Source organism: Streptomyces sp. NPDC015345, from assembly GCF_043078805.1.
Classification (GTDB): domain Bacteria; phylum Actinomycetota; class Actinomycetes; order Streptomycetales; family Streptomycetaceae; genus Streptomyces.
The window spans coordinates 170,384-224,911 of the sequence record NZ_JBIBTX010000011.1 but is presented as its reverse complement, the minus strand read 5'-3'; the positions used below and the strand labels follow the sequence as shown (position 1 = coordinate 224,911).

At 70.8% G+C, this 54,528-nt stretch carries 59 protein-coding genes and 1 pseudogene (2 of these 60 only partly in view); 33 read left to right on the top strand and 27 right to left on the bottom strand.

Going from position 1 to position 54,528, the window contains the following annotated elements:
* Both ACF062_RS35535 and ACF062_RS35530 read left to right on the top strand, forming a co-directional pair.
* On the top strand, positions 1–216 hold the end of the coding sequence (locus tag ACF062_RS35535) for an LCP family protein (protein ID WP_392143770.1). Its footprint begins 1,533 nt before the window's first position; the window shows 216 of its 1,749 coding nt (coding positions 1,534–1,749); its start codon lies off the left edge, out of view; its stop codon occupies positions 214–216.
* An 86-nt stretch (positions 217–302) separates the two neighbouring features.
* Positions 303–1,937 carry an LCP family protein gene (locus tag ACF062_RS35530; protein WP_392143768.1) on the top strand — a complete coding sequence of 545 codons (1,635 nt, stop codon included), beginning with the start codon at positions 303–305 and terminating at the stop codon, positions 1,935–1,937.
* 61 nt (positions 1,938–1,998) lie between these two features.
* Here ACF062_RS35530 and ACF062_RS35525 read toward each other — a convergent pair whose 3' ends face one another.
* Positions 1,999–3,036 (bottom strand): glycosyltransferase family 2 protein, encoded by a 1,038-nt coding sequence (locus ACF062_RS35525; protein WP_392143766.1) that lies wholly within the window; start codon positions 3,034–3,036, stop codon positions 1,999–2,001.
* Between the two features lie 172 nt (positions 3,037–3,208).
* Between ACF062_RS35525 and ACF062_RS35520 the strand changes: the two genes are divergently transcribed.
* A complete protein-coding gene (locus ACF062_RS35520; RefSeq protein ID WP_392143764.1) occupies positions 3,209–4,693 on the top strand; it encodes an LCP family protein in 1,485 nt (494 codons plus the stop codon).
* A gap of 43 nt (positions 4,694–4,736) precedes the next feature.
* Here ACF062_RS35520 and ACF062_RS35515 read toward each other — a convergent pair whose 3' ends face one another.
* Positions 4,737–5,285: an acyl-CoA thioesterase gene (locus tag ACF062_RS35515; protein WP_223774990.1), complete on the bottom strand. Its 549-nt coding sequence runs from the start codon at positions 5,283–5,285 to the stop codon at positions 4,737–4,739.
* A 129-nt stretch (positions 5,286–5,414) separates the two neighbouring features.
* Here ACF062_RS35515 and ACF062_RS35510 point away from each other — a divergent pair, with 129 nt between their 5' ends.
* Both ACF062_RS35510 and ACF062_RS35505 read left to right on the top strand, forming a co-directional pair.
* Positions 5,415–6,749, top strand: coding sequence for an LCP family protein (locus tag ACF062_RS35510; RefSeq protein WP_392143762.1), 1,335 nt, complete (start codon positions 5,415–5,417; stop codon positions 6,747–6,749).
* A 119-nt stretch (positions 6,750–6,868) separates the two neighbouring features.
* Complete coding sequence (locus ACF062_RS35505) at positions 6,869–8,011, top strand: dipeptidase (RefSeq protein ID WP_392143760.1); 1,143 nt, start codon at positions 6,869–6,871, stop codon at positions 8,009–8,011.
* A 30-nt stretch (positions 8,012–8,041) separates the two neighbouring features.
* Here ACF062_RS35505 and ACF062_RS35500 read toward each other — a convergent pair whose 3' ends face one another.
* Positions 8,042–8,449 (bottom strand): VOC family protein, encoded by a 408-nt coding sequence (locus tag ACF062_RS35500; protein ID WP_392143758.1) that lies wholly within the window; start codon positions 8,447–8,449, stop codon positions 8,042–8,044.
* A 43-nt stretch (positions 8,450–8,492) separates the two neighbouring features.
* Complete coding sequence (locus ACF062_RS35495; RefSeq protein ID WP_392143756.1) at positions 8,493–8,855, bottom strand: VOC family protein; 363 nt, start codon at positions 8,853–8,855, stop codon at positions 8,493–8,495.
* 92 nt (positions 8,856–8,947) lie between these two features.
* Between ACF062_RS35495 and ACF062_RS35490 the strand changes: the two genes are divergently transcribed.
* A complete protein-coding gene (locus tag ACF062_RS35490) occupies positions 8,948–9,472 on the top strand; it encodes a CGNR zinc finger domain-containing protein (RefSeq protein ID WP_392143754.1) in 525 nt (174 codons plus the stop codon).
* 200 nt (positions 9,473–9,672) lie between these two features.
* Here ACF062_RS35490 and ACF062_RS35485 read toward each other — a convergent pair whose 3' ends face one another.
* Complete coding sequence (locus ACF062_RS35485; RefSeq protein ID WP_223774996.1) at positions 9,673–11,016, bottom strand: UDP-glucose/GDP-mannose dehydrogenase family protein; 1,344 nt, start codon at positions 11,014–11,016, stop codon at positions 9,673–9,675.
* 187 nt (positions 11,017–11,203) lie between these two features.
* Between ACF062_RS35485 and ACF062_RS35480 the strand changes: the two genes are divergently transcribed.
* On the top strand, positions 11,204–12,361 hold the full coding sequence (locus ACF062_RS35480) for an acyl-CoA dehydrogenase (protein WP_392143752.1): 1,158 nt from the start codon (positions 11,204–11,206) through the stop codon (positions 12,359–12,361).
* 92 nt (positions 12,362–12,453) lie between these two features.
* Complete coding sequence (locus ACF062_RS35475; protein WP_392143750.1) at positions 12,454–13,107, top strand: dihydrofolate reductase family protein; 654 nt, start codon at positions 12,454–12,456, stop codon at positions 13,105–13,107.
* A gap of 43 nt (positions 13,108–13,150) precedes the next feature.
* Here ACF062_RS35475 and ACF062_RS35470 read toward each other — a convergent pair whose 3' ends face one another.
* Genes ACF062_RS35470 through ACF062_RS35460 form a run of 3 tightly spaced genes read right to left on the bottom strand, consistent with a single transcriptional unit; the run spans position 13,151 to position 16,069 of the window.
* Positions 13,151–14,356, bottom strand: a complete 1,206-nt coding sequence (locus ACF062_RS35470; protein ID WP_392143748.1) for a dipeptidase — start codon at positions 14,354–14,356, stop codon at positions 13,151–13,153.
* Positions 14,357–14,360: 4 nt separating this feature from the next.
* Complete coding sequence (purE, locus tag ACF062_RS35465) at positions 14,361–14,903, bottom strand: 5-(carboxyamino)imidazole ribonucleotide mutase (protein WP_392143746.1); 543 nt, start codon at positions 14,901–14,903, stop codon at positions 14,361–14,363.
* Positions 14,900–16,069: a 5-(carboxyamino)imidazole ribonucleotide synthase gene (locus ACF062_RS35460; RefSeq protein ID WP_392143744.1), complete on the bottom strand. Its 1,170-nt coding sequence runs from the start codon at positions 16,067–16,069 to the stop codon at positions 14,900–14,902. Before ACF062_RS35460 ends, purE begins: the two co-directional genes overlap by 4 nt.
* A 198-nt stretch (positions 16,070–16,267) precedes the next feature.
* Here ACF062_RS35460 and ACF062_RS35455 point away from each other — a divergent pair, with 198 nt between their 5' ends.
* The gene (locus ACF062_RS35455) at positions 16,268–16,837 is read left to right on the top strand and encodes a GtrA family protein (RefSeq protein WP_392143742.1); all 570 of its coding nucleotides are present in this window, start codon (positions 16,268–16,270) and stop codon (positions 16,835–16,837) included.
* Between the two features lie 3 nt (positions 16,838–16,840).
* On the opposite strand, the gene ACF062_RS35450 is transcribed toward ACF062_RS35455, so the two are convergent.
* Together ACF062_RS35450 and ACF062_RS35445 are read right to left on the bottom strand one after the other, a co-directional pair.
* A complete protein-coding gene (locus ACF062_RS35450; RefSeq protein WP_223775003.1) occupies positions 16,841–18,109 on the bottom strand; it encodes an ATP-binding protein in 1,269 nt (422 codons plus the stop codon).
* 441 nt (positions 18,110–18,550) lie between these two features.
* On the bottom strand, positions 18,551–19,228 hold the full coding sequence (locus ACF062_RS35445; RefSeq protein WP_127911041.1) for a response regulator transcription factor: 678 nt from the start codon (positions 19,226–19,228) through the stop codon (positions 18,551–18,553).
* Between the two features lie 472 nt (positions 19,229–19,700).
* Between ACF062_RS35445 and ACF062_RS35440 the strand changes: the two genes are divergently transcribed.
* Together ACF062_RS35440 and ACF062_RS35435 are read left to right on the top strand one after the other, a co-directional pair.
* Positions 19,701–21,197, top strand: a complete 1,497-nt coding sequence (locus ACF062_RS35440; protein WP_392143740.1) for a peptide MFS transporter — start codon at positions 19,701–19,703, stop codon at positions 21,195–21,197.
* A 115-nt stretch (positions 21,198–21,312) separates the two neighbouring features.
* Entirely contained in the window at positions 21,313–22,149 is an 837-nt protein-coding gene (locus ACF062_RS35435) for an alpha/beta hydrolase family protein (protein WP_392143738.1), read from the top strand.
* 356 nt (positions 22,150–22,505) lie between these two features.
* Here the strand turns inward: ACF062_RS35435 and ACF062_RS35430 are convergent, their stop codons facing one another.
* The 6 genes from ACF062_RS35430 to ACF062_RS35405 all read right to left on the bottom strand — a co-directional run bounded on the left by ACF062_RS35430 (position 22,506) and on the right by ACF062_RS35405 (position 28,152).
* Entirely contained in the window at positions 22,506–23,828 is a 1,323-nt protein-coding gene (locus ACF062_RS35430; RefSeq protein WP_392143830.1) for a hypothetical protein, read from the bottom strand.
* The gene (locus ACF062_RS35425) at positions 23,828–24,994 is read right to left on the bottom strand and encodes a hypothetical protein (RefSeq protein ID WP_392143736.1); all 1,167 of its coding nucleotides are present in this window, start codon (positions 24,992–24,994) and stop codon (positions 23,828–23,830) included. Before ACF062_RS35425 ends, ACF062_RS35430 begins: the two co-directional genes overlap by 1 nt.
* Entirely contained in the window at positions 24,991–25,998 is a 1,008-nt protein-coding gene (locus tag ACF062_RS35420) for a hypothetical protein (protein WP_392143734.1), read from the bottom strand. The genes ACF062_RS35425 and ACF062_RS35420 overlap by 4 nt, the downstream gene beginning before the upstream one ends.
* 47 nt (positions 25,999–26,045) lie before the next feature.
* Entirely contained in the window at positions 26,046–26,810 is a 765-nt protein-coding gene (locus ACF062_RS35415; protein ID WP_392143733.1) for an LPXTG cell wall anchor domain-containing protein, read from the bottom strand.
* A gap of 213 nt (positions 26,811–27,023) precedes the next feature.
* Positions 27,024–27,533, bottom strand: coding sequence for an ATP-binding protein (locus tag ACF062_RS35410; protein WP_392143731.1), 510 nt, complete (start codon positions 27,531–27,533; stop codon positions 27,024–27,026).
* A 250-nt stretch (positions 27,534–27,783) separates the two neighbouring features.
* The gene (locus ACF062_RS35405; RefSeq protein ID WP_356573668.1) at positions 27,784–28,152 is read right to left on the bottom strand and encodes an STAS domain-containing protein; all 369 of its coding nucleotides are present in this window, start codon (positions 28,150–28,152) and stop codon (positions 27,784–27,786) included.
* Positions 28,153–28,402: 250 nt separating this feature from the next.
* On the opposite strand from ACF062_RS35405, the gene ACF062_RS35400 reads away from it, so the two are divergent.
* Positions 28,403–29,344, top strand: a complete 942-nt coding sequence (locus ACF062_RS35400) for an RNA polymerase sigma factor SigF (RefSeq protein WP_392143729.1) — start codon at positions 28,403–28,405, stop codon at positions 29,342–29,344.
* Between the two features lie 78 nt (positions 29,345–29,422).
* Here the strand turns inward: ACF062_RS35400 and ACF062_RS35395 are convergent, their stop codons facing one another.
* Both ACF062_RS35395 and ACF062_RS35390 read right to left on the bottom strand, forming a co-directional pair.
* Positions 29,423–30,121, bottom strand: a complete 699-nt coding sequence (locus tag ACF062_RS35395) for an aspartate/glutamate racemase family protein (protein ID WP_392143727.1) — start codon at positions 30,119–30,121, stop codon at positions 29,423–29,425.
* A gap of 104 nt (positions 30,122–30,225) precedes the next feature.
* Complete coding sequence (locus ACF062_RS35390) at positions 30,226–30,630, bottom strand: ATP-binding protein (protein ID WP_392143725.1); 405 nt, start codon at positions 30,628–30,630, stop codon at positions 30,226–30,228.
* A gap of 116 nt (positions 30,631–30,746) precedes the next feature.
* Here ACF062_RS35390 and ACF062_RS35385 point away from each other — a divergent pair, with 116 nt between their 5' ends.
* The 10 genes and pseudogenes from ACF062_RS35385 (at position 30,747) to ACF062_RS35340 (ending at position 35,046) form a co-directional block, all read left to right on the top strand.
* Positions 30,747–31,598, top strand: a complete 852-nt coding sequence (locus ACF062_RS35385; protein WP_392143723.1) for a helix-turn-helix domain-containing protein — start codon at positions 30,747–30,749, stop codon at positions 31,596–31,598.
* On the top strand, positions 31,579–31,794 hold the full coding sequence (locus tag ACF062_RS35380; protein WP_392143721.1) for a DUF397 domain-containing protein: 216 nt from the start codon (positions 31,579–31,581) through the stop codon (positions 31,792–31,794). The genes ACF062_RS35385 and ACF062_RS35380 overlap by 20 nt, the downstream gene beginning before the upstream one ends.
* Before the next feature lie 23 nt (positions 31,795–31,817).
* Entirely contained in the window at positions 31,818–32,093 is a 276-nt protein-coding gene (locus ACF062_RS35375; protein WP_392143719.1) for a Scr1 family TA system antitoxin-like transcriptional regulator, read from the top strand.
* A complete protein-coding gene (locus ACF062_RS35370) occupies positions 32,068–32,199 on the top strand; it encodes a hypothetical protein (RefSeq protein WP_392143717.1) in 132 nt (43 codons plus the stop codon). The genes ACF062_RS35375 and ACF062_RS35370 overlap by 26 nt, the downstream gene beginning before the upstream one ends.
* Positions 32,200–32,310: 111 nt before the next feature.
* Positions 32,311–32,520 (top strand): hypothetical protein, encoded by a 210-nt coding sequence (locus ACF062_RS35365; RefSeq protein WP_392143828.1) that lies wholly within the window; start codon positions 32,311–32,313, stop codon positions 32,518–32,520.
* Positions 32,504–33,028 carry a DUF6879 family protein gene (locus ACF062_RS35360; RefSeq protein ID WP_392143715.1) on the top strand — a complete coding sequence of 175 codons (525 nt, stop codon included), beginning with the start codon at positions 32,504–32,506 and terminating at the stop codon, positions 33,026–33,028. The genes ACF062_RS35365 and ACF062_RS35360 overlap by 17 nt, the downstream gene beginning before the upstream one ends.
* The gene (locus ACF062_RS35355) at positions 33,018–33,851 is read left to right on the top strand and encodes a helix-turn-helix domain-containing protein (RefSeq protein ID WP_392143713.1); all 834 of its coding nucleotides are present in this window, start codon (positions 33,018–33,020) and stop codon (positions 33,849–33,851) included. Before ACF062_RS35360 ends, ACF062_RS35355 begins: the two co-directional genes overlap by 11 nt.
* Before the next feature lie 141 nt (positions 33,852–33,992).
* Positions 33,993–34,226, top strand: a complete 234-nt coding sequence (locus ACF062_RS35350; RefSeq protein ID WP_392143711.1) for a DUF397 domain-containing protein — start codon at positions 33,993–33,995, stop codon at positions 34,224–34,226.
* 94 nt (positions 34,227–34,320) lie between these two features.
* Positions 34,321–34,779, top strand: a pseudogene (locus tag ACF062_RS35345) (hypothetical protein); the annotation flags it as partial.
* A complete protein-coding gene (locus tag ACF062_RS35340) occupies positions 34,768–35,046 on the top strand; it encodes a DUF397 domain-containing protein (protein WP_392143826.1) in 279 nt (92 codons plus the stop codon). The pseudogene ACF062_RS35345 and the gene ACF062_RS35340, both read left to right, overlap by 12 nt.
* A gap of 43 nt (positions 35,047–35,089) precedes the next feature.
* Here the strand turns inward: ACF062_RS35340 and ACF062_RS35335 are convergent, their stop codons facing one another.
* A complete protein-coding gene (locus ACF062_RS35335; protein WP_392143709.1) occupies positions 35,090–36,292 on the bottom strand; it encodes an MFS transporter in 1,203 nt (400 codons plus the stop codon).
* Between the two features lie 96 nt (positions 36,293–36,388).
* Between ACF062_RS35335 and ACF062_RS35330 the strand changes: the two genes are divergently transcribed.
* A complete protein-coding gene (locus tag ACF062_RS35330; RefSeq protein ID WP_392143707.1) occupies positions 36,389–36,994 on the top strand; it encodes a TetR/AcrR family transcriptional regulator in 606 nt (201 codons plus the stop codon).
* 31 nt (positions 36,995–37,025) lie between these two features.
* Here the strand turns inward: ACF062_RS35330 and hutI are convergent, their stop codons facing one another.
* The 4 genes from hutI to hutU all read right to left on the bottom strand — a co-directional run bounded on the left by hutI (position 37,026) and on the right by hutU (position 42,636).
* Positions 37,026–38,198 carry an imidazolonepropionase gene (hutI, locus tag ACF062_RS35325; RefSeq protein WP_392143705.1) on the bottom strand — a complete coding sequence of 391 codons (1,173 nt, stop codon included), beginning with the start codon at positions 38,196–38,198 and terminating at the stop codon, positions 37,026–37,028.
* 150 nt (positions 38,199–38,348) lie between these two features.
* Positions 38,349–39,701 carry a formimidoylglutamate deiminase gene (locus ACF062_RS35320; RefSeq protein ID WP_392143703.1) on the bottom strand — a complete coding sequence of 451 codons (1,353 nt, stop codon included), beginning with the start codon at positions 39,699–39,701 and terminating at the stop codon, positions 38,349–38,351.
* Positions 39,692–40,894: an allantoate amidohydrolase gene (locus ACF062_RS35315; RefSeq protein WP_392143701.1), complete on the bottom strand. Its 1,203-nt coding sequence runs from the start codon at positions 40,892–40,894 to the stop codon at positions 39,692–39,694. The genes ACF062_RS35320 and ACF062_RS35315 overlap by 10 nt, the downstream gene beginning before the upstream one ends.
* Before the next feature lie 77 nt (positions 40,895–40,971).
* Positions 40,972–42,636: a urocanate hydratase gene (gene hutU / locus ACF062_RS35310; protein ID WP_392143699.1), complete on the bottom strand. Its 1,665-nt coding sequence runs from the start codon at positions 42,634–42,636 to the stop codon at positions 40,972–40,974.
* A 160-nt stretch (positions 42,637–42,796) separates the two neighbouring features.
* Between hutU and ACF062_RS35305 the strand changes: the two genes are divergently transcribed.
* The 3 genes from ACF062_RS35305 to ACF062_RS35295 all read left to right on the top strand — a co-directional run bounded on the left by ACF062_RS35305 (position 42,797) and on the right by ACF062_RS35295 (position 46,485).
* Positions 42,797–44,200 carry a diaminopimelate decarboxylase gene (locus tag ACF062_RS35305; protein WP_392143697.1) on the top strand — a complete coding sequence of 468 codons (1,404 nt, stop codon included), beginning with the start codon at positions 42,797–42,799 and terminating at the stop codon, positions 44,198–44,200.
* Positions 44,201–44,407: 207 nt separating this feature from the next.
* Positions 44,408–45,016: a hypothetical protein gene (locus ACF062_RS35300; protein WP_392143696.1), complete on the top strand. Its 609-nt coding sequence runs from the start codon at positions 44,408–44,410 to the stop codon at positions 45,014–45,016.
* A gap of 101 nt (positions 45,017–45,117) precedes the next feature.
* The gene (locus ACF062_RS35295; RefSeq protein WP_392143694.1) at positions 45,118–46,485 is read left to right on the top strand and encodes an APC family permease; all 1,368 of its coding nucleotides are present in this window, start codon (positions 45,118–45,120) and stop codon (positions 46,483–46,485) included.
* A 3-nt stretch (positions 46,486–46,488) separates the two neighbouring features.
* Here ACF062_RS35295 and ACF062_RS35290 read toward each other — a convergent pair whose 3' ends face one another.
* Both ACF062_RS35290 and ACF062_RS35285 read right to left on the bottom strand, forming a co-directional pair.
* Positions 46,489–47,085 carry a hypothetical protein gene (locus ACF062_RS35290; protein ID WP_392143692.1) on the bottom strand — a complete coding sequence of 199 codons (597 nt, stop codon included), beginning with the start codon at positions 47,083–47,085 and terminating at the stop codon, positions 46,489–46,491.
* Between the two features lie 130 nt (positions 47,086–47,215).
* The gene (locus ACF062_RS35285) at positions 47,216–47,791 is read right to left on the bottom strand and encodes a TetR/AcrR family transcriptional regulator (protein ID WP_392143690.1); all 576 of its coding nucleotides are present in this window, start codon (positions 47,789–47,791) and stop codon (positions 47,216–47,218) included.
* A 178-nt stretch (positions 47,792–47,969) separates the two neighbouring features.
* On the opposite strand from ACF062_RS35285, the gene ACF062_RS35280 reads away from it, so the two are divergent.
* The gene (locus ACF062_RS35280; RefSeq protein WP_392143688.1) at positions 47,970–48,752 is read left to right on the top strand and encodes an SDR family NAD(P)-dependent oxidoreductase; all 783 of its coding nucleotides are present in this window, start codon (positions 47,970–47,972) and stop codon (positions 48,750–48,752) included.
* 50 nt (positions 48,753–48,802) lie between these two features.
* Here the strand turns inward: ACF062_RS35280 and ACF062_RS35275 are convergent, their stop codons facing one another.
* Positions 48,803–49,636, bottom strand: coding sequence for a MurR/RpiR family transcriptional regulator (locus ACF062_RS35275; protein ID WP_392143686.1), 834 nt, complete (start codon positions 49,634–49,636; stop codon positions 48,803–48,805).
* 116 nt (positions 49,637–49,752) lie between these two features.
* On the opposite strand from ACF062_RS35275, the gene ACF062_RS35270 reads away from it, so the two are divergent.
* A complete protein-coding gene (locus ACF062_RS35270; protein WP_392143684.1) occupies positions 49,753–51,180 on the top strand; it encodes a purine-cytosine permease family protein in 1,428 nt (475 codons plus the stop codon).
* Between the two features lie 11 nt (positions 51,181–51,191).
* Positions 51,192–51,611, top strand: coding sequence for a hypothetical protein (locus tag ACF062_RS35265; protein WP_392143682.1), 420 nt, complete (start codon positions 51,192–51,194; stop codon positions 51,609–51,611).
* Positions 51,612–51,655: 44 nt separating this feature from the next.
* Here the strand turns inward: ACF062_RS35265 and ACF062_RS35260 are convergent, their stop codons facing one another.
* Positions 51,656–52,273: a TetR/AcrR family transcriptional regulator gene (locus ACF062_RS35260; RefSeq protein ID WP_392143680.1), complete on the bottom strand. Its 618-nt coding sequence runs from the start codon at positions 52,271–52,273 to the stop codon at positions 51,656–51,658.
* A gap of 240 nt (positions 52,274–52,513) precedes the next feature.
* Here ACF062_RS35260 and ACF062_RS35255 point away from each other — a divergent pair, with 240 nt between their 5' ends.
* The 4 genes from ACF062_RS35255 to ACF062_RS35240 form a co-directional block, all read left to right on the top strand.
* Positions 52,514–53,224, top strand: coding sequence for an ATP-binding protein (locus ACF062_RS35255; protein WP_392143678.1), 711 nt, complete (start codon positions 52,514–52,516; stop codon positions 53,222–53,224).
* 68 nt (positions 53,225–53,292) lie between these two features.
* Positions 53,293–53,886, top strand: coding sequence for a flavodoxin family protein (locus ACF062_RS35250; RefSeq protein ID WP_392143676.1), 594 nt, complete (start codon positions 53,293–53,295; stop codon positions 53,884–53,886).
* Positions 53,887–53,959: 73 nt separating this feature from the next.
* Entirely contained in the window at positions 53,960–54,373 is a 414-nt protein-coding gene (locus tag ACF062_RS35245) for a nuclear transport factor 2 family protein (protein WP_392143674.1), read from the top strand.
* A gap of 32 nt (positions 54,374–54,405) precedes the next feature.
* A protein-coding gene (locus ACF062_RS35240) for a DMT family transporter (protein WP_392143672.1) crosses the window boundary here: on the top strand, positions 54,406–54,528 show its 5' portion. Its footprint extends 807 nt past the window's final position; the window shows 123 of its 930 coding nt (coding positions 1–123); it begins with the start codon at positions 54,406–54,408; its stop codon lies beyond the right edge, outside the window.

Sequence of the window (54,528 nt, the reverse complement as noted above, 5' to 3'; positions counted from 1 at the left end):
CAGGCGGACCAGGCCCGTCGGCTCGCCGACATCATGGGGCTGCCCGCCGCCGCCCTGAAGCCGGGCAAGAGCGAGAAGAACGCACAGGGACTCCCTGCCATGAAGCTGACGCTGGGCGGCGACTTCGCGGGCGCGGGGGTGCCCATCGCCCCGCCGAAGAAGGCGCCGGAGGGGATCCAGAAAGTCGAAGCCGACAAGACTGTGTGCGCCAAGTGACCTGAAGCGGTCGTTTCGCGTCTAACAATGCGCCAAGGCGCCGCGTTGCGGCAGCAGTTCGGGAACGGGGCGGGGAGGGGCTGGGGATGAGGCAGAACAGCGTGCGTAAGGAGGGGGCGCGGTCACGCGTCCCGCACGCAAGTGATCACGGCTGGGACGACGGCGCCCAGCAGGGCGACGCCGGACGGCCCCCCGGCCACCGGCGTCGGCGCGGCTCGGGCGGCAAAGGCCGTCCGCGGCGCCGCAAGCGCCGCGTCCTGCGCTGGTCGGCGACGGTCCTGTCGGTCCTGATACTCGGCACGGCCGGCGCCGGCTACCTCTACTACCAGCACCTCAACGGCAACATCGAGACGGACGACCTGAACCTCGGCGAGCACCGGGCCCCCGAGCCCACGCCCAACGCCGCGGGCCAGACACCGCTGAACATCCTCCTCATCGGCTCGGACGCACGGGACTCCAAGGAGAACCAGAAGCTCGGCGGCGCCAAGGACACCTTCGGCGCACCGCCGCTCGCCGACGTGCAGATGCTGCTCCACCTCTCGGCCGACCGCAGCAACATGTCGGTGATCAGCATGCCGCGGGACACGCTGCTCCAGATCCCCAAGTGCACGGACCCCGACGACGGCAAGGTCTACCCCGAGTCCGGCCCGCGCACCATGACGAACGAGTCGCTGGGCCGCGGCGGCCCCGGCTGCACCGTCGCCACCTGGGAGAAGCTCACCAACATCCACATCGACCACTACATGATGGTCGACTTCGCGGGCGTGGTCTCCATGGCGGACGCCATCGGCGGCGTACCGGTCTGCGTCGACAAGAACATCCACTCGCGCGACAGCCGGGGCAAGGGCTCGGGCCTGAAGCTGAAGAAGGGCACCACGGAGATCCAGGGCGAGCAGGCCCTGCAGTGGCTGCGCACCCGCTACGGCTTCGAGGACGGCACCGACATAGGCCGCGCCAAGGCCCAGCACATGTACATGAACGCGCTGGTCCGCAAGCTCCGTGAGAACACCGGCCTGACGAGCCCGAACCAGCTGCGCAAGCTCGCCGACAAGGCGACGAAGGCGCTGAACGTCGACGACGGCCTCGGCACCATCAAGAAGCTGTACGACCTCGGCAACGAGCTCAAGAAGGTCTCACCCTCGCGTACGACGATGACGACCATGCCGTTCGACTACGTGGGCGCACGCGTCGTCCCCAAGCCCGGCGACGCGGAGCAGCTCTTCCGGCTGGTCCGCGACGACATCCCGCTGGACGGCAAGGGCAAGAAGAAGCCCGCCAAGGAGAAGGCGTCCGACGACCCGGCCGCCGACGACGACCAGATCTCGGTCCAGGTGCAGAACGGCACGCGCACCGTCACCGAGCCCCCGGCCACCGGCCGGGCGAGCACGGTGGCGCAGATCCTGGCCGCGAAGGGCTTCAAGAAGGCGACGCCGGACATGACGACGGCGCTGACCGAGGGCAAGACGGTCGTCCGCTACCCCAGCGTCGACCTGGAGGGCGATGCCCAGCGGGTCGCCAAGGCGCTGGGTCTGCCGCTGAGTTCGGCGAAGAAGTCGACGGACGTCTCCGGGGTGACGCTGGTCGTCGGCGCCGACTGGCGCGAGGGCGATATGCCGCCCAAGCCGAAGAAGAAGGACGACAGGACGCCGGACTCCGCGGACGCGCTCAGCGGGTCCGACAAGAAGGCGTGCATGAAGGTGAACCCCGACTTCACCTGGTGACCCGCCCCCGCATGCGCGTAGGGGCCCGGCGGTGCGCCGGGCCCCTACGCGCATGCGGCTCTCAGGCCTCCTGGGTCTCCCCCAGGACGGCCGGGCGGCGCGAGGCGATGACCTTCTTCGCCAGCGAGCGGGGGCTGGTGAGGAAGCCCCAGCCCCACGACATGTGCATGGTCGCGAGCGCCACCGGTATCTGGAGGCGGGCCTTCAGCGGCAGGCCCTTGCCCGCGGGGACGGAGCCCGCGACGATCGCCGCGAGGTAGCCGCCGGGGATCACGAAGCCCCACGGCGTGAGCGCCGCGCCGACGACGATGCCCGCCGCGATCGCGCAGACCGCGGTCGGCGGCGCGAGGTAGCGGAGGTTGATGGACCCCTCGTGGTAGCGGGCGACGACGTGGCGCCAGCGGCCGTAGTCCTTGTACTGCTTGGCGAGGGCCTTCACACTCGGCCGCGGGCGGTACGACACCTTCAGCTCGGGCGAGAACCAGATCAGGCCGCCCGCCTCGCGGATGCGGAAGTTCAGCTCCCAGTCCTGGGCGCGGATGAACTCCTCGTTGTACCCGCCCTGTTGCTCCAGGGCCTCGCGGCGGAAGACGCCCAGGTAGACCGTCTCGGCCTGCTGGGCCGCGCCGCCGGTGTGGAAGGCGGCGTTGCCCACGCCGATCTTCGACGTCATGGCGGCGGCGACCGCGTGCTCCCAGTCGTTCTGGCCCTCGGCGTGCATGATGCCGCCGACGTTCATCGCGCCGGTCTCCTCCAGGAGCCGGACGGCGGTCGTGATGTAGCCCGGCGAGAGCGCGGCGTGGCCGTCCACGCGCACCACGATCGGGTGACGTGAGGCCTTGATCGCGGCGTTCAGCGCGGCCGGCGTACGCCCCGTGGGGTTGGGGACCGTATGCACCCTCGGGTCTTCGCGGACCAGCTCGGCGGCGATCTCGTCCGTGCGGTCGGTGGAGGGGCCGAGCGCGACCACTACCTCCATCTCACCCGCGTATTCCTGGCGCAGGATCGCGTGGACGGCCTCGCGCAGATGCCGCTCCTCGTTGAGGACGGGCATGATCACGGACACGGCGGGAGGCTGTGCCTCAGACTTCGCGTTCATCACGCGCCACGTTACCGCGAATGGGGGACACGGACGCGCGCCGTCCGGGTCGTTGCCCCGGGCCGCATTTCGTATGGGCTTACGTTTCTCGGGTCCCCGGATCCGTCGCCCGTCGTCCGTCGTCCGTCGCCCGCCCCGAGCCAGGTCCGTCTCCGCGGAGGTGTTCCCCCACGTGCCCACACCGCCCCGCTCCCCCGCTCCCGCGCCGCGCCGCCCGCACCCGCCGGGCCACAGACCGCCCGACCACGGGCCGGCCGGGCGGGCGAAGCGGCGGCCGCGCTGGGCCATGCGGATGGCGACCGCGTGCTCCGTGACGGTGCTCGTCGCGGCCGGCATCGGGCACTCCGTGGTCACCGGTCTCGACACCGGGATCAAGCGGGTCGACGCCTTCAGGGACATGAAGAACCGGCCCGCTTCGGGCAACGGCATGAACGTGCTGCTCGTCGGCACCGACGGCCGCGACAAGATCACTCCGGAGGAGAAGGAGAAGTACCGCCTCGGCGGCGCTCCCTGCCACTGCACGGACACGATCATGATCGTGCACATCTCGGAGGACCGGGACCGCGCCAGCGTGGTGAGCCTGCCGCGGGACTCGTACGCCGAGTTGCCCGAGCACACCGACCAGAACAGCGGCAAGCAGCACCGCATGCACCCCGGCAAGATCAACGCGGCGTACGCGGAGGGCGGACCGAACCTCACGGTGCGGACCGTCGAACACATGACGAAGGTCAAGATCGACCACTACCTGGAGGTCGACTTCACCAGCTTCATCAAGACCGTGGACGTCCTCGGCGGCGTGGAGATCTGCACGTCGCGCCCGCTCCAGGACTCGCACACGGGCCTGAACCTCGCGGTCGGCACGCACGCCATGAACGGCGGCGAGGCGCTCCAGTACGTGCGGTCGCGGTACGTCGACGGGGCCTCCGACCTCGGCCGGATGAAGCGCCAGCAGCGGTTCCTCGCGGCGCTCATCGCGAAGGCGACCAGCAGCGGTGTCCTGCTCAATCCGGTCAAGTTCCGCGACGTGACGCAGACGTTGCTCGGCTCGGTCCGGGCGGACAAGGGCTTCGGCACGAGCGACATGCTGGACCTCGGCCGGGCGATGCGGGGCTTCTCGCCGTCGTCCTCGGAGTTCACGACCGTGCCGCTGAGTGCCGAGGGGCAGACCCTGCCGGGCATCGGCGCGACGCTGAAGTGGCACCCGACGAAGTCCCGCAAGCTGTTCGACGCGCTGCGCGAGGACCGGCCGCTGGCCCCGCACCGCAACAAGTCCAGGGTCGCGCTGGTGGACGTCTCGCCCCAGCAGATCCAGGTGCAGGTCGACAACGGCACGACGGTGCCGGGGCTCGGCAAGCGCGTCGACACCGGGTTGCGGGCCACCGGCTTCCGCACGACGGGCCTGCCGGGGAACGTGCCGACCGCGCGGACGGCGCCGGCGGCGCGGACCGTCGTCGCCTACGACCCCCGCTGGGACCGCTCCGCGAAGGCCCTCGCGACGGCCCTGCCCGGCTGCGAGATGCGCACGGTCGACGGGCAGGGGGCGGTGCTGAAGGTGATCGCGGGGACGGACTTCAAGGCGGTGCGGCCGGTTCGGGCGGAGGACGAGCTGGAGGGCGAGTTCGGGGCCGTCACCGGCGATCAGGTCGTCTGCCCCTGACACCCCTGACTGTCCCCTGTCCTTGACCGGTGCCGCAGGGGCCTCAGTCGTCGAAGCCCTCCGCCGCGCGGGCCTCCCGCAGCTCCTTGATCGCGCGGCGCCGGGCGAGGCGGTGCGTGCGGCGGATCTGGGCCTCCTGGTAGCGGCGGCGGTCGCGGTCGGTCTCCGGGAGGACCGGGGGCACCGTGCGGGGCTTGCCGTCGGCGTCGACCGCGGCGAAGACGAGATAGGCGGAGCCGACCTGCTGGGCGGGCGTCGACTCGTTCCACCGCTCGGCCAGGACCCGGACGCCGACCTCCATGGAGCTGCGTCCGGTCCAGTTGACCTGGGCCTTCACGTGGACGAGGTCCCCTACTCTGACCGGCTCCAGGAAGACCATCTCGTCCATGGAGGCGGTGACGGCGGGCCCGCCCGAGTGGCGTCCGGCGACGGCCCCCGCCGCGTCGTCCACGAGTTTCATGATCACGCCGCCGTGCACCGTGCCGAGGAGGTTGGTGTCGTTGTGGGTCATGATGTGGCTGAGCGTGGTGCGGGAGGCCGAGGTCGGCTTGCCCGGTATACCCGATTCCGAACGGGGGGCCTGATCTGTCATGCCCTCCACCCTATGCCGGGCGCGCCCGCACCCCGTCCCCGGCCGCTTTGCATCAGCTCTGCAACAGCCCTGGCCCGAAATCCCGACCGCCCTGTAAGCCGCGCGCCCTCGCACTGCACACTGGGCCACATGAGCGATTGGCCAGACGATCAGGCGGGCGGCCGTGGCTACGGCCGCGGCAGCGGGAACCCTCAGCCCGACGGCGCCCGCGTGATGCGGCATGTCCAGCGCGGCGGCCCCGCCCGCCCCGCCGGACCGCCGCCGGGCGGTGTGCCGCAGCAGCCCGCGTACGACGACGGGTACGGGGACGGACAGCCGTACGGCGACGCCCGCGACGAGGTCTTCGAGCCGCGCACCCCTCGCCAGGGTGGCCACGGCCAGAGCTACGACAGCGGCTACAACACGGGGCAGGTCTACGGCCAGCCCGCCACGGGCGGCGGCGGCCAGAGCGGTGCAGGACGCCCGCCGCGCGGCCCGCGCGCCGCGCCCGACTGGCGGCGCCGCATCAAGGTCGGCTCGATCACCCTCGTATCCGTACTGCTCGTGACGACCGTGGCCACGTACTTCTGGGCGGACGGCAAGCTCAAGCGCGAGGTCGACCTCTCCAAGGTCATCGAGCGGCCCGAGGGCGGCGCGGGCACGAACTACCTGATCGTCGGCTCCGACAGCCGCGAGGGCATGTCGGCCGAGGAGAAGAAGCGGCTGCACACGGGCTCGGCCGACGGCAAGCGCACCGACTCGATGATGATCCTGCACGTCGCGGACGACGGCGGGAACACGATGATCTCGCTGCCCCGCGACTCGAACGTCACGATCCCCTCCTTCAAGGGCGCGGAGTCCGGCAAGCTCTACCCGAACCAGGGCCGCCAGACGAAGCTGAACGCCGCGTACGCGGAGGACGGTCCCGAGCTGCTCGTCCGCACCGTCGAGTACAACACCGGCCTGCGCATCGACCACTACGCCGAAATCGGCTTCGGCGGCTTCGCGAAGATCGTGGACGCGGTCGGCGGCGTCGAGATGGACATTCCCAAGGGCTTCAAGGACAAGAAGTCCGGCGCCGACTTCGAGGCGGGCAAGCAGACGCTCGACGGCGAGCAGGCCCTCGCCTTCGTCCGCACCCGCTACGCGCTGCCGGGCAGCGACCTGGACCGCACGAAGAACCAGCAGAAGTTCCTCGCGGCCCTCGCCAACCAGGCGGCGACGCCGGGGACGGTCATGAACCCGTTCAAGCTCTACCCCACGATGGGCGCGGGCCTGGACACGCTGATCGTCGACAAGGACATGGGCCTGATGGACGTGGCGTCCATGTTCTGGGCGATGAAGGGCGTCACCGGCGGCGACGGCAAGTCGATGAACATGCCGATCGCCGGCATGTCGGGCGGCAACGTCCTGTGGGACAAGGCCAAGGTCAAGCAGCTGGTCAACCAGCTGAACAACGACGACAAGGTCACGGTCTCCGGCTGAACCCGGGCTCGGGGGCCGGGCGGCGGCCCCGTCCCCCGAACGGCCCGCCCGGCGGGAAACCCCGGCTCCGGCATGCCACGGTGGTCCGAACTGCCACCGTCGACGTACGGAGCCCTGCCATGGCAGACCTACAGGACGAGATCAACGCCACCGCCGAGGCGGGGGAGCTCGACCAGTCCCCCGCCCGGCCCGACCCCCGTACCGAGCCGCTTCCCGAGCGGGAGCCCGGTCACGGCCCCGAGGCGGCGGAGGCCGCCGACCCGCTGGAGCGGGCCCACGCCCTGCTCGCCGCGCACCCTGTCGCCGACGGGTACAGCGGTCTGCCGGGAACCCTGCGCGACCTGCCCTGGTACGACTTCGAGACGGGCGACAGCGGCCTGGAGAGCGATCTGCCGCGGCTGCGCGCGGGCCGCGTCGGGGCGCAGCTGTGGTCCGTGCAGGTGCCCGAGTGGCTCGGCACCGACCAGGTCGTGCGGACCACCCTCGAACAGATCGACCTGGTCAAACACGTCGTCGGTAACCATCCCGAGTGGCTGCGGCTCGCCCGTGACGCCTCGGAAACCACCGACGCCCGCAACTGCGGCCGCATGGCCACGCTGATCGGTCCCGCCCGCGGCACCGCGCTCGGCGACTCGCTGGGGGCCCTGCGCGGGCTGCACAGCCTGGGTCTGTGCGCGGTGACCCTCTGCGGTACGTCGTGGGCGGGCGCCGACGGGTTGACCGCGTTCGGCGAGGAGGTCGTGCGGGAGATGAACCGGCTCGGGATCCTCGCGGACCTGTCCGGCGCGTCCGAGGCGACCGTGCGGCGGGTCCTGGCCATCTCCAAGGCTCCGGTGATCTTCACCCGCTCCGGTGCCGCCGCCCTGCGCGACCACCCGGACAACCTCTCGGACGAGCTGCTCGCGGAGGTGGGCGAGCACAAGGGCCTGTGCATGGTGCCGCTGGCCGCCGACCGCACGGGTTCCTCGGCGCGCGAGGTGGCGGACCACCTCGATCACGTGCGCCGGGTCGCGGGGCCGGAGTGCGTCGGCATCGCGGGGATGTACGACACCCCTGAGGTGCACCCGGAGGATCTCGTCGACCCGTCGGACTATCCGCAGCTGATCGCGGCGCTCCTGGACCGCGGCTGGCCCGAGGCCGACGTGGCGCTGCTCACCTGGGGCAACTTCCAACGCGCCCTGCGCGGCGCGGACTTCACGGCCCGGGCCACGCGGGAGCGCAGGACGGCGTCCACGGCGCGGATAGAGCGTCTGGACGGCTGACCAGCCGGGTCACGGTCACCCGGGTCGCGGTCAGGGGATCTTGCAGAGGCAGAACGGGTGCCCGGCCGGGTCGGCGTACACGCGGAAGTCGCGCTTGCCGCCGTCGTCGTCCAGGTCGAGGGGTCGCGCGCCGAGGGCGAGCACCTTCTTCTCGGCGGCGTCGAGCTCCTCGGTGGTGCGGCCGGCGTCGAGGTCCAGGTGGAGCTGCTGGGCGTTGGCGTCGGAGCGGGGCCACTCGGGCGGGCGCAGGTCGCTCACCCGCTGGAACGACACCTTGACGCGGCCCGGGGTCACGAGGTCGACCCAGTCCCCGTCCTCCTCGATGGTGCCGCCGATGACCTGGGCGTAGAACTCCGCCAGTTCACGCGGCCGCGGACAGTCGAGGACGACGTTGCGCAGGCGGGCGATGGGGGCGGCGGCGTCGTGCTGGTCGGTCATGACTCCTCCTTCTCGACAGGATTCCCGGCAGGGCGCGGGCGTCTCAGCAGGCGCAGAGGCAGAACGGGTGCCCGGCCGGGTCGGCGTAAACCCGCCAGTTGCGGTCCCGGTCGGCCGTGTCGAGGGCCGTGGCGCCGAGGGCGAGGACCTGCTCCTCGGCGGCGTCCATGTCTTCCACTGTGAGGTCCAGGTGGAACTGCTGCGACCCGTCGGGCGCGGGCCACTTCGGCGGTACGTGGCCGGGGGCCCGCTGGAAGGCCAAGGGGGTGCCGTCGTGCCCCTTGAGGTCGACCCAGGTGTCGTCGGCCGGGGTCGGGGTGCCCCCGACGACCGCGGCATAGAACTCCGCGAGGGCGAGCGGGTCGGCGCAGTCGAGGACGACGACGCCGAGCTTGGCGAGAGCCATGGTTCCTCCAGAGGTCTCCGTGAATTACCGGTTGATGGCATCAAGCGGTAACGGTTACTTCATGCTCCCGCAGAAGAGGTAACGTCGCAACCATGAATGACAGAGCGCCGGCGCCGGGAGGGCTCGCGCTGGTCCAGGAGCTGGTGAACACGCTGGACCTGGGGAGCGGCGCGGACGCCCTGGACACCGAGGCGGGGCGCGGTGCCTTCGGGCTCGCCCCGCAGGACGTGGACGCGGCGCGCGAACTGCGGGAATCCCTGCGGGCGGCGTGCCTCGCGCACGCCGGACACCCGGCGCACGGGCCGGTACGGGAGCTGAGCGAACTGCTGGCCCAGGGGCCGCTGCTGGTGGAGGTGGACGGCGCGACGGGCGCCGCGTCACTCGTCCCCGCGGACGGCTCGGCGCTCACCGCGCGGGTGGCCTCGGCGATCGCGGAGGCGCTCACCGCCGGGACGTGGCTGCGCCTCAAGGCGTGCGAGGCGGTCACCTGCCACTGGGCCTACTACGACCGCAGCCCGGCGGGCCGGAGCCGGTGGTGTGACATGGGGGTGTGCGGGGCGCGCGCGAAGATGCGGGCGTACCGGGCCCGCAAGGCGGCACCCGGCACGTCTGCCTAGGGCCTGTCTGACAATTCCCGTCGTCGCCCGGAGGGCGGCCTCGCGGCGCCAGGTGCGTGCTCTCGGCGTGCCGGGCGTAGGGCCTCGTACTGGATGTACTTGGCTCTGCGCCCGGTGCGGCGAGAGTGCGTGCATGGCGTCGCGAGGCAGGCGGGAATTGTCAGACAGGCCCTAGTCCCTGTGGCGCCCCCGCGCCTGTCTCAGGCCGCGGGCCTGCCCATGGCGCGGTAGGTCCAGCCCGCCGCCCGCCAGGCCTGCGGGTCGAGGGCGTTGCGGCCGTCGAGGATGACCGGGGTCGTCGCCACGGAGGCGAGCGCCGCCGGGTCGAGCTCGCGGAACTCGCGCCACTCCGTGAGGTGCAGCACGACGTCCGCGCCGCGCACCGCGTCCATCGCCGAGTCCGCGTAGCCGAGGGTGGGGAAGAGGCGGCGGGCGTTCACCATGCCCTTGGGGTCGTACACCGTGACCTGGCCGCCCTGGAGGTGGATCTGCCCGGCGACGTTGAGCGCCGGGGAGTCGCGGACGTCGTCGGAGTCCGGCTTGAACGTGGCGCCGAGCACCGCGACCCGCTTGCCGAGGAAGGAGCCGCCGCCCAGCGCCTCGCGGGCCATCTCGACCATCTGGCCGCGCCGGCGCATGTTGATGGAGTCGATCTCGCGCAGGAACGTCAGGGCCTGGTCGGCGCCCAGCTCGCCCGCCCGTGCCATGAACGCCCGGATGTCCTTGGGCAGGCAGCCGCCGCCGAAGCCGATTCCGGCCCGGAGGAACTTCTTGCCGATCCGGTCGTCGTGGCCGAGGGCCTCCGCGAGCTGTACGACATCGCCGCCGGCCGCCTCGCACACCTCGGCCATGGCGTTGATGAAGGAGATCTTCGTGGCGAGGAAGGAGTTCGCCGAGGTCTTGACCAGCTCCGCCGTCGGGAAGTCGGTGACGACGAAGGGCGAGCCCTCGGCGATCGGCGTCGCGTAGACCTCGCGCAGCAGCTTCTCGGCGCGCTCGCTGCGTACGCCGACCACGATGCGGTCCGGGTGCAGCGTGTCCTGCACGGCGAAGCCCTCGCGCAGGAACTCGGGGTTCCACGCCAGCTCGACCTCGTCGCCCGCGGGTGCCAGCTCGGCGAGGCGGGCGGCGAGCCGGTCCGCGCTGCCGACCGGCACGGTGGACTTGCCGACGACCAGCGACGCCTTGGTGAGGTGCTTGGCGAGGGACTCCAGCGCGGTGTCGACGTACGACATGTCGCAGGCGTACTCGCCGTGCTTCTGCGGGGTGTTCACGCAGATGAAGTGGACGTCGCCGAAGTCCGCGGCCGCCGCCGGGTCCGTCGTGAAGCGCAGCCGCCCGCTGGAGCCCTCGATGCCCGCGACGTGCTTGCGCAGCAGCTCCTCCAGGCCGGGCTCGTACATCGGGACCTCGCCCCGCTGGAGCATCTCGACCTTCTCGCTCACCACGTCGAGACCGAGGACCTCGAAGCCGAGTTCGGCCATGGCCGCGGCGTGCGTGGCGCCGAGATAGCCGGTGCCGATCACGGTGATCTTGAGGGCCATGCGGTGCTCCAGACGGTCTGCGGGGGCTTGCGGCTGCGGTGCGTTGACCGAGCATAGTCGGGCGTATCCAGGGCCCTCACCGGGCACGATTCCCGCTGTCGCCAAGCTCACGTATCCGTCGTGCGGGTCACACCACTAAAATTTGGGTTACTTAACGGTAATTAGCATCCTTGGAGCGTGAGAGACCTTGGCCGGATCGGCTGATTTCGACCTGTACCGCCCGTCCGAGGAGCACGACATGCTCCGGGACGCGATCCGTTCGCTGGCCGAGGCGAAGATCGCGCCGTTCGCCGCCGCGGTGGACGAGGAGGCCCGCTTCCCGCAGGAGGCCCTCGACGCGCTGGTCGCGAACGACCTGCACGCCGTGCACGTCCCCGAGAGCTACGGCGGCGCGGGAGCCGACGCCCTGGCGACCGTCATCGTGATCGAGGAAGTGGCCCGCGTCTGCGCCAGCTCCTCCCTCATCCCGGCCGTGAACAAGCTCGGCTCGCTGCCCGTCATCCTCTCCGGCTCCGAGGAGCTGAAGAAGAGGTACATGACGCCGCTCGCCAAGGGCGAGGGCATGTTCTCGTACTGCCTGAGCGAGCCCGACGCGGGTTCGGACGCCGCCGGCATGAAGACGAAGGCGGTCCGCGACGGCGACGGCTACGTCCTCAACGGCGTGAAGCGCTGGATCACCAACGCGGGCGTCTCCGAGTACTACACGGTCATGGCCGTCACCGACCCGACCAAGCGGTCGAAGGGCATCAGCGCCTTCGTCGTCGAGAAGGGTGACGAGGGCGTCTCCTTCGGCGCCCCGGAGAAGAAGCTCGGCATCAAGGGCTCCCCCACGCGCGAGGTCTACCTCGACAACGTCCGCATCCCCGCCGACCGCATGATCGGCGAGGAGGGCACGGGCTTCGCGACCGCCATGAAGACCCTGGACCACACCCGCATCACCATCGCGGCGCAGGCCCTCGGCATCGCGCAGGGCGCCCTCGACTACGCCAAGGGCTACGTCCAGGAGCGCAAGCAGTTCGGCAAGCCGATCGCCGACTTCCAGGGCGTCCAGTTCATGCTCGCCGACATGGCCATGAAGATCGAGGCCGCGCGCCAGCTGACGTACGCGGCGGCGGCGAAGTCGGAGCGTGGCGACAAGGACCTGACCTTCCAGGGCGCGGCCGCCAAGTGCTTCGCCTCGGACGTCGCGATGGAGGTCACCACGGACGCCGTCCAGCTCCTCGGCGGCTACGGCTACACCCGTGACTACCCCGTCGAGCGCATGATGCGTGACGCGAAGATCACGCAGATTTATGAAGGCACGAATCAGGTGCAGCGGATCGTGATGGCGCGGAACCTGCCGTAGTTCCGGCCGGCCACGGGGATTCGTCCGTCCACAGCGATGAGTTTCCGTGGCCCCGGCGGTCTTTCCTGTTGTCGATGACACAGGAGGGACACATGAAACAGCCGGAACAGCTGGTGCGGGTGCAGAACTTCACCGTCTCCAGCGACGGGTTCGGTGCCGGTGAGGGCCAGTGCCTGGAGCGGCCCTTCGGGCACGCCGAGCCCGGTGAGATGTTCGCCTGGGCGGGGGCCACGGCGAGCTGGCCCAATCGCACCGATCCGGGCGGCAGCCGCGGCCTCGACGACTACTTCACGCGGGACTTCGCGCGGAACATCGGCGCGGAGATCATGGGGCGCAACAAGTTCGGGCCCCAGCGCGGGCCCTGGACCGACCACGAGTGGCGCGGCTGGTGGGGCGACGAGCCGCCGTTCCACACCCCGGTGTTCGTCATGACGCACCACGAGCGGCCGTCGTTCACGCTCTCCGACACGACGTTCCACTTCGTCGACGGCGACCCGGCCACGGTCCTCGCGCGGGCACGGGAGGCAGCGGGCGGCAAGGACGTCCGGCTCGGCGGCGGGGCGACCACCATCCGGGAGTTCCTCGACGCGGGCCTCGTCGACACCCTGCACGTGGTGGTCTCGCCGGTGCGGCTCGGCTCCGGCGTACGCCTGTGGAAGTCGCCGGACGAGCTGCTCGACCGGTACCACCTGGACGTCGTGCCCAGCCCGAGCGGCGTGACGCACCACGTGTTCTGGCGCAAGTGACGCGGGGCCGCTCGGGCCGTGTGCTCCGGCTGCTGGTCCGGTTCTAGCCGTCCAGCTGCTCCAGTGTGGCGACGGACGGGCCCCTGCGGGCCTGTTCGTCCCTCGCCACGTCCTCCGCGGCGCCCAGCACCCGTACCGCGTTTCGCCAGGTCAGCTTGGCGAGGTCGGCCTTGGACCAGCCGCGGCCGAGCAGCTCGGCGATCAGGTTCGGGTAGCCCGCCACGTCGTCCAGGCCGTCGGGCGTGAACGCCGTGCCGTCGTAGTCGCCGCCGATGCCGATGTGGTCGACGCCCGCGACCTCGCGCATGTGGTCGAGGTGGTCGGCGACGGTGGCGGCGGTGGCGATCGGGCGCGGGCTCGACGCCTCGAAGGCCTCGTGGACCTTCATCGCCTCCGGCGTCGTGTCGAGGTGGTGGAAGCCGTGCGCGCGCATGTTCTCGTCGGCGGCCGCCGTCCAGTCGACGGCCGCCTGGAGGACGAACTTCGGCACGAACGTCACCATCGCCACGCCGCCGTTGCCGGGCAGCCGCTCCAGGACGTCGTCCGGGATGTTGCGCGGGTGGTCGCACACCGCCCGCGCCGACGAGTGGGAGAAGATCACCGGCGCCACCGAGGTGTCCAGGGCCGCCCGCATCGTCGTCGACGCCACATGGGAGAGGTCGACCAGCATGCCGACGCGGTTCATCTCGCGTACGACCTCGTGGCCGAAGGGCGACAGGCCGCCGACGCCCGGCTCGTCCGTCGCCGAGTCCGCCCACGCGATGTTGTCGTTGTGCGTGAGCGTCATGTAGCGGACGCCGAGCGTGTGCAGCGCCCGCAGCGTGGCGAGGGAGTTGTTGATGGAGTGGCCGCCCTCGGCGCCCATCAGGGAGGCGATACGGCCCTCGGAGCGGGCCTTCTCCATGTCCGCCGCCGTCAGCGCGCGGGCCAGGTCCGCCGGGTGGCGGGCCAGCAACTGCTCGACGCAGTCGATCTGTTCGAGCGTGGCGCTGACCGCCGCGTCACCGGCCAGGTCCGTGCGGACGTACACCGACCAGAACTGCGCGCCGACACCGCCGGCGCGCAGCCGGGCGATGTCGGTGTGCAGATGGCCCGTCTGGTCGGCGGCGATGTCGAGGCGGTCGAGGTCGTAGCCCGCCTTCTCGCGCAGGGCCCACGGCAGGTCGTTGTGGCCGTCGACGACCGGGAACTCGTCGAGCAGGGCGCGCGCTTCGCCGTGCGGGGCGGGTGCTTCGTCGGGGGGTGTCATGCGATCACTTTCCCGAACCGAAGCCGAATCCGGAACCCGCTCCCTCGACCTTGGTGCGCAGACGCTTGCCCTTCTCCGTCGCCTGGTCGTTCAGATCCTGCTGGAACTCCCGCATACGGGACAGGAGTTCGGCGTCGTGGGCCGCGAGGATCCGGGCCGCGAGCAGGCCGGCGTTGCGCGCGCCGCCGACGGAGACCGTCGCCACCGGGACACCGGCCGGCATCTGCACGATGGACAGGAGGCTGTCCATGCCGTCCAGGTACTTCAGCGGGACCGGCACGCCGATCACCGGCAGCGGCGTCACGGACGCCAGCATGCCGGGCAGGTGGGCGGCGCCGCCCGCGCCCGCGATGATCGCCTTCAGGCCGCGGTCGGCCGCCTGCTCGCCGTACGCGATCATCTCGCGCGGCATGCGGTGCGCGGAGACGACGTCGACCTCGTAGGGGATCTCGAACTCGTCGAGGGCCTTGGCGGCGGCCTCCATGACGGGCCAGTCCGAGTCGGAGCCCATGACGATGCCGATGACGGGGGTGACGGAAGCGCTCATTCGGTGATCGTCCCTCTGAGGTAGCCGGCTGCGTGGCGGGCGCGGTCGAGGACCTCGTCCAGGTCGTCGCCGTAGGTGTTGACGTGGCCGACCTTGCGGCCGGGCTTCACGTCCTTTCCGTACATATGGATCTTGAGCTGCGGGTCGCGGGCCATGCAGTGCAGGTACGCGGCGTACATGTCGGGGTAGTCGCCGCCCAGCACGTTGGCCATGACCGTCCACTTGGCGCGCGGGCGCGGGTCGCCGAGCGGCAGGTCGAGGACCGCGCGCACGTGGTTGGCGAACTGCGAGGTGATCGCGCCGTCCTGCGTCCAGTGGCCGGAGTTGTGCGGGCGCATCGCCAGTTCGTTGACCAGGATGCGTCCGTCGGCCGTCTCGAAGAGTTCGACGGCGAGGTGGCCCACCACGCCCAGTTCCTTCGCGACACCGAGGGCCAACTCCTGGGCCCGGCCCGCGAGTTCCTCCGAGAGGCCGGGCGCGGGGGCGATCACCGTGTCGCACACGCCGTCGACCTGCTGGGACTCGACCACGGGGTAGGCGACGGCCTGGCCGTGCGGCGAGCGGACGACGTTCGCCGCCAGTTCGCGTACGAAGTCGACCTTCTCCTCGGCGAGCACCGGGACGCCGGCCCGGAAGGGCTCCGCCGCGTCCTCGACGGAACGCACGAACCACACCCCCTTCCCGTCGTATCCACCACGCACCGTCTTCAGGATGACCGGGAAGCCGTCGCCCTCGGCCGCGAAGGCGGCCACGTCGGCCGGGTCCTCCACGATCCGGTGGCGCGGGCACGGCACGCCGATCTCCATGAGCTTCTCGCGCATCACGCCCTTGTCCTGGGCGTGCACCAACGCGTCGGGCCCCGGACGGACGGGGATGCCGTCCGCCTCCAGGGCCCTGAGGTGCTCGGTGGGTACGTGTTCGTGATCGAAGGTGATCACGTCGCAGCCCCGCGCGAAGTCACGCAGCGTGTCCAGGTCGCGATAGTCGCCGATGACGACATCGCCGACGACCTGCGCCGCGGAATCCAGCGGGGTGTCACTGAGGAGCTTGAATTTCAGGCCGAGGGGGATGCCCGCCTCGTGGGTCATGCGGGCGAGCTGACCGCCGCCGACCATGCCGACTACCGGGAACGTCACACCCCTAGGGTATCGGCCGCTTCCGGCCACCCCGGAACCGCCGGGGCCAAGGGCGCCCCGACGCCTCCCGGCACGGTGCCGCCACGGCGTCCGGACGCCCGCGCGCGCCGGAAAGGCCCGCTGGTTAGCATGGCTGGGTCGACACGACCGAAACACCAATCCGTCGGCACGTACACGAGCCGGGGCATACCGCCCCGGTACGAACCGACGGGGGCTGGGGCGACCACCATGACGGAACGGGGCGCACTTCGGGGACGACTGGACCAGATCTGGCGCGAGATCGCCAAGTTCGGGGCCGTGGGGGCGGTCGGAACACTGGTCAACTTCGGTGTCTTCAACCTCGTACGCCACACCACGGATCTGCAGGTGGTGCGCGCGAGCGTCGTCGCGACGGTCGTCGCCATCGCCTTCAACTACGTGGGCTTCCGTTACTTCACGTACCGGGACCGTGACAAGAGCGGCCGCACCAAGGAACTCACGCTGTTCCTGCTGTTCAGCTCGGTCGGCCTGGTGATCGAGAACGGCGTGCTCTACGCCGCGACGTACTGGTTCGGCTGGGACGGCAGGCTCGCGGCCAACTTCTTCAAGTTCCTCGGCATGGGCATCGCCACGCTCTTCCGCTTCTGGTCCTACCGCACGTGGGTGTTCAAGGCGCTGCCCGCGCGCGAGGCCGTCGCGCATGCGGAATCGTTCCTGGAGAAGGAGCCGCCGCGAGGGAAGCCGGGGTCGCTGCGGGATGAGCCGGAGTCACTGCGCGGGGAGCCGGACGAGCGGCCCGTGGCGCGGCGCACCGGCTGACGCTCACCTGACCGTCTCCGCCGCCGCCTCCGTCTTCGATACCGGCGTACGCGACAGGAAGAGGCCGAAGACCGGCGGCTTCGTCTGGAGCATCTCCAGGCGGCCGCCGTCCGCCTCGGCCAGATCCCGGGCCACGGCGAGGCCGATGCCGGTGGAGTTGCGGCCGCTGATGGTCCGCTCGAAGATCCGCGCCCCGAGGTCGGGCGGCACGCCTGGGCCCTCGTCCGTGACCTCGATGACGGCCTGGTTGCCGGTGACGCGGGTGCGCAGGGCGACCGTGCCGCCGCCGTGCATCAGGGAGTTCTCGATCAAGGCCGCCAGCACCTGTGCGACCGCGCCCGGCGTGCCCACCGCCTCCAGGTGCCGCTTGCCCGAGCTGACGATGGCGCGGCCCGCGCTGCGGTAGGCGGGGCGCCACTCCTCCAGCTGCTGCTTGATGACCTCGTCCAGGTCGAAGGCGACGGCGGAGCCGGTACGGGGGTCGCGGGAGTTGGTGAGCAGCCGCTCCACGACGTCGGTGAGCCGCTCCACCTGCGCCAGCGCGATGGTCGCCTCCTCCTTCACCGTGTCCAGCTCGTCGGTGACGGTGATCTCCTCCAGGCGCATGGACAGGGCGGTCAGCGGGGTCCGCAGCTGGTGGGAGGCGTCGGCGGCCAGGCGCCGCTCGGCGGTCAGCATGCGGCCGATGCGGTCGGCGGAGGCGTCCAGGACGTCGGCGACGCGGTCCAGCTCAGGTACGCCGTACCGCTTGTGGCGGGGGCGGGAGTCTCCGGAGCCGAGGCGCTCGGCGGTCTCGGCGAGGTCGGTGAGCGGGGAGGTCAGACGGTTGGCCTGGCGGACGGCGAGGAGCACCGCGGCGATGATCGCGAGCAGGGCCACGGCGGCGATGATCAGCAGGGTGCGGCCGACCTCGCGGGTGACGGCGTCCTTCGGTTCCTGCACGGTGACCTGTTCGCCCTGCTCGCCGGGGCGGGTGGCGCTGATCACGTCCCCGGTGGGCCGCTTGCCGATCTCGATGGGGGCGCGGCCGGGCATGTCGATGCGGGCGTAGCGGGCGGTGGCGACCTGGTCGCGCAGGATGGCGGCGCTGATCCGCTCCTGGCTGATCAGCCGGCTGTCGACGATGCTGGCGAGGCGCATGGCCTCGGAGTCCACGCGCTCCTGGGCGCTGCTGCTGATCGTCCTGGTCTCGACGATGACGAGGCTGACGCCGAAGACGGCGATCACGACGAGGACGACGGCGAGGGTGGAGTTGATCAGTCGGCGGCGCATTCACTCAGTGTCGCGGATCGGGGGCCGTCTGGGGGTACGGGCTGATCGCGGGGTGGCTCCGCTGCCCCAGGGAGCGTGGGGTGACTGCGGGGTGGTTCCGCTCCCCTACGGGCGCGGGCTGACCGCGGGGTGGTCCCGGCCCCCCTAGGGGCGCGGGGAACTGCGCGATCGGCCACGGACGGCCTGCGGCGGCCTGTGGGCCGGGCCCCGCACACGCGTCTGCCTCCGGCGGTTCCGTGGGCGAGTGCGGGTCGCACTTGGCTGGGCGCGCAGTTCCCCGCGCCCCTGACGGGGGCTGGGCCTGGGCCCGGTTCACGACGCAGTCGCGCACCCGTCTGCCCCGGCGGGCTCGCGGGCGAGTGCGGGTGGGACTTGGCTGGGCGCGCAGTTCCTCGCGCCCCTTACGGGGCGGGGTAGCTGATGCCCCTGACGATGTGGGCGTCAGCTCTTCTCGAAGCGGAAACCCACGCCCCGCACCGTCGCGATGTACCGCGGATTCGCCGCGTCGTCGCCGAGCTTCTTGCGGAGCCAGGAGATGTGCATGTCCAGGGTCTTGGTGGACGACCACCACGTCGTGTCCCAGACCTCCCGCATCAGCTGGTCGCGCGTGACGACCCGGCCCGCGTCGCGTACGAGGACCCTGAGGAGGTCGAACTCCTTTGCCGTGAGCTGGAGTTCCTCCTCGCCCATCCAGGCCCGGTGCGACTCGACGTCGATCCGTACGCCGTGCGTGGACGGCGCCTCCTTGTGCTCCGTGGCCCCGCGCCGCAACAGGGCCCGCACCCGGGCCAGCAGCTCCGCGAGGCGGAACGGCTTGGTCACGTAGTCGTCGGCGCCCGCGTCCAGACCGACGACGGTGTCCACCTCGTCGGCGCGCGCGGTGAGGATGAGGATCGGCACCGTGAGCCCGTCCGCGCGCAGTCGGCGAGCGACCTCCAGGCCGTCCATGCCGGGCAGCCCGAGATCGAGCACGACAAGATCGACACCGCCCTGAAGTCCGGCGTCGAGGGCGGTCGGGCCGTCCTCGCGCACTTCGACCTCGTAACCCTCCCTGCGCAGGGCGCGGGCCAGCGGCTCCGAGATGGACGCGTCGTCCTCGGCGAGCAGTACACGGGTCATGGGGTGATGGTAGTCCGCGGTGGACAAGCGCTGTGCGTTGATCGCACAGTGGTGGCGAGGGCCTGCGCCTATGGGGAGCGAAACTAAGAAACACCTTTGAATGTGTGCTGTTGGTTGCGCCGAAACCTGTGATCCATCTCTCAAGTCCTTCCATATGCCTCCCCGTGGTGTCGTATGGTGACCCAACGCCTGATGCACTATTCAAGGACCTTTGGCCCGCTGTGCGCGCCTTAGGTCTCTTTTATGTGCGGGCCGGCTTCGGCCAGCCTTGAAAGGAATGACCTGTGGTCGGGCCCTGCGCGCGAGGTTGCGCCCAGGGTGTGGATCCCGGAGTCGCCGTCCCTCGCTCCCTCCACCAGGGTGTGAATCTCCCCTGGGCGTGGGGTTGGACGAGGCGGCACCGGTGCCGACCGCCCCCCACCGGGCGCGCACACGCTCCTGCCGCGCGTCCCGAACCCACGAGGATCGACCCATGGCGTCCAGCCTGACGAAGGACTCCGCCAGTACCCCTGGCACCGAGAAGACCTTCTTCGGCCACCCCCGCGGACTGGCCACACTCTTCATGACCGAGATGTGGGAGCGTTACAGCTTCTACGGCATGAAGGCACTTCTCCCGCTGTACTTGATCGCCCCCGGCGGCATGAACATGAGTGCCACCACGGCGACGGCGATCTACTCCGTCTACATGTCGATGGTCTACCTGCTCGCCCTGCCCGGCGGCTGGATGGCCGACCGCTTCTGGGGTCCGCGCAAGACGGTCATCATCGGTGCCTCCGTCGTCATCCTCGGCCACATCACCCTCGCGCTGCCCAACTCGGCGTCCTTCTTCGCCGGCCTCGCGCTCGTCGCGCTCGGCTCCGGCCTGCTGAAGGCGAACATCTCCGTGATGGTCGGCCACCTCTACGACGGTCCGAAGGACCCGCGCCGCGACGGTGGCTTCACGCTCTTCTACATCGGCATCAACCTCGGCGCCTTCCTCGCCCCGCTGACCATCGGCACGGTCGGCGAGAGCGTCGACTGGCACCTCGGCTTCGCGCTCGCCGCGGCCGGCATGGCCCTCGGCCTCGCCCAGTTCATGATCGGCTCGCGCCACCTGAGCGCGCAGAGCAGCGTGATCTCGCAGCCCGCCACGCCGGAGCAGCGCGCCTCCGCCCTGCGTACCGGCCTGATCTGGCTGATTGTCGCCGCCGCGCTCTACACGCTGATGGGCGTCACCGGGAACTTCGCCGACTGGGCGCTGATGCCGCTGATCATCGCCGGTCTGGTGATCCCGATCGCCGTCCTGGCCCGTATGAAGCGCGACAAGGAGCTGTCGCAGCTGGAGCAGTCGAAGCTGTCCGGCTACATCTGGTTCTTCGTGGTCGCCGCCGTCTTCTGGATGATCTACGACCAGAACGGCTCCACCCTGTCGATCTTCGGCAAGACCGCGACGACGAACAACCTCCTCGGGTTCGACTTCCCGACCTCCTGGTACCAGTCGCTGAACCCGATCTTCATCATGGCGCTCGCCCCCGTGGTCGCCTCGGCGTGGCTGTGGCTGAACAAGCGGGGCAAGGAGCCGAGCACGGCGGTCAAGTTCGCCTCCAGCCTCACGCTCATCGGCATCTCCTTCGCCGTCTTCCTCATCCCGCTGATCGACACCGCCGCCAACGGCGGCCGGGTCAGCCCGATGTGGCTGGTCGCGATCTACTTCATCCAGACCGTCGGCGAGCTGTGCCTCTCCCCGGTCGGCCTGTCGCTCACCACGAAGATGGCCCCGGAGAAGTACAGCGCCCAGATGATGGGTGTCTGGTTCCTCGCGGTCACCGCGGGCGACTCCGTGACGGGTCTGCTCACCTCGCCGCAGCTCGGCGTCGATCTGAACAACTCGGGGGCCGTGGCCGTCGAGGCGGTCATCGCGGTCATCGCGGGCCTCGGTATCTGGAGCTCCCGCAAGAAGGTCAAGCAACTGATGGGTTCCGTCAACTGACGTACGCCCGTTCAGGCCCCGCCTGAACCGAACGAAGGGCCGCCACACCACCCGGTGCGGTGGCCCTTCGCGTTTCTGCATGCTCCTGTGGGCCCGCCGGTGGAGCATCTGGCCCATGCGCCGTACCTTGCTGCCCCTCGCCCTCTGCGGGGCGCTGCTCTCGCCCCACGTCGCCGCCGAGGCGGCTCCCCGGCCGCCGTCCGGCCGGCTCTTCTCGTACGGCCCCCACGAGCGTCAGAACATCACCGTGTACGGGAGCCCGTCCCCGCGCCGGCCCGCCCTGGTGATCGTGCACGGGGGCTCGTGGGCGCGGGACACCGACTGGAGCGGCCGGGCACGGTGGTTCGCGGACCGCGGCTTCACCGTCTACGACACCGACTACCGGCTTACGTCCGACGCGGCGTGGCCCGCGCAGCGCGACGACGTGCTCGCGGCGCTGCGGTGGGTCGGGGAGCGGGAGCGCGGGGAGCGGCCGCTGGTGCTCGGCTCGTCGGCGGGCGGACATCTGGCCTTGCAGGCCGGTGCGTACGGGGAGGGGCGTTCGCGGGTGCGGGGGGTCGTGGCGCTCTCCCCGGTGGCCTCGCCCTACCGGGCGTGGGCGGACGGGGGCGTGCCGGGTGCGTCGGCCGAGCGGCGGGCGCTGCGGAAGGCCGCGGAGCGGCTCGCCGGGTGCGCTCCTGATCTCGGCGGGCTGCGCTGCTGGGAGCGGTGGGACGACCTGGCCGCCAAGACCCACGCGTCCGGTACGGATGACGCTCCGCTGCTGCTGATCCACTCGGCGGGTGACTTCGTGCCGCGGGGGCACTCCGTGGAACTGGCGGCCACGCAGCGGCGGGCGGGTCAACGGGACGTGACGGTACGGACGGCCCGGGGCGCCGCCCACGGGGGCCCACTCCTCAAGGCTCCGGGCCTGGCCCGCATGACGCTCCGCTGGCTACGGGGGCATGCGTAGTGCCTCCGGCGGTTCGGGGGCGGGTGCGGGTCGGCCTGGGTTGCTCGCGCAGTTCCCCGCGCCCCTGACGGGGGCGCGAATCCCCCGTCCCCCACCCACGCCCCCCAAAGGGGCGCGGGGAACTGCGCGCCCAGCCCACCAACAACCCGCAGCGGCCGAGCCCGGGGAAACCCCGCAAACGCGACTGCCCCAGACCGCCCCCTGGCGACTGCCGGCCGTCAGACGGTCGCTCGCGCAGTTCCCCGCGCCCCTGACAGGGGCGAATCCCCCACCCCCCAAAGGGGCGCGAGGAACTGCGCGCCCAGCCCACCAACAACCCGCAGGCCCCTGGCAGGGGCGCACACCACCCCGAAGGGTTATCGCAAGCCCCGCCTCCGCCTCGGGAGGAACGTGAAGACCGCGCCGCCCAGGAGAATCACCGTGCCGGCGACGAGGCCCAGGGCCCGCAGGGCGCCGTTGTTCTCCGCTCCGGTCTCCGCGAGGCCGCCGCCAGAGGCTGAGCCTCCGGTTCCACCGGCCGCCCCCGTACCCCCGGTAGCCGTGCCCCCGGACGCGCCGCCCGGCTGGGCCTTCGTGTCCAGTTCCAGGGAGACCTCGCTCTTGGCGGGCGTGCAGGTCGTCGTCGTACCCAGTGCCTTCACGGTCAGGACGCCCGGCGAGAGCGTCGCCTTGCCGTCCGCCCCCGGCTTGTAGGTGCCGGTGAGGTCCGGGATGGTGATGGGCGCGCCCGACTTGAAGGGGTCCTTGTTGGCCGGGCCCTCGACATGCACGGTGCCCTTGTCCGCGCCGCCGAGCCTGACCTCCATGGACGGCTTCACGGAGCCGGCGGGGATGTCCGCCGGGCTGTCCATCACGGACTTCTTGAACCGCACGGTCAGGCCATAGCCGCCGCCGTCCTTCTTGGCGTTGATCTGGACGGGCGAGGTGGCTTCCTTGTCACCGATCGGCGTCTTGCACTTGTAGGGCGTCTGGACCTCCTTGCCAGGGAATTCGGTCTGCCCGTCCCCGCCCCCACCGGAGGCCCCGCCGGCGTTGCCACCACCGCTCGCGCTCCCACCCGTACCGCCAGAGCCCCCGGTACCGCCAGTACCGCCGGTACCCCCAGTACCGCCGGATGACCCACCCGTACCACCGCCACCCGTCACCTGGATCATCGCGCCCGCCCCCACCCGCTCCTTCGGCGCGCACTTCGTGTCCGTCGAGACCGGCTTGCTCACATTGATGTCGTACGCGTCCGGCGTCAGCGTCACCTCACCCGCCGCCGTCAGTTTCAGCTTGCCCTTCATGTCGGACAGGATCATCGGGCTGTTCTTCTTGATCGGCGGGTTCTTCCGCTCCCCCTCGACCTTGAGGTCGCCGCTCTGACCGCCGCCCACCTTGATGGTGCCGCTCGGCTTCACCGTGTCCTGGTCCAGGTCCAGGATGTCCGGGTTCTTCGACGCCGCCTGCGTCGTCTTCCATACGACCTCGACCTCGTCGCCCACCTTCGCCGTGGCGGGCGCCGTGATCTCCACCTTCGTGGTGCCCTGCACGGGCGGCAGCCCGGAGATCGCCGGCGGGATGCACTCCGTCTGGTAAGCGACTTCGGCGGCCTGCGCCGGCCCCGCGGTGAACAGGACACCCGCTCCGCCGAGCAGGAGCGCGACCGAGGCCGCGCCCGCTCTCCGTCGATGCGTGATCACGTGTTTCCCTTCGTCGGACTGTTGTCGGACGGTGCGGAGAGCCGGCCCGCAGGCGCGCCGGGGTCTGTGTCGGGGGTGAACCACGGCAGAGCGGTCGTCCGCTCCGCCTGGCCGGGGCCGTGCCCGCCCGATCCCCCCGGGGAACGGGCGACGCGTGGCGCGCGGGCCTTCTCGTCGGCCGCGACCGCGCTCCGCGAAAGCCTCAACCTCGGCAGCCGGTCGGCGAGTTCGGCGACCCGCCCGGTACGGTGCCGGCCACCGGCACGCCGTCGGCGGGGCCGCAGCCGGTCGACGACCGCCATGCCGAGGCGGAACACGGCCGCGGGCACGACGAGGCAGAGCAGGATCCAGAAGACGGTGACGCCCCAGGGGCGGCCCACGCCCCATGGCTGCTCGGCGAGGACCTTCCCGCCGAACTTCAGCGAGACCAGGTAGTCGCCGTGCGCGCCCGCCGACAGTTCCACCGGCAGCTCGATCCGCGCCTTCTTGCCGGGCGCGACGGTGCCGCGCCACTGCTGCTCCTCCCACTGCGGCGCGAACACGCCGTGCGAGGTGCCGACCTGGAAGACGGGGTCCTTGACGGGCGCCGGGCCGACGTTGCCCACGGTGAAGACGAGCGTGCGCCGAGGCGGGGCGCCGAACCAGGTCAGCAGGGAGCCGGAGCCTTCCATGCGGGTGTCCGTCAGGACGGAGAGCCGCCCGCCGCCGGTCTGCTCGGGCAGCGGCTTCACGGGGTGGCCCGCGACCTTGAAGGCGGCGTCGGCCCGCGCCTTCTCACCGGTCACCGTGGCGACGTGCACGACGCAGGGGCAGGGCTCGGGCGGCTCGGCGACGGGCAGCTTCTTGCGGAAGGTGCCGTCCTTGCCGGTGGTGACGGCGCGGCCCTCGGCGTTGGCGCACGAGTTGGTGCCGCCGACGACTCCCCTGCCGGGCGCGGACTGCCCGCAGATCAGCATCATCAGCAGGGCTCGGGGCCGCCAGCCCGCGCCCTTGACGGTGACGGAGCCGCCCTTGCCCGCCTGGGCGGTTGAGAGCGTCACGGTGGGCTTGTCCGCTGCCGCCACGGGTGCCTGCGGCAGCAGGGCGGAGCCGAGCAGCGCCAGACCGACGACGGCCCACAACCAGGCCTTCCCGTTCTGCTTGCCATTCCGCCTGCCGTTCACAATTCCTCTCCCGTCCCCGCCGCGGCCAACTCCCGCCCGGCGTCCGGCCCTTGCCCGCGCTCCCGCTCCGCCCCGGATTCCGGTTCCGGCACCCGGGCGTCGCGTCTGCGTCCGCGTACGAGATGGAGCGCGCCGCCCGCTACGGCGAGCAGCGCGGCGGCCCCGCCCGCCACCGCTCCCCACGGAACGAACCGCGCCGACGCCGTGGCAGTGTCACGGGCACGGGTACCGCCGGAGGCCGTCGCCGTCAGCCGTACGTCCGCCACGTCGAGGGCGGGGACGTCAGGCCAGGGCTCGCTCAGGGAGACGCGGCGGCCCGGCGGCAGTTCGACCGGCAGCGGCCGCGCCGGGCGGTCCAGGAGCGTGCCGAAGACGCCGTCGGCGTGGACCGCGAGCTTCGGTTTCAGCACGGTGTTGCCGCGGTTGACCAGGTCGTACGTGATGCGCCCCGCGTCCTGGTCGATCCTGACGCGCTCCACGGTGAGCGCCGGGAGCGCGGACCCGCCGACCCGCAGGTGCAGCCGTACGCCCACCGTGCGCCCGCCGCCGCTCGCGACGATCACCCCGGGGTGGTCGCCGGGCACCGCGTCCTCGGGGACCGTCACGGTGAACGGCACCTCGGCGCGGGTGCGCGGCGGCACCTTCACCTGCCGCTGCGCGAAGCGGATCCACGCCCCCGTGGCCTTGCCGTTGTCGGCACCGGCGTCCGCACCCCGCAGGGACACCGTGCGGGGCTTCGGCCCCGGGTTGGTGACGGCGACAGTGTCCTGGAGCACCGTGCCCGGGGCGCCCTCGGCGTAGAAGGCGGGCCGGCCGTCCTTCGCGGGGCGCGTGCCGCTCCCGGTCGACGGCGCGACGGACCAGGCAGGCGAGCCGCCGCCGTCCGCGTGCGCGGGGGCCGCTGCCGCCAGCAGGAGGGCGGCGGCGCACGCCACGGCGGCGCGTGCGGAGGCCGGCATGAGCGGCATGGGCTGCTTCGGCGGCGTGGACGGCTTCGGCGGCATCGGCGGCTCCTGGCCTGGTTTCGGCGGTCCGGGCTGTCGGGCGCGGGCTACCGCGAGCGCGCCGCCTGGTTCCTGCGGGTCAGCCAGAGCGCGCCGGCCGCGCCCGCGAGCAGCACGGTGCCGCCGAGGGTGCCGAGCGCGATCGCGGAGTCCGCGGGGCCGGTCTGCGGGAGCTCGCCGCCGCCGGTGGCGGAGCCGTCGGAACCGCCGGTCGTGCCACCGGAGCCGGCGTCGAGGCCCGTGTCGGAATCAGAACCGGTACCGGTACCAGAACCGGAACCGGAGTCGGACCCGGAGCCGCCCGAGCCCTTGACGTCCAGTTCCAGGGAGGGTTTCGGGTTGTTGGACGGCGTACACGTGGTGGTCGTACCGAGCGCCTTGATCGTGAGGACGCCGGCGGTGAAGGTGACCTTGCCGCTCTTCTTCGGCGTATACGTGCCCGACAGGTCGCTGATCTTGATGGGGGTGTTGGCGGGGATCGCCTCGGCGTTCGGCGCGCCGGAGACCGGCACGGTGCCGCTGTCGGCGCCGCCGACCTTGATCACGGCGCTTGGCTTCATCGCGCCCTTGCCGAGTTCGACGGGGCTGGACGACACGCCCTTCTGGAAGGACATCGTGAGCTTGTGGCCGCCGCCGCTCTTGACGCTCTTGATGTCGATCGGCGAGACCGCGCCCTTGTTCCCGATCGGCGTCTTGCACTGGTAGTTGACGTCCTGGACGGTGGCCTGCGCGGCAGGGGCGGCCATCAGCACCGCCGAGCCGCCGGCCAGGGCGGTGGCAAGCGCGAGTGCGGCCGATTTCTTGTACGACACCTCGTGATCCCCTCATGCCGGTCGTCGTGGCGTGCCGCGGTGCGGAGTAACGCTGGACCGACGCATTACTGACGGCACATCAGATTGGGCGCTCAAGGTACGCCCGGGGCCTTGCCGAGGGAAGACAAAAGACGCGCCGGATCGTGGCGATCCGGCGCGTGTGCGAACCGTGGGTAACGCCGTGGCCCTGGGCGGGCCGCGGGCGAGCGGGCGCTAGGCGGGCGCTCCCAGCTCCGCCCAGACCGTCTTGCCGACGCCCCCGGGCGTGCGTACGACACCCCAGTCGAGGCAGAGCCGCTGGACGATGAACATGCCGTGTCCGCCGGGCCGTCCGGCGCGGTGCGGGGTCCGGGGCGCGGGCTGGCCCGCGCCGCGGTCGGAGACCTCGATGCGCAGCACTTTCCCGTCACTGGAGAGCCAGAGCTCGTCGGGGCCCTCGGCGTGCAGGCAGGCGTTGGTGACGAGCTCGGAGACGACGAGCAGGACGTCCTCGGCGGCGGCCCTCCGGTCCGCGCTCTCCGCGGGCAGCCAGCCCCACGCGTGCAGCGCCTCGCGCGTGTAGTCCCGGGCGAGCGGGACGATGCCGCTCGCGCCGTTCAGGCTCAGCCGGCGTACCTGGCGAGCCGTGGGCGCCCCGGAAGCCCGGTCCGCGGGAGCGTCCGCGACGGCGGCCTCGGACTCCGGGCCACGGTCGCCCGGCGAATAAGGCCGGGTGGTGCTCATCAGCGCTTCACCTCACCGACAAGATGACTGAGCACTCTGGACACGCAGAGGACTCTGGACAAGTAGGGGTCGTGGGACGAGTAGGGGACATCGGCTGCTTGCCGTTCTGACAGAGGACGGGTCCAGGTCTCTCCTGCCCGGCCGAACCGTGAGAACACCCACTTGTTCGGGCCGGTCCGTGTGACGCTGGTAACGCCTTGATCACATCGGGACAACTGACGCGTAACTTTCGCGTGCGGCCGTCATGGCCTCAGTTCTCCAGGGCTGCTTCGAGCGTCTCGTGCACCGTGAAGACGGCCTCCGCACCGGTGATCTCGAAGACCCGGGCCACCACCGGCAGCATCCCGGCCAGATGGACTCCGCCCCCCGCGGCCTCGGCCTTGAGCCGGGCCCCGAGCAGCACATTGAGTCCCGTGGAATCACAGAACTCAAGACGCGAGCAATCGACGACGAGCCTTGAATAGCCGTCCGCGAGGCAGCTCTCCAGCGGTTCTCGCAAGAGATCGGCGGTGTGGTGATCCAGCTCACCCGCCGGAGTCACGACGGCGCTCGCATCCGCCTTTCGCACTTCGACCAGAAGCCGGCCCCTGTGCGCACTGCCGACCGTGCCGCGGTCCATGCCGTCTCTCTCTTCCGACCGTCGTAGCTGTTGATGACGCCCCTGAACATTACGCCCTCCTTGCGGTTCGGGGTAGCCGAACATCCCCCCGAAAACGGACATTTCACCGTCAAACGCACTTGCGACCGGAGCGCGGAAGCGGGTAGGGGTAGAAGAGACAGCAATCGACACGGACGGCTTTGGAGGCGCCGCACACCGCAGTGCACGTATTGGCATCGGCAGCCATATGCCGAGAACGATGGAGGACACCATGTCACCCCGGCTCGACGAATCGCGTACTGACCAAGCGACGTCGACACCCCCGCCGTCCCACTCCGCCACCACGATCCCGGGCCCCGCCCATGAGCCGCAGCCTGTCCCGGAAGCGGCCTCGGAAACCCTCGAAGGGCTGCACGACCTCCCCGAGATCCCGCCGTACGCCGAAGTGGGGCCGCTGGACGCGAGGGCCCTGTCCAAGACCCTTTTCGAGCGCCTCGAATCGCTCGAAGAAGGCACGCACGAACACGCATACGTCCGCAACACACTGGTCGAGCTCAACCTCGCCCTGGTGAAGTTCGCGGCCTCCCGGTTCCGCTCCCGCAGCGAGCCGATGGAGGACATCATCCAGGTCGGCACGATCGGTCTCATCAAGGCCATCGACCGCTTCGAACTCAGCCGCGGTGTGGAGTTCCCCACCTTCGCGATGCCGACGATCGTCGGTGAGATCAAGCGCTTCTTCCGCGACACCAGCTGGTCGGTGCGGGTCCCGCGCCGCCTCCAGGAACTCCGGCTCGACCTCGCCAAGGCGGGCGACGAACTCGCCCAGAAGCTCGACCGGGCCCCGACGGTGGCTGAACTCGCCGAGCGCCTCGGCATCACCAACGACGAGGTCGTCGAGGGCATGGCCGCGTCCAACGCCTACACGGCGAGCTCCCTGGACGCCCAGCCGGAGGAGGACGACTCCGAGGGCGCGCTCGCGGACCGGATCGGCTACGAGGACCACGGCCTCGAAGGCATCGAGTACGTCGAGTCCTTGAAGCCGCTGATCGCCGAACTGCCGCCGCGCGACCGCAAGATCCTCTCCCTGCGTTTCGTCGCCAACATGACGCAGTCCGAGATCGGCGAGGAGCTCGGCATCTCCCAGATGCACGTGTCGCGACTGCTGTCACGCACCCTCGTCAAGCTCCGCAAGGGACTGACGGTCGAGGAGTGAGCCTGCGCGGCGCCGCCGGGCGTCTCAACGGTCCTGTGGGGCCCGCCTCTTGAAGGGGCGGGCCCCACAGTCGTCCTCTCACCCGGCCACGGCCAACGCCGCCTCGACCGCCGCCTGGGCGTGCAGCCGGGTCGTCGGGAAGACCGGCACGGCGCTGTGCTCCTGCCGGATCAGCAGCTCGATCTCCGTACAGCCGAGGATCACGCCCTCGGCGCCCCGGCGTACGAGCCCTGCGATGACCTCCTGATAAGCCACGCGGGACTCGTCACGCACGACCCCGAGGCACAACTCCTCATAAATAACCCGGTGGACGACGGCCCGCCCCGCCTCGTCGGGCACGAGCACCTCCAGGCCGTGCCCCGCCAGCCGCTCCCGGTAGAAGTCCTGCTCCATGGTGAACGCGGTGCCGAGCAGCCCGACCGTGCGCAGCCCGGCCGCGCGTACGGCTTCGGCGGTGGCATCGCCGAGGTGCAGCAGCGGCACGGAGATGGCGTCCGCCACCTGCCCGGCGACCTTGTGCATGGTGTTGGTGCAGATGAGTACGAGTTCGGCGCCCGCCGCCTCAAGTCCCTTGCCGGCGGCGGCGAGCACGTCCCCGGCCCGCTCCCACTCCCCCGCGACCTGCAACCGCTCGATCTCCGCGAAGTCCACGGAGTGCAGGACGCAGCGGGCGGAGTGCAGGCCGCCGAGGCGCTCGCGCACGAGTTCGTTGAGCAGTCGGTAGTACTCGGCGCTGGACTCCCAGCTCATGCCGCCGATGAGGCCGATGGTCTTCATGCGCCCAGGATCACATCCCCACCTCTCTCCGGCTCACGACGTCGTTCGAGTGACCTGGCCGCCGCCGCGCTCGACCGCGGCCTCCCGGTCGAAGCGCCGGGCGCCTAGGACCCGGCCCTTCGGGCCCGCCCCTCCCCCAGCTCGCACCAGACGGTCTTGCTGTCGGCCCCCTGCTCGACGCCCCAGCGCAGCGAGACGGCGTCCAGCAGGGCCAGGCCGCGCCCCGCCTCCTCGTCCCCGGTGGCGTGGCGCAGCACCGGCAGCGCGCGGGGGTCGGGGTCGGTGACCGCCACGCGGATCCGTCCCGCGCCGCCTCCGGTAACTCTCACCGTCACGGGGGTGCCTTCGCCGAGGTGCCGGATGACGTTGCTGAGCAGTTCGCTGACGCAGAGGGCGAGGTCGGGGTGCGGGCGGTACGCGCTCAGCGTCCGGCGCAGTTCGGGTACTGCCTTGGGCACGGCGAGCAGGGCGGCTTCGAAGTGGGGGGTGGCGGGAGCCGGGTCGTGCATGGGGGTACGCCTTCCGGTGCGGTGTGTGACGTTGCGGTCACACAGTGGCGTGGGGCGGCGTAGCGTGACAGGGGTTTGGGTTGCGCTGAGTAACTGGCGAATGGCGGTGGTGAGTTGTGCCCCCTCGTAAGGATCCCGACGCCTCGGTGAGCGTTCCGGCCTTCTACGGCGCGGAGTTGCGCTTCAAGAGGGAGGCTGCGGGCCTCACGCTCGAAGGACTGGCCGAGGGAAGCTACCGGGGTATCTCGTTCCTCAGCCAGATCGAGCGCGGCGAGCGTCGGATGCCGCTGGATCTGGCCCAGCACGTGGACGAACGGCTCGGGACGGACGGCTTTTTCCAACGCCGCTGTGAAGATGCGCGCAAGGCTCGGCAGGATGGTCATGCGGAGTACTTCGCGGATGTCGCGGAGATGGAGCGGGAAGCGGAGTCCATCGAGGACTGGGCACCCATGCTTATCCCCGGGCTGTTGCAGACGCGGGCCTACGCGGAGAAGGTCGTACGAACGTCGCTGCCCTGGCTACCGCCTGAAACCGTGGAGAAGCAGGTCAACGCCCGCATAAAGCGTGCGGAGCTGTGGCGGCGCGAGGAGCGTCCGGCCTTCTGGGCGATCCTGCATGAGCAGCTCGTCCGCAAGCCGCTTCTGGCTCCGCAGGAGATGTCGGACCAACTGATGCACATCCTGACGGTGATCCGGTCTGCGCAGGGCGTTCTACAGATCCTCCCGGAAACGGCGGCGGCACACCCGTTCATGATGGGCATGACCAGGACCATGACCTTCCCGGACGCCCCTCCCGTGGTGTACACGGAGGGCCTTCACAGTGGCCAACTCATCGACTACCCACGGCTCGTGAAGGACTACCGAAGGTCGTACGATCTGCTCAGGGCCGCCGCACTGCCACCGGAGGCGTCCCTGGCCCTGATCGAGGCAGCCGCAGAGGAATACCGCAATGGCGCGCAACAACCCTGACTTGAGCTCGATGCACTGGCGCAAGAGCTCCTACAGCAACGGCTCCGGCGGCGAATGCGTCGAGGTCGCCGACGGCCTCCCCGGCGTCGTCCCCGTCCGCGACTCCAAGGTCACGGACGGGCCCGCCCTGGTGATCGCGGCGGCCGCGTGGGGCCCCTTCATCGCCGCCGTCACGGCGAGTGAACCGGTCATCTGAGGGCAAGGAGTGGGGCGTGCAGCATGCGGGCAGGGAGAGTAACCACTCGACCGTCAAAGCCGAGTTCATGGCTGCAGCAGCCTGCGGGGCTGAGCAGGAAACAGAACGAGCTCGCCGAGATGGAGCGCGCTTCCACCGAGTTCCGGTACCTCCTGCCATCCATGGTGACGGGACTGCTGGCCACCCCTGAGTACGCTGCGGCGAGCCTCGCCCACATCCCTGGAGACCACAGCGACGCCGTCGCCCGGAAACTGGAGCGCCAGGCGGTCCTCCATGACACGTCGAAGCGGCAGTCGTGACGTCTCGGCGTATCTGGATGAGTTCGCCGTGTACGAGGGGTACGCCCGGTTCGGCGAAGAGGCGCGAGACCGGCTGTCCCCCTGGAGGCGGCAGCTCCTCGCGTGATCGTCTACCCGACAACGCAAATATCGGCGATGTGCCATGGACGGTCGCCGCTGGGTCGACCTACCGTCCTCGTGGCGGCAGGAGATGGACCTGCGCCCAAAGGAGGAGATGATGGAGCGTGCGGAACTCATCCGTCTGACCGGCAGTGTCGGTGGGCCTGACTGTGATGACGACGATTGTCCGAACGTCTATCGGACCAAGAGCGGTTCATTCGTGGTCCAGGGAAACCTGTCCGAGGCTTTCACTCCGCCTACCGGAGAAGGCTTGGTGGAGATCCCGGAGCATATTCTGAGGGAGACCTTCCGTGCTCTTGGATGGTGAGGACTGGCGCAGGTTCTTCGACGCCTTCGAACAGGAAGCGTGGCGATTCGAGGCCCAGCCGACGTACACCATGCCCAAGGAGCGGGAGAACGTCAGCCGGTTTCTGCGCGGTGAGCAGAAACCCGCCGACCACAACGCCCGCTGGCACGACAGGGTGCGCAGGTACGTCGAATCCGGCAGACGTATCGGACGCGTCCGCATCGTGCGTCGACCGCTGACCGACTACCAGCGGTATCAATTCTCCTGGGGCATTCCCGGAAACGTCGCGGCAGGTGAGGACATCCGGGTCCTGGACGTGACGCACGAGGATTACGGGCTACCGCTGTCCGGGCGCGACTGGTGGATGTTCGACGAGTCACGCATCGCCCACCTGAATTTCCGGCCGGACGGAACCCAGATCAACCGCGAGGCTTACGAGGGTGACTCGTCGCCTTACCGGGAGTGGAAGCGAATCTCCCTGGAGCACGCCGTGCCCTTCGAGGAGTACGTGCGGGGCCTTGACGTTTGATCCAGCGGAACTAGGCCGGTCCAAGTCTGACCTGGCGAACAGACTCCGCGCCCTGCGCAAGCGAGCCGGCCGTACTCAGGTCTGGCTCGCTCAGCGCTGCCACATCTCCCAGACCAAGCTCAGCAACATCGAGACGGGCCGGATCACTCCGGGTGCCGTCGATGTGGACTTGATCCTCGGAGCCCTTGACGCGCCACCGGAAGTCGTGGCGGACGTGGCCGCTCTTGCCCGGCTGGCCCATACGGAGTGGCAGGGCAAGCGGGCCTCGCGGCGCAGAGGACTCGAAAAGCGGCAAGCGGAGCTCAGCGGGCTCGAAGCGGAAGCCAAGGAGTTCCGCTACTTCTTGCCCGCGATGGTGACGGGGCTCCTCGCCACCCCCGAGTACATCAGAGCGAGTCTCGCTCACTCACCCGTGGACGTCTCCAAAACAGTGGCCGGGAAACTGCAACGGCAAGCGATTCTCTACGATGAGGCGAAGCGGTTCACGTTCCTGTTGACGGAACAGGCCGTGAAGTGGGCGGTGGTCCCGCGCTTGGCGATGGCCGTGCAATTCGACCGACTCGTCTCCATGTCCCGCTTGCCGCATGTTCGCATCGGCATCATTCCCTCAGGAACCGCTGTCGGGCGCGGGCCGATGAACACATTCACTCTCTACGATCGCCGGTTGGCCACTGTCGAGACGTTCACGGGACGCATAGTCTTCCAAGATTCCAGGGATATCACGGAGCACTTGGAAGTGTTCGGTATGTACGAACGTCATGCCTTGTTCAATGACGAAGCCCGTGCACTTCTCGAAGAATGGGCTACCGCCTACCGCTCGTGATCATCTACCCGACAACATGAATAGGGCTGGATCCGCCTCGCCGAGTGGCTGAAGATCTAGGCACACCGGCCGAACGATCCAGAGCGCCGGCTGCAATCCCCGTCCCCGTTCCCGCCTGACCGCGACAACGGAAGGTGAACCATGCCCGGATCCGACCTGTACAGCCTCCCCATTTCCGAAGGCGCCGTATTCAGCAAGGCGTGCGGCGGCAATACCCACCCCGACGGCGAATCGTGCGTCACCCTCTGCCGGATCGGCGCGGACACCTGGGCGGTGGGGGACAGCAAGCGGCCCGACGTCCCACCCTTGCGTTTCACCACCGCCGAGCTGGACGCGGCCGGCATCGACCCGGCGCGGTTCGGGCTGTCCGCCTGACCGGTCCCGATGGCCACCGGCCGGGCCCACCCCCTTCCTCGCGGGGCGGGCCCGGCCGGTCACCACGCTCCGTGACTTCCCCGAAGGGCGCGAAGTGCACCACCACGGATACCTCTGGACCGGTCCCAAGCAACGGTTCGACGACGAAGCCCTGCGGCGGCCTCCGCCTCCGCATCTGCCTCCCGACGGCAGCCGCCCCGAGTTGGTCCAACGCCACCGGGAGGTGAAGGCGGAGTTCCCCGTCGTGGACCTGCCTCCGCTGGAGACGGCGTACTGGCTGGTCAAGCCGGTACAGCTCATTCGGGGGACGTGGGACGGGCCGAAGGAGGCGGCAGCCTGGTTCGCCGAGCAGCTGGCCCAGTACGCGCCACGCTTCGACTCCGCGTCCGATCGGGACCGCGCCCACCTCACGCTGCTCGCCGACTCCGCCGCCGAACGGCTCAGCTGCGGCGGAGATGTCTCCCACGGCTGCTACCTGGAACGGCCCGTGTTCCTATCCCTGGCCGTGGTCTGCTGCTCCCCGAATCGCTTCGCGCCCGAACTGCCCTGCCCCTCAGGACTCCCCACCCCCAGCGGGCGACGAACTCGCCGAGCGCCTCGGCATCACCAACTTCTGCCCGTACGGGCACGCGTCGGCCAGCGGCATCCGACGCTCACCGCGCCCGATCTGACTGAGGAGGGAGATACCCCGGTACGCCTCCTCCCCGGCGTCGTCCCCGTCCGCGACTCCAAGGTCACGGACGGGCCCACCCTGGTGCTCCCGGCGGCCGCGTGGAGCCCCTTCATCGCCGCCGTCACCGCAGGTGAGCTGACCGCCTGAGAGGAACGCCGCCCGTGCGCCGGGATGCCGTGGCCGGTCCAGGTCAGCGCAGGTTCTCGTCGGCGCGGGCGCTCCAGACCGCCAGCGCGGCCGCCAGGGCGCAGGCGCCGCCGAGCCACAGGACGCCCTGGAGGGTGAACGTGTCCACGATCAGGCCACCGGCCAGCGCGCCGAGGCCGATCGACAGGTTGAACACCGCCACCCACAGGGAGGAGGCCGCTTCCACCGCCTGCGGGGCCGCCTTGATCATCCAGGTCTGCAGGCCGACCGACACGCCGCCGTACGCCAGACCCCAGACGATCAGCAAGAGGGCACCGCCGACCGTCGTCCGGCCCAGCAGCAGGAAGAGCGGCATCGCGACCGCGAGGGACACGGCGGTGATCAGCACGCTCCGGTGCACCCTGCGCGCCAGCGCGGCGCCGGCGACAAAGTTGCCGATCATGCCTGCCGTGCCGAAGCCGAACAGCAGCGGGCCGACAAGTCGCTCGTCGATGCCGGACAGCTCCTGAAGCGTCGGGCTCACGAAGGTATAGGCCGCGAAGTGGCCGAAAACGATGAGGACCGTCGCGATGATGCCGATGCGCACGCCGGGGTTGCGGAACTGCTCAGCCAGGAGACGCAGCCCAATGGCCTGTGGGGCGGCCAGCGACGGGAGCACGGCCAGCAGGGCGATCAGCGCGATGAGAGCCAGGCCGCTCATCGACGCGAAGGCGACGCGCCAGCCGGTGAGTTCACCGATCAGGGTGCCGAGCGGGACGCCGAACACGTTCGCGGCTCCGACGCCACCGAAGACGATCGCGGTGGCGCGTGGCACGTTCGCGGTGGACACGAGCCGGACGGCCAGGCCGCTGGCGATGGCCCAGAAGCCGCCGATCGCCACCCCGACCAGCACCCGGGAGGTGACCAGGACGGCGAAGTTCGGCGCCATGGCCGATGCCACGTTGGCGAGGGTCATCAAGGCCATCAGCCCGAGCAGCAGGAGCCTGCGGTCCAGTGCGCCGACGAGTACCGGAACCACGGGTGCCGCGACCGCGGCGACCAGGCTGGGCACCGTCACCATGAGCCCGGCGGTTCCTTCGGAGACCGACAGCGCCGACCCCACGGAGGTCAGCAGGCCGATCGGCAGTTGCTCGGCGGTCACCAGCAGGAACGTTCCCAGGGCCACTGCGCTGACCGCCAGCCAGTGATCTTTTGTTGGTGTCTGCGAGGTGCTCGCCAAGGCGGCGGACTGTTCTGCGGTCGTCACCGGTGTCTCCTCCGTTCGTTTGGGAGCGTTCGCTCCCATACGAGGGAGGACCATAATATGGGAGCGATCGCTCCACAAGTTCGGTAGAGTGGGGGCATGGCACGCCCCCGACAGTTCGATGAGCAGGACGCGGTCGTCAGAGCGACCGAGCTGTTCTGGCGACGCGGCTACCACGCCACCTCGGTGCGTGATCTGGGCGACGAGCTCAAGCTCACGCCCAGCAGCCTGTACCGGACGTTCACCGACAAGCACACGCTGTTCTTGCGCGCGCTCGACCACTACCGGGCCACGGAGTCCGCTCAGGCCGAGCGACTGCTTGAGGCCGACAGTCGGCCGATCCGGCACGTGCTGCGGGACTGGATGCTGTGGCTTGTCACCTGCCCGCCCGACGGCGAACCCGGCCGAGGCTGCTTCGTGGTCAACACCGCCACCGAACTCGGCACCAAGGACGACCAGGTCAGTCAGCGGACCGAAGCCGCCTTCGAGGTCACCCGGCAGGCACTGCGCTCGCTGCTGCTCCAGGGGCGGGGCAAGGGCGAACTGCCCGCCGGTCTCGACGTCGACGCCGCCGTGGAACTGCTGTTCACCACGGTCCTCGGGCTGCGGGTACGGGAACGCGCCGGCCACGACCCCGCACGCCTGGCCACCGCGATCGACGTCGCGATCCGGACCTTGGGGCCCACGCCGACGACACCCTCCTGACCACGGCTTCGGTGCCGAACCGCCCTGCCCCTCAGGACACCCGCACGCCCCGCTGCCACACCCCACTGACCAACGGCACCCCCGGCCGATACGCCAAGTGCACATGGCTCGGCGCGTCCAGCAGGGCGAGGTCCGCGCGGGCGCCCTCGCGGAGTACGCCCACGTCCTCGCGCCGCAGTGCCGCCGCGCCGCCCGCCGTCGCCGACCAGATCGCCTCGTCCGGGGTCATGCCCATGTCCCGTACCGCCAGGGCGATGCAGAACGGGACCGAGGAGGTGAAGGACGAGCCCGGGTTGCAGTCCGTGGAGAGGGCCACCGTGGCGCCCGCGTCGAGGAGGCGGCGGGCGTCCGGCCACTCCGCCCGGGTGGAGAACTCCGCGCCCGGCAGGAGCGTCGCCACCGTGTCGCCCTGGGCCAGGGCGTCCACGTCCGCGTCCGTCAGGTGCGTGCAGTGGTCCGCCGACGCCGCGTCCAGTTCCACCGCCAGTTGGACTCCGGGGCCGTACGACAGCTGGTTCGCGTGGATGCGGGGGTGCAGGCCCTTCGCCTTGCCCGCCGTGAGGATCGCGCGGGCCTGGTCGCCGTCGAACGCGCCCTTCTCGCAGAAGACGTCGATCCAGCGGGCGTGCGGGGCGCAGGCGTCCAGCATCTCGCCGGTGACCAGTGCGACGTACGCCGCAGGGTCCTCGGCGTAATCCGGGGAGACGATGTGGGCTCCGAGGTACGTCACCTCGTCCGTGTGCCGTGCCGCGATGCGCAGGGCGCGGGCCTCGTCCTGCGTCGTCAGGCCGTAGCCCGACTTCGTCTCGAAGGTCGTCGTGCCCTGGCGCAGGGCCTCCCGGAGGTAGTGGACGACATTCGCCTCCAACTCCTCGTCCGTTGCCGCACGCGTCGCCGCCACCGTCGTACGGATGCCGCCCGCGGAGTAGGCGCGGCCCGACATGCGGGCGTTGAACTCCTGTGTGCGGTCGCCCGCGAAGACGAGGTGGGAGTGGGAGTCGACGAAGCCGGGGATCGCGGCGCGGCCGTCGGCGTCGTGCACCGTGTCCGCCGCCGGGGCCTTCGCCGCCGGGCCCACCCAGGCGATGGTCCCGCCGTCCAGGACGACGGCGGCGTCCGTGAGCAGGCCCAGGGAGCTGCCGTCGCCCTGGGCGGGGTCGTTGGTGACGAGGCTCGCGATGTTGGTGATGACGGTGGTGGTCATGAGGTGCTCCATGGAGGGAGGGCGGGGGTTCGAGCGAGTTCCTTCCCCAAGCCCGCCCCTTCCCGAAACCGGGGCTCCGCCCCAGCCGCCGCTCCTCGAACGCCGGAGGGGCTGGGAAAGCGGGCAAGGCGGCGGCCTTGGGGGGACCGGTCAATCTCTCAGCGCCGCCACCGCCTCCGCCAACGCCCCCGGCACATCCGGCACCAGCGCGTGCGCCCCGTCCCGTACGACGACCCGGCCGCCGGACACCACATGCCGGACGTCCGCCGCCGTCGCCGCGAAGACCGCCGTCTCGGCGGCCAGGCGCGGCACCGGGCCCGCCGTGCGGACCGTGTCGAGGGCGACGGTGGTGAGGTCCGCCAGGGCGCCCGGCTCGATGGCGCCCGCGTCGGGCCAGCCGAGCGCCGCGTGCCCCGTGGCCGTCGCCGCGCGCAGCAGGGCCGCCGCCGTCCAGTGGCCCCGCGTGTGCGAGCGGAGGCGTTCGTTCAGTTCCATCGCGCGTGCCTCTTCGAAGAGGTCGATCACCGCGTGGCTGTCGCTGCCGAGCGACAGAGGACTGCCCGCCCGGTCCAGGGCGACCGCGGGGCCGATGCCGTCCGCCAGGTCGCGTTCCGTCGTCGGGCACATGCACGTGCCCGTCGTCGTGCCGCCGAGCAGTCCGATGTCCTCCTCCGTCAGGTGCGTGTTGTGGATGCCCGTGGTGCGCGGGCCGAGGACGCCGTGGTCGGCGAGGAGCTGGGTCGGCGTGCAGCCGTGCACCGCCTGGCAGGCGTCGTTCTCCGCCGTCTGCTCGGAGAGGTGGACGTGCAGGGGCGCCTGCCGCTCCGCCGCCCACTGGGCCACCGTGCCCAGCTGCGCGGCCGGCACCGCCCGTACGGAGTGGATCGCCGCCCCGATCCGGGCGTGCGGGCGGTCCTTGAGCGCCGAGGCCCGCTCCGCCCACGCCTGCGCCGTGCCGTCGGAGAAGCGTGTCTGGTGGCGGTCGGGAGCCTTCCCCCGCGTCGCGGAGAGCAGTCCCGAGGCCACGTACGCCGTGTCCAGGAGGGTGATGCGCACGCCCGCGTCCACCGCCGCCTGGATCAGCGCCTCGCCCATCGCGTTGGGATCGGCATAGGGGGTGCCGCCCGGCCCGTGGTGGAGGTAGTGGAACTCCCCCACCGTCGTGATGCCCGCCAGCGCCATCTCCGCGTACACCGCCCGCGCGAGCGCGTGGTAGCTCTCGGGCGTCAGGCGGTCCGCCACCCCGTACATGACCTCGCGCCATGTCCAGAACGTGCCGGAGCCGACCTGGACGGTGCCGCGCAGCGCCCGGTGGAAGGCGTGCGAGTGGGCGTTGGCGAGGCCGGGGAGCGTCAGGCCGCGCAGGACTGTGGCACCCGGTGGCGGCGCCGCGACGTCCTTGCGGACGGCCGTGATCCGCTCGCCCGTCACCTCCACCGCCACGCCCGGCTCGACGTGCGTGCCGAGCCAGGCGTGCTCCATCCAGTACGTCGTCACCTGCACGCCAGCCCTTCCAGTACGTCGGCCAGTGCGGTCACCCCGGCCAGGCAGTCGTCCTCGGCGGCGTACTCGGCCGGGGAGTGCGAGACACCCGTGGGGTTCCGTACGAACAGCATGGCGGTCGGGATGGAGCCGGACAAAATACCCGCGTCGTGGCCCGCGCCCGTACCGAGGACCGGAATCGGCCGGTCGGCCTCCTTGCCGAGGATCGTGGCCAGCTCGTCGCGCAGCGCGTCCTCGAAGTCCACCACCGGCGTGAAGGACTCGCGTACGACGTCGAGGTCGATGCCGTGCCGCTCGGCGTACTCCCGGGCGGCCTTCTCGATGCCGGTGACGACCGTGTCGAGGGTCGGCTGGTCGGCGGCGCGGGAGTCCAGCCAGCCGCGCACGAGGGACGGGATGGCGTTGACGCCGTTCGGCTCGACGGAGATCTTGCCGAACGTGGCGACCGCGCCCGCGAGTTCGGCCTCCCGGCGGGCGGCAAGGACCGTCTCCGCGTACGTGAGCATCGGGTCCCTGCGGTCCGCCAGGCGGGTCGTGCCCGCGTGGTTGGCCTCGCCCCGGAAGTCGAAGCGCCAGCGGCCGTGCGGCCAGATGGCGGACGCGATGCCGACGGGGTCGCCCGTGAGGTCCAGGGCGCGGCCCTGCTCGACGTGCAGCTCCACGAACGCGCCGATGCGGGCGAGGCGTTCGGGGTCGGGGCCGATGCCGTACGGGTCGTAGCCCGCCGCCTCCATCGCCTGCGGGAGGGACACGCCGTCGCCGTCCCGCAGCTTGTGCGCCGCCTCGACGGTGAGCTGTCCCGCGGTGAGCCTCGACCCCACGCAGGCCAGGCCGAAGCGGGCGCCTTCCTCGTCGCCGAAGTTGACGATGGCGAGGGGCCGGGTGAACTCCTTGTGCCGGGCGCGCAGTTCGTCCAGGGCCGCGAAGGCGGAGACGACGCCGAGGGGGCCGTCGAAGGCGCCGCCGTCGGGGACGGAGTCCAGGTGGGAGCCGGTGACGACGGCGTCCCCCTGGCCCGGGTCGCCGAGCCAGGCCCACTGGTTGCCGTTGCGGTCCAGTTCGTACGTCAGCCCGCGGGTATCCGTCTGGGCCTTGAACCAGGCGCGGCAGTCGGTGTCAGCCGCCGTCCAGGCGTAGCGGCGGTAGCCACCCGAGCCGGCGTCTCGCCCAATGGAACTCAGGTCCCGCCACATTTCCTGGAAGGACGAGGGCCGCGCCCCCTCAGGGGCGCGAGGAACTGCGCGACCAGCCCCCACAGGCCGAGAGCCGTTCACGCGCCGTCACCCTCCCGCATGGGAACCCGCACACCCTTCTCGTCCGCCACGGACTCCGCGATGTCGTACCCGGCGTCGACGTGCCGGATGACGCCCATCCCGGGGTCATTGGTGAGAACGCGCCGGATCTTCTCTCCGGCGAGCTTCGTGCCGTCGGCGACCGAGACCTGGCCCGCGTGGATGGAGCGGCCCATGCCGACGCCGCCGCCGTGGTGGAGGGAGACCCAGCTGGCGCCCGAGGCGACGTTCACCATGGCGTTCAGGAGCGGCCAGTCGGCGATCGCGTCGGAGCCGTCGAGCATGGCCTCCGTCTCGCGGTACGGGGAGGCGACGGAGCCGCAGTCCAGGTGGTCGCGGCCGATGGCCAGGGGCGCCTGGAGCTCGCCGGACGCCACCATGTCGTTGAAGCGCTCGCCCGCCTTGTCGCGCTCGCCGTAGCCGAGCCAGCAGATGCGGGCCGGGAGGCCCTGGAAGTGGACGCGCTCACCGGCCATCTTGATCCAGCGGTGCAGGGATTCGTTCTCCGGGAAGAGGTCGAGGATCGCCTTGTCCGTCTTGTGGATGTCGGAGGCCTCGCCGGACAGCGCCGCCCAGCGGAAGGGGCCCTTGCCCTCGCAGAAGAGGGGGCGGATGTAGGCGGGGACGAAGCCGGGGAAGGAGAAGGCGCGCTCGTAGCCCGCGAGTTGGGCCTCGCCCCGGATGGAGTTGCCGTAGTCGAAGACCTCGGCGCCCGCGTCCATGAAGCCGACCATGGCCTCGACGTGCCGTGCCATCGACTCACGGGCGCGGGTGGTGAAGCCCGCCGGGTCCTTGGCCGCGTACGTCTGCATGTCGTCGAAGTCGACGCCCACCGGGAGGTACGACAGCGGGTCGTGGGCCGAGGTCTGGTCCGTGACGATGTCGATGGGCGCGGACTCGGCGAGCATGCGCGGCAGCAGGTCGGCCGCGTTGCCGAGCAGGCCGATGGAGAGCGGCCTGCGCTGGTCGCGGGCCTCGACGGCGAGCTGGAGCGCGTGCTCCAGGGAGTCGGCCTTCACGTCCAGGTACTTGTGCTCGATGCGGCGCTCGATGGCGCGCGGGTCGCAGTCGACGCAGATCGCGACGCCGTCGTTCATGGTGACGGCGAGGGGCTGGGCGCCGCCCATGCCGCCGAGACCGGCGGTGAGGGTGATCGTCCCGGCGAGGGTGCCGTTGAACTTCTTGGCCGCCACCGCCGCGAACGTCTCGTATGTGCCCTGGAGGATGCCCTGCGTGCCGATGTAGATCCACGAACCGGCCGTCATCTGGCCGTACATGGTCAGGCCCAGCTGCTCCAGGCGGCGGAACTCCTCCCAGTTCGCCCAGTCGCCGACGAGGTTGGAGTTGGCGATCAGGACGCGCGGCGCCCACTCGTGGGTCTGCATGACGCCGACGGGGCGGCCGGACTGGACGAGCATCGTCTCGTCCTGCTTCAGGGTCTTCAGCGTGCGGACCATCGCGTCGAAGGAGCGCCAGTCGCGGGCGGCCTTGCCGGTGCCGCCGTAGACGACGAGCTTGTCGGGGTGCTCGGCGACCTCGGGGTCGAGGTTGTTCTGGAGCATGCGCAGGGCGGCTTCCTGCTGCCATCCCAGGGCGCTGAGTTCCGTGCCGCGCGGCGCTCGTACGGGGCGGGGTCCTGACATGGGGCGGTGCCTCCTCGCGTGAACCTGCTGTGACTGTCGTCGCTCTGCCGACTGTGACCTTGTTATTCACATCCTGATGGGCTGAATAGAGCTAGTCAATAGCGAACGGATGCGCGAGTACGCCAGCGAGGGCCCCGCCCCGGATGATTGGCTGGATCGCATGGCCCATGACGAGGATGACGAGCAGCAGACGCAGGACCTCCGCGCGGCCGCCGCACCCGGCACCACCTCCGCCGCCGACCGCGCCGACCGCCGTGACCAGGCCGTCCGCGCCGCCGTCGAGCAGGGCGTCGTCGGGCCCGCCGCGCCCGTCGCGGGCCTGCTCGACATCGCGGGCATCCGCGCGAGCGCCGCCGCCCTGCGCGCCGCCTTCGAGGCGGTCACCCCGCCCGGCACCCCCGTCCTGCACGCCTTCGCGGTGAAGGCCACCCCGCTCGTCCCCGTCCTGCGGCTGCTGCGCGCGGCGGGCATCGGCGCCGAGGTGGCGAGCCCCGGCGAGCTGGCCCTCGCGCGGGCCGCCGGTGTCACGCCCGCCGACACCGTCCTGGACTCCCCCGCCAAGAGCCCCGCGGAACTGCGCCAGGCACTCGCGCTCGGCATCGCCGTCAACGCCGACAACCCGCAGGAGCTGGCCCGTCTGGACGCCCTCGTCCAGTCGGCGCCGACCGCCTCCCCCGTCGGGCTGCGCGTGAACCCGCAGATCGGCGGCGGCTCGATCGGCGCCCTGTCGACGGCGACGGCCACCTCCAAGTTCGGCGTACCGCTGCTCGACGAGGGCGCGCGGCAGTGGGTGATCCAGGCCTTCCTCGACCGGCCGTGGCTGACCCGCCTGCACGCGCACTCCGGTTCGCAGGGCATGCCCCTGGAGATGATGGTGCGCGGGGTCTCGGCCACGTACGAACTGGCCGAGGAGGTCAACGAACGCGCCGGACGGCGGCAGATCGACACGATCGACATCGGCGGCGGCCTGCCCGTCAACTTCGGCTCCGACGAGGAGAGCCCGACCCACGCGCAGTACGCGCGCCGCCTCAAGGCGCGGGTGCCGGGGCTGCTCGACGGGCGGTACGGCCTGGTCACCGAGTTCGGCCGGTCGCTGCTGGCCAAGCACGGCACACTCCTCGCCCGCGTCGAGTACGCGAAGAAGGCGGGCGGCAGGCCCGTCGCGGTGACCCACGCGGGCGTGCAGGTGGCGACCCGGACGGTGTACGCGCCGCTGTCGTGGCCGCTGCGGATCGCCGCGTACGACACCAAGGGCCGCCCCAAGACCGGGCCCGCCGTCGGCCAGGACGTCGCGGGACCGGCCTGCTTCGCGGGCGACCTGCTCGCCGAGAACCGGCCGCTGCCCCTGCTCGAACAGGGCGACCACATCGCCGCCCTGGACACCGGCGCCTACTATTTCGCGCAGCACTATTCGTACAACAGCCTTGTCAGGCCCGGCATTTACGGCTTCGCCCTGCACGGCGACGAGGTGCGCTTCGCCGCCGCGCGCGAGCCGCAGACCCTCGACGAGATCGTGGCGGAGTCGGGCGGCGGCTCGGAACGGGACGCGCTGCGGTACCTCTGAGCACCAAGCGCCACCAATACCCAGGGAAAGAATGAACGTTTCCGCTGGGCGAGACCCATTCGGGATACCCCATAAACCGTACAGCCTTTGCATGAGAAGCCACCTATGCGGCAGCCCGAAAAAGGGTGAGAATCATGCGATCACACCACTTCGACTCTTTCCGCGTGCTTCACTTGCCGCCGGGGTCGGAGAATTGGGGGGGGCACCATGGTTCAGGACCCGGACGGCGGTGGGCCGGCGCCGACACCGCCGAACAGCAGTGGCATTTCCCGTAGACGCGTCTGGGAGATCCTCGGAGTGGCGGCGGCGCTCGCCGGTGTCGTCATCGGGGTGATCCAGGTCTGGCCCGATGCTCCTTTCACGCTCCAGGACTGGCGCAAAGAGGTGAATGCCGCCTGCGCGCAGACGCAGGGGGACCTCGACGAAGCGGCGAGAGACGCCAACGACGCGCTCGCCGGTCTGAGCGAGGCGTACTCCCAGGGAACGGCGACCGAGGAGAATTTCGTCGCCACAGGAAACTTGTTCTATAAACTGGCGGGACTCCAGAACAAGCAGGCCGGAGATATCGGCAGAGTCCGCACTCCCAGCACGAGTGCCGACGAGACGGAATCGGTGGTCGACAACATGCGCGACGCCGACCGCACGCTCTATCGGGCGGCGGAGAAACTGCGCCAGGTGAATGCGGAGAACGCGCAGAAGAAGCTGAACGAATTCGATGCGCTGACCCAGTCGTTCAACCGGAAGGCCGACGAGGTCAACCAGCAGCTGGAGGAGCTGGGCGCCCATCACTGCCTGCCGGCGGTGGAGGCACCGTAGTCACCGGCCCATGCTCTGAGGTTCCTCAACTCGCGCATAGTGACGTGGCTCACGGGCAGACCCTCCCTCCAGACGTGTTCCCGGTCTCGGGGGAGGCTCCAGTGACGGCACCCGGCACACCCAGCACCGCTCCACCGCCCGCGGAGGAGGGCACGCTGCACCGGGCCATCGGCCCCAAGCTGCTGATCCTCTTCGTGATCGGCGACATCCTCGGCACGGGCATCTACGCCACCACCGGCAAGGTCGCGGGGAAGGTCGGCGGCGCGCTGTGGCTGCCGTTCGCGATCGGCTTCGTCGTGGCGATCCTGACGGCGGCGTCGTACGTCGAACTGGTCGGCAAGTATCCGAAGGCGGCGGGGGCCGCGCTCTACACCCAGAAGGCGTTCAAGACGCCGTTCCTCACCTTCATCATCGCCTTCATGGTGATGTGCTCGGGGCTCGCCTCGGCGAGCGCCGCGGCCCGCGCCTTCAGCGGTGACTACCTCGCCGAGCTGACGGGCGACGCGCTGCCGCCGACGCTCATCGCGATCACCTTCATCGTGCTGCTCGCCGCGCTGAACCTGCGGGGCGTCTCGGAGTCCGTGAAGACGAACGTGGTGCTGACCCTCGTCGAACTGACCGGCCTCGCGATCATCCTCGGGATCGGCGCGTACGCCGTGCTGACCGGGGACGGCGAGCCCTCCCGCCTCACCGAGTTCGAGGCCGGGGGCGGCACCGGGTACGCCCTGATGACCAGCGTCCTGGGCGCGACGGCGCTCGGCTTCTTCGCCTTCGTGGGCTTCGAGGACTCGGTGAACATGGCCGAGGAGACCAAGGACCCGGTGCGCACCTTCCCGCGCGCGATCTTCATCGGCGTCGCGGTGACGGGCACCATCTACATCCTGGTGGCGCTGGTCTCGTCCCTCCTCGTCGACCACAAGACGCTCGAAGGCTCCAGCGGCCCGCTCCTGGAGGTCGTCAAGGCGGGCGGCGTCGACTTCCCGCACAAACTCTTCGCGCTCATCGCGCTGTTCGCGGTCACCAACTCGGCGCTGATCAACATCATGATGGCCTCGCGGCTCTGCTACGGCATGGCCAACGAACGCATCCTGCCGCGCGCCATGGGCCGCGTGCTCGCCAAGCGCCGCACCCCGGTCGTCGGCATCGTCTTCGTCTCGCTGCTCGCGATCGGCCTGGTGTCGACGGGTGAGATCGAGGGGCTCGGCGACACCACGGCTTTCCTGCTGCTGTGCGTCTTCGCGGTGGTCAACGTGGCGGTGCTTGTGCTGCGCCGCGACCGCGTGGACCACGCCCACTTCCGCACCCCGACGTTCCTGCCGGTCCTCGGCGCGGTCACGGCCCTGGTCCTCGCGAGCCCACTCGCCGACCGCCCGGCGGAGGTCTACATCCGCGCGGGGATCCTCGTCGCCATCGGCGTCGGGCTGTGGGCGGTCAACAAGGCGGTCCTGAAGGCCCGCGGCGAGGAGTGACGCTCAGCGCCGCGCGCCCGCGGCGGCTGTGGTGCGGCGCCGGGCCCCGCCCGGCGCCGCGTCGCCCGCCGCCGGGCCCGTGGTGCGGTAGGCCCGGACGGCCTTGCCCCCAGGGGCGCCCGCGCCGCGCCCGAGCCAGTCGACGCGCACCCACAGGAGTACGTCGCCGTCCTGCTCGCGGCGGCCGAGCCGCGCCGCCTTCAGCCACAGGCCGGCGCCCGCGCCCGCGAGGGCGGCGCCACCGGCCACGGGCACCAGGAAGGCACTGCCGAGCGCGGCGAGGAAGACGGCGACGAGCCACCACCGGTGCCCGCGCCGCCAGTTGCGCACGGTCACGGCACGGCTCTGGAGCACGTCGTGCTTCCCGGCACGGGTGGCCTCGCGGGCGAGGGCGTCGTAGCGCTTCTTGCGGGCGTACGCGACGACGGCGGCCGTCACGAGGAACAGCGCGGCCCCGGCGAGCGCGCCGATACGCCGCCCGGTGATCCCCTCCGGCACGGCGCCGCCCCCGGAGGCGAGCACACCCAGCCACCACAGGGGCGCCGCCCCCGCCCGTACGACGACCGGCACCCTCGCCAGGCCATGTCCGCCGCGTCCCATGTCGCCTCCCGTGTCCGCGTCGCGCCGCTTCGGCGGGGGAGGATAGCGGCGGAATCTGAGGAGTCCGTGAGAAGGCGGCCACCGGCGGCGTTCAGCGGCCCGCGGAACGGGTGTTGCGGCCAGGCAGCCCTCAGGCCCCCACGCCCCGCAGCAACGTGTCGACCACCCGCGTGGCCAGAGCGTCCACGGCCGCGTCCGTCTCCGGTGCCTCCGTCGCCGCTTCGTGGATGAGCGCGTAGTACACCCGCCGCGCCCACTCCGGGTCGGTGCCGGGCCGCAGCACACCGGCGTCACGGAGGCGGCCGAACAACCGCTCGCACTGGGCCTGCACGGCGGCGTGCACGCGGGCGACCTCGGGTGCGTCGGTGGGCAGGGCGTTCATGGCGAAGCCCCAGCCGATCTTCACGCGCAGCACGTTCGCGGTGGCCTGGTAGAGCGCGACGGCGGGCGGCGCGGTGTCCGGCCTGGCGGCTTCGACGGCGTCATGGAACCGCTGGGTCGCCCAGGCGGCCAGTGCCGTGATCAGGGCCTCCCGTGAGGCGAACCGCCGGTGCACGGTGGTGCGGGCGACCCCGGCGGCCTCGGCGATCTGCTCCATCGGCGCCGCCGGGTTCGCGGACAGGACCCGCTCGGCGGCTTCGAGGATCGCGCGGACCGTTCGCTCGGCGTCGGCGCGGAGCGGTTTGGCGGAGGGGGGCAGCGCCATGCGGGTACGGGCCCTTCTGGTCGGCGTCGGGCGGAGCACGTGGCGGACACGGTGCCTCCGCGGCAATCGCGGCAATCGTACGTCCATGTGGCCAGTCCGTTACTACTTGCGTCAGCGCTGTTGCAGGTCCTATGTTGACCGCTACACGAGAGATACTTCTCTTTCTGGGGGGAACACCATGGACCTGCAACTCAACGGCAAGACCGCCCTGGTCACGGGCGCCAGCCGCGGCATCGGACTGGCCGTCGTCCGGGCCCTGAGCGCCGAGGGCGTCCGGGTCGTCGCGGCGGCCCGGACGGCCACGCCGGAGCTCCGCGCGACCGGTGCGCACCCGGTGGCGGTGGATCTGTCCGACCCCGCCGGCGCCGAGCGCCTCGTCGCCGACGCCACGGCCGAGCTGGGCGGCATCGACATCCTGGTCAACAACGTCGGCGGTGGTGACGGCGGCCTGAGCGGCGGCTTCCTCGATATGACGGACGCGCAGTGGGCCCAGGTGGTGGACCTGAACTTCTTCGCGACCGTCCGCGTCACCCGCGCGGCCCTGCCCGCCCTGCTGGCCGCTCGCGGCGCGATCGTGAACGTCTCCTCCGTGGGCGCCCGAGTCCCGCACGGCGGTCCCATCGCCTATACGACGGCCAAGGCCGCGCTGACCGCGTTCGGCAAGGCCCTCGTCCACGAGTTCGGCCCGAAGGGGGTGCGGGTGAACACCGTCTCGCCGGGTCCGGTCCGCACCGACATGTGGGAGAGCCCGACCGGCTACGGCGCCGAGCTGGCCGCGGCCATGGGCATCCCGCACGCCGACCTGCTGGCCGGTCTGCCGTCGGCGACGGGCATGGTCATCGGCCGGCTGGTCGAACCGGAGGAGGTCGCCGCCCTTGTCGCCCACCTCTCGTCGCCACTCGCCGCCGCGATCACGGGCGCCGACCACGTCATCGACGGCGGATCCATCAAGACGGCCTGAACCCGCGGGACACACGGCACAACGCACCCGGCCCCCCACACAGGCACTCCTCACTCCACGAACAACCCCCGCGCCACCGCCCCCGCGTCGAACTCCTCCAGCCGCGCCTGCGCGTCCGGGAGGCCGTCGCACATGGCCTCCAGCAGGACCCGGCCGAGCAGCATCGGCGCGCAGGCAGTGTCGAAGGCGAGGCCCGTGCCGACGGCCGCCGGGAGGAGGATGTGGGAGTACGTCGCCACCGGGGCGAACGGCGAGTCCGCCACGGTGACCACCGTCAGGCCCGTCTCCCTCGCGTGGGCCAGCGCGTCGACGACCTCCCGGGGGTGGCGCGGCAGCGCGAAGCAGAGGAGCGCCGTGGCGCCGGCGCGGGCCGCCGCGTCGATGCGGTCGGTGAGCATCGTGCCGCCCTCGTCGAGGAGGCGTACGTCGGGGTGGACCTTCGCGGCGAAGTACGAGAAGCCGTACGCCTGGGAGGCGGCGGCCCGCAGGCCGAGGACGGGCAGGGGGCGGGAGGCGGCGAGGAGCCGGCCCGCCCGCTCGACCGGCCCCGGGTCCGCGAGTGCCTCCGCGAGGTGCCGGAGGTTCGCGATCTCCGCCTCGACCGCCTGCTGGTACTCGTTGAGGGAGTCCCCGGCGGCCGCCTCGGCGGGCACCACGTCACGCAGGTGTTTGCGCAGCGCGGGGTAGCCGTCGAAGCCCAGCGCGACGGCGAACCGGGTCACGGAGGGCTGGCTCACGCCGGCCAGTTCCGCCAGCTCGACGCTGGAGAGGAAGGGGACGTCCGCCGCCCGCCGCACCATGCAGTGCGCGATGCGGCGCTGCGTGGGCGTGAGCCGGTGCCCCTCGAAGAGCACTTGGAGCCGTGCCGCAGGACTGTCACTCATGCCGTTCCTTGTCACCGGTGATTCACGCCGAACCATTGACAACCTATTCAGTCAGCAAGAACTCTGCATGACGATATACAGCCGAGCAAGGCTCCCGAGCGCGGAAGGCGGTCGTCATGGCAGCTGAGGACCTGGTGGAGCGGCGCTCCATCGACGTCGTCCCGGACGACGAACGGCACGGCACGGCGTTCAGTCAGTTCACGCTCTGGCTCGGCGCCAACCTCCAGATCACCGCGGTCGTCACGGGCGCCCTCGCCGTCGTCTTCGGCGGCGACGTGGTGTGGTCGCTCGCCGGTCTCGTCCTCGGCAATCTGCTGGGCGGCGCGGTGATGGCCCTGCACTCGGCGCAGGGACCGAAGCTCGGCCTGCCACAGATGATCCAGTCCCGCGCGCAGTTCGGCGTGAAGGGGGCGGTCGTCCCGCTGCTGCTCGTCATCCTCATGTACGTCGGGTTCTTCGCGAGCGGCAGCGTCCTCGCCGGACAGGCCACGGCCGAGCTGACGCACACCGACGACACCACCGGCATCGTGCTCTTCGCCGCCGTCACGGCGGTCATGGCGGCGGTCGGCTACCGCGTCATTCACGCGCTCGGCCGGGTCGCGTCCGTCATCTGCGCGCTCGCGTTCGTCTACCTCGGCGTCCGCCTCGTCGAACGCGTGGACGTCTCCGCCCTGCTGGGTGACGCCCGCTTCGACCTGCCGATGTTCCTGCTCGCCGTCTCGCTCTCGGCGTCCTGGCAGCTCGCCTTCGGGCCGTACGTCGCCGACTACTCGCGCTATCTGCCGCGTACGACCTCGGCGAAGGCCACGTTCTGGTGGACCCTGTCGGGGTCGGCGATCGGCTCGCAGTGGTCGATGACGTTCGGCGTGCTGGTGGCGGCGAGCGCGGGGGACGCCTTCCTCGACAACCAGGTCGGCTATGTCGTCGGCCTCGGCGGCACCGGCCTGATCGCCTCGTTCCTGTACTTCGTGATCGCGCTCGGCAAGCTGACGATCAACGTGCTCAACACCTACGGCGGCTTCATGTCGATGGTCACGAGCATCAGCGGCTTCCGCGGCCTGAAGGTGCTCGGGCCGCGCGGGCGCGCCGCGTACATCGCGGTCATCATGGTGGCGGGCACGGCGGTCGCGCTGCTGGGCAAGGACAGCTTCCTGACGTCCTTCAAGGACTTCCTGCTGTTCCTGCTGACCTTCTTCACGCCGTGGTCGGCGATCAACCTCGTCGACTACTACCTGATCTCCCGCGAGCGCTACGACATCCCGGCGCTCTTCGACCCGCACGGCCGCTACGGCGCCTGGCGCCCGGACGCCCTCGTCGTCTACGGCGTCGGGCTCCTCGCCCAGCTGCCCTTCCTCGTCACGCACTTCTTCACGGGCCCGCTCGTCGAGCCGCTGGGCGGCGCCGACATCTCGTGGATCGTGGGGCTCGTGGTGCCCGCGGTGCTGTACTGGACGCTGGCCGGGCGCGGCGCCGTGGCCCCGGGGGACGGCCCCCAGCCGGAAAGGGGGGCTAGCCCCACCGCCGACGAGGCACCGGCGCCGTAACGTTGACCGGTATGGAAGCCCGTGACGCCGAACTCAAGAAGGAACTCGACGCCACTCTGCATGCCCGCAGAGAACTCGGCGAGGAGTACGACTCCGCCCTGGTCGACTCCTTCCTCGGGAAGGTCGAGCAGCGCCTGGACGGCACGATCGACCGCCGCATGCGCCGTCACCTGGCCGAGCAGCAGATGGTCGTCGCGCGCGGCGCCCGTTCGCCGTCCGGCAGCCCGCTGGACTCGTGGAGCGAGCGGTTCGGCTTCGGGGTGATCTCGCTGATCCTCGCCGTCCCGCTCTCCGCGATCGGCGTGGTCAACGCCGGCCTGACCGGCCTCGTCGTGACGTGGGCGGGCATCTTCGGCGTGAACGCGGTGCACGCCGTCAAGGGCGTCCCCTTCGGCCGCCGCAAGAACCGCGACTCGGAGTGGGACGACTGACCCACCCTCGCCCGGACTGACCTCGGGCCGCCCTCAGGGGCGGATCAGCTTCCGGCCTCCGTCTCCGTACCCGTCGTACCCGTCGTACCCGTCCCCGCCGTGGCCCGTTCGGTGAACGCGACGAGGAAGTCCCGCAGGCTGCCCCGCGCCCCCGTGCAGTCCTCCTGCTTGTCCAGGGCCAGGCGGGCCAGTTGGGGCATGGCGACCGGCCACGCGCCCAGGCCGATCAGCGTGAGCAGCAGCTGGGCCGCCTGCTCCGAGGTGTAGCCGGTGGAGTCCCGCAAGGACTCGGACGCGCTCGCGTACCAGGCGGCTCGGCTGGATTCCCTGTCGGCCAGCCGGTCTCCGTAGTAGAGCGCCTCGAACATGAGCAGCCGCAGCAGCGTCGGGTCCTGACTGTGATAGTCGAAGACGCGCCCCACGTACTCCCCGGCCGGCCCCTCGCCGGGGCGCACGGCCTGCGCCAGCTCGGCCATCGCCTCGCCGAGCACCGCGTTGAACAGGCCTTCCTTGTTGCCGAAGTGCCCGTAGATCCGCTCTTTGTTGACCCCCGCCTGTTCCGCGATCCGATTGACGCGCGCTCCCGCGATGCCGTACTCCGCGAACTCCGCACGCGCTGCGTCCATGAGCAGGCGCTTGGTTTTGCCTGTGTCCCGTGCCATGCACCCAGAGTACCCGCACCCAACTAGTTGGTTGGACATTCGCGCGGAGCCGTGCCAACATTCAGCCAACTAGTTGGTTGGCACTGCCCACAGCGATGTGCCATGATCCAACCAACAGGTTGGAGGGCTTCCCTCCGGCCGTGCACCAGGGGGGGTGCTTTCGACGGGCCGTCGTGCCCGTGGGTTTCCCTTTCCCGGTTTCAAGACGGACCAGGTTTCGCAGTCGAAGGGTTGCCCAGAATGAAGATCTCCATCTCCGGTACCTACTCCGCCGGCAAGACGTCCACCGTGATGGCGCTTTCGCGCTACACCGGCGTCCCGCGGACGCTGGCGAGGACGATCCGCGAGATCCTGCCGGAGACGTTCCCCGGCAAGAAGCTCTCGGAGGTGACTCCGGATGAGTTCCTTCAGCTGATGCTGCGCCGGCACACCGGGCGCGCGGTCCAGGAGGCGCTGCTCGGCGACCACTTCATCTCGGACGGTTCATCGCTCCAGGAGTGGCTGTACGGCGCGGGCCGTGTCATCCACGGCATGAACCCGAACGACACGGCAGGTCTCGAAGGCGGCCGGGCCCCCGAACTCACCGAGGAGATGCGCTTCTTCGGCAAGGTGGTGGACCAGTACGGATACGCCCTCAAGCAGCACGTCAAGGACACCTACGACGCGTACGTACACCTCCAGCACGAGCTGCCCATCGCGGCCGACGGACACCGCCCGATGAATGAGCGCTTCCGCGCCACCATCGACACGATGCTGCTCCAGACGCTCGATGAGCTCGAGATCCCGTACCACGTGGTCAGCGGCACCATGCACGAACGCCTGGAGACCATCGCGGGCATCTTCGACCTCAAGCCGGTGATGAGCACCGAAGAGGCCATCGAGCTGGCCTGGCAGGACTACGGCAAGCAGGACTTCCGCATGGAGACCGAGCGCGTGCCCGCGGCCGCGTAGGACGCCGTTCCGCCCTCACCCGCCTCGCATTCACCTTTCAACTCACCATGAACAGAAGGAACTTCGTCATGCCCAAAAAGCCGAGTATCGCCATCGCCTATTACTCCGGTTACGGACACACCGACGTACTGGCGAAGGCCGTCGGGGCCGGCGCGACCGACGCGGGGGCCGAGGTCACGCTGATCCGCGTCGACACCATCACCGACGAGCAGTGGGGCGTGCTCGACTCCGCGGACGCGATCATCTTCGGCTCGCCGACCTACATGGGTTCGGCGGCCGGCAAGTTCCACGCCTTCGCCGAGTCGACCAGCAAGCGCTGGGCCGCCCTCACCTGGCGCGACAAGATCGGCGCCGGCTTCACCAACGCCGCCTGCAAGGCCGGGGACAAGCACTCCACGCTCGGCTACTTCGCCACCCTCGGCGCCCAGCACCAGATGAACTGGGTGAACCTCGGCCTGCACCCGGGCTGGCACACCAGCACCGAGAGCGAGAACGACCTCAACCGCCTCGGCTACTTCAACGGCGCCGCGGCCACCACCCCGGCGGACCTCCCCGCGGACGACGTGCACAAGGCCGACATCGCCACCGCCGAGCACCTGGGCGGCCGCGTCGCCCTGCACACGGCCGTCGTCCTGGCCGGCCGCGAGGCCCTCGGCGTCTGAGCCCCGGGGCCCCCGCCCCGCCGCTTCACGACCCGACCTGCGTACGAGAGACACGAGAGAAGAGAGGACCACCATGTCCACCGACACCCTGAAGTCGACCGCCGACACCGTCGATGCCTTTTTCGAGGCCTTCGGAAGCGGAAACCAGTCGGCCCTGCTCGCCCTGTTCGCCGACAAGGTGGACTTCACCGTCGCGGGCGCCCCCAACGTCCCGTGGGCCGGCAGCAGGTCCACCAAGGAAGAGATCGCCGAGTTCTTCGGGCTCTTCGGCCAAGTCCTCACGCCCCCCGAGGCGTTCGCCCTCACGGGCCGGGTGACCGAAGGCGAGCACGCCGTCGTCTTCGCCACCTGCGTCTTCGGGGTCCTCGCCACGGGCAAGAAGTTCACCAACAGCTACGCGCTGCACTTCACCGTCGTCGACGGCCGGATCGTCGGCTATCGCATGTATGAGGACAGCTACGCCATCCACGAGGCGTTCACCGCCTGACCTCGCGCATCAACGCCTCGGAACGAGCTGTCATGAATCAAAACAAGTTGCTGCTGCGCACGGCGCTCGGCCCCACGCTCGGCGGCACCTCCTATCTCGTCGCCCAGTACCTGCCGCCCAGCCCCTACTGGGACGCGGTCCTGCGCGCCGCCCCG

Coding starts and splice junctions, on each gene's coding strand:
- ACF062_RS35505 (WP_392143760.1), top strand. CDS start 6,869: ATGGCAGACCTACAGGACGAGATCAACGCCACCGCCGAGGCGGGGGAG.
- ACF062_RS35530 (WP_392143768.1), top strand. CDS start 303: ATGAGGCAGAACAGCGTGCGTAAGGAGGGGGCGCGGTCACGCGTCCCG.
- ACF062_RS35525 (WP_392143766.1), bottom strand. CDS start 3,036: ATGAACGCGAAGTCTGAGGCACAGCCTCCCGCCGTGTCCGTGATCATG.
- ACF062_RS35405 (WP_356573668.1), bottom strand. CDS start 28,152: ATGGACCGCGGCACGGTCGGCAGTGCGCACAGGGGCCGGCTTCTGGTC.
- ACF062_RS35510 (WP_392143762.1), top strand. CDS start 5,415: ATGAGCGATTGGCCAGACGATCAGGCGGGCGGCCGTGGCTACGGCCGC.
- ACF062_RS35350 (WP_392143711.1), top strand. CDS start 33,993: ATGCCCGGATCCGACCTGTACAGCCTCCCCATTTCCGAAGGCGCCGTA.
- ACF062_RS35280 (WP_392143688.1), top strand. CDS start 47,970: ATGGACCTGCAACTCAACGGCAAGACCGCCCTGGTCACGGGCGCCAGC.
- hutU (WP_392143699.1), bottom strand. CDS start 42,636: ATGTCAGGACCCCGCCCCGTACGAGCGCCGCGCGGCACGGAACTCAGC.
- ACF062_RS35420 (WP_392143734.1), bottom strand. CDS start 25,998: ATGCCGCCGAAGCCGTCCACGCCGCCGAAGCAGCCCATGCCGCTCATG.
- ACF062_RS35395 (WP_392143727.1), bottom strand. CDS start 30,121: ATGAAGACCATCGGCCTCATCGGCGGCATGAGCTGGGAGTCCAGCGCC.
- ACF062_RS35285 (WP_392143690.1), bottom strand. CDS start 47,791: ATGGCGCTGCCCCCCTCCGCCAAACCGCTCCGCGCCGACGCCGAGCGA.
- purE (WP_392143746.1), bottom strand. CDS start 14,903: ATGAGCGCTTCCGTCACCCCCGTCATCGGCATCGTCATGGGCTCCGAC.
- ACF062_RS35330 (WP_392143707.1), top strand. CDS start 36,389: ATGGCACGCCCCCGACAGTTCGATGAGCAGGACGCGGTCGTCAGAGCG.
- ACF062_RS35245 (WP_392143674.1), top strand. CDS start 53,960: ATGTCCACCGACACCCTGAAGTCGACCGCCGACACCGTCGATGCCTTT.
- ACF062_RS35305 (WP_392143697.1), top strand. CDS start 42,797: ATGGCCCATGACGAGGATGACGAGCAGCAGACGCAGGACCTCCGCGCG.
- ACF062_RS35450 (WP_223775003.1), bottom strand. CDS start 18,109: ATGCGCCGCCGACTGATCAACTCCACCCTCGCCGTCGTCCTCGTCGTG.
- ACF062_RS35435 (WP_392143738.1), top strand. CDS start 21,313: ATGCGCCGTACCTTGCTGCCCCTCGCCCTCTGCGGGGCGCTGCTCTCG.
- ACF062_RS35485 (WP_223774996.1), bottom strand. CDS start 11,016: ATGGCCCTCAAGATCACCGTGATCGGCACCGGCTATCTCGGCGCCACG.
- ACF062_RS35315 (WP_392143701.1), bottom strand. CDS start 40,894: ATGTGGCGGGACCTGAGTTCCATTGGGCGAGACGCCGGCTCGGGTGGC.
- ACF062_RS35365 (WP_392143828.1), top strand. CDS start 32,311: ATGGAGCGTGCGGAACTCATCCGTCTGACCGGCAGTGTCGGTGGGCCT.
- ACF062_RS35400 (WP_392143729.1), top strand. CDS start 28,403: ATGTCACCCCGGCTCGACGAATCGCGTACTGACCAAGCGACGTCGACA.
- ACF062_RS35470 (WP_392143748.1), bottom strand. CDS start 14,356: ATGACACCCCCCGACGAAGCACCCGCCCCGCACGGCGAAGCGCGCGCC.
- ACF062_RS35515 (WP_223774990.1), bottom strand. CDS start 5,285: ATGACAGATCAGGCCCCCCGTTCGGAATCGGGTATACCGGGCAAGCCG.
- ACF062_RS35440 (WP_392143740.1), top strand. CDS start 19,701: ATGGCGTCCAGCCTGACGAAGGACTCCGCCAGTACCCCTGGCACCGAG.
- ACF062_RS35375 (WP_392143719.1), top strand. CDS start 31,818: ATGCGGGCAGGGAGAGTAACCACTCGACCGTCAAAGCCGAGTTCATGG.
- ACF062_RS35255 (WP_392143678.1), top strand. CDS start 52,514: ATGAAGATCTCCATCTCCGGTACCTACTCCGCCGGCAAGACGTCCACC.
- ACF062_RS35265 (WP_392143682.1), top strand. CDS start 51,192: ATGGAAGCCCGTGACGCCGAACTCAAGAAGGAACTCGACGCCACTCTG.
- ACF062_RS35475 (WP_392143750.1), top strand. CDS start 12,454: ATGAAACAGCCGGAACAGCTGGTGCGGGTGCAGAACTTCACCGTCTCC.
- ACF062_RS35455 (WP_392143742.1), top strand. CDS start 16,268: ATGACGGAACGGGGCGCACTTCGGGGACGACTGGACCAGATCTGGCGC.
- ACF062_RS35275 (WP_392143686.1), bottom strand. CDS start 49,636: ATGAGTGACAGTCCTGCGGCACGGCTCCAAGTGCTCTTCGAGGGGCAC.
- ACF062_RS35390 (WP_392143725.1), bottom strand. CDS start 30,630: ATGCACGACCCGGCTCCCGCCACCCCCCACTTCGAAGCCGCCCTGCTC.
- ACF062_RS35260 (WP_392143680.1), bottom strand. CDS start 52,273: ATGGCACGGGACACAGGCAAAACCAAGCGCCTGCTCATGGACGCAGCG.
- ACF062_RS35250 (WP_392143676.1), top strand. CDS start 53,293: ATGCCCAAAAAGCCGAGTATCGCCATCGCCTATTACTCCGGTTACGGA.
- ACF062_RS35490 (WP_392143754.1), top strand. CDS start 8,948: ATGAATGACAGAGCGCCGGCGCCGGGAGGGCTCGCGCTGGTCCAGGAG.
- ACF062_RS35300 (WP_392143696.1), top strand. CDS start 44,408: ATGGTTCAGGACCCGGACGGCGGTGGGCCGGCGCCGACACCGCCGAAC.
- ACF062_RS35410 (WP_392143731.1), bottom strand. CDS start 27,533: ATGAGCACCACCCGGCCTTATTCGCCGGGCGACCGTGGCCCGGAGTCC.
- ACF062_RS35270 (WP_392143684.1), top strand. CDS start 49,753: ATGGCAGCTGAGGACCTGGTGGAGCGGCGCTCCATCGACGTCGTCCCG.
- ACF062_RS35500 (WP_392143758.1), bottom strand. CDS start 8,449: ATGACCGACCAGCACGACGCCGCCGCCCCCATCGCCCGCCTGCGCAAC.
- ACF062_RS35370 (WP_392143717.1), top strand. CDS start 32,068: ATGACACGTCGAAGCGGCAGTCGTGACGTCTCGGCGTATCTGGATGAG.
- ACF062_RS35290 (WP_392143692.1), bottom strand. CDS start 47,085: ATGGGACGCGGCGGACATGGCCTGGCGAGGGTGCCGGTCGTCGTACGG.
- hutI (WP_392143705.1), bottom strand. CDS start 38,198: ATGACCACCACCGTCATCACCAACATCGCGAGCCTCGTCACCAACGAC.
- ACF062_RS35380 (WP_392143721.1), top strand. CDS start 31,579: ATGGCGCGCAACAACCCTGACTTGAGCTCGATGCACTGGCGCAAGAGC.
- ACF062_RS35445 (WP_127911041.1), bottom strand. CDS start 19,228: ATGACCCGTGTACTGCTCGCCGAGGACGACGCGTCCATCTCGGAGCCG.
- ACF062_RS35495 (WP_392143756.1), bottom strand. CDS start 8,855: ATGGCTCTCGCCAAGCTCGGCGTCGTCGTCCTCGACTGCGCCGACCCG.